Source organism: Enteractinococcus coprophilus, from assembly GCF_006716305.1.
GTDB classification, from domain to species: domain Bacteria; phylum Actinomycetota; class Actinomycetes; order Actinomycetales; family Micrococcaceae; genus Yaniella; species Yaniella coprophila.
The window spans coordinates 1-57,671 of record NZ_VFOU01000004.1; the positions used below are offsets into that span (position 1 = coordinate 1).

The 57,671-nt window shown below is 57.1% G+C and carries 55 protein-coding genes, 1 tRNA gene and 1 other RNA gene (1 of these 57 running past the window's edge); 15 read left to right on the forward strand and 42 right to left on the reverse strand.

The window, feature by feature from the left end:
- Positions 1 to 134: 134 nt before the first annotated feature.
- Positions 135 to 830, forward strand: coding sequence for an endonuclease NucS (nucS, locus tag FB556_RS11255; protein ID WP_141865391.1), 696 nt, complete (start codon positions 135 to 137; stop codon positions 828 to 830).
- On the forward strand, positions 808 to 1,749 hold the full coding sequence (locus tag FB556_RS11260; RefSeq protein ID WP_141865389.1) for a hypothetical protein: 942 nt from the start codon (positions 808 to 810) through the stop codon (positions 1,747 to 1,749). The genes nucS and FB556_RS11260 overlap by 23 nt, the downstream gene beginning before the upstream one ends.
- An 87-nt stretch (positions 1,750 to 1,836) precedes the next feature.
- Here the strand turns inward: FB556_RS11260 and FB556_RS11265 are convergent, their stop codons facing one another.
- From FB556_RS11265 to argS, 19 genes are all read right to left on the reverse strand, one after another.
- A complete protein-coding gene (locus FB556_RS11265; RefSeq protein WP_141865387.1) occupies positions 1,837 to 2,289 on the reverse strand; it encodes a DUF2550 family protein in 453 nt (150 codons plus the stop codon).
- 1 nt (position 2,290) lies between these two features.
- Positions 2,291 to 2,560 carry a F0F1 ATP synthase subunit epsilon gene (locus tag FB556_RS11270; protein ID WP_141865385.1) on the reverse strand — a complete coding sequence of 90 codons (270 nt, stop codon included), beginning with the start codon at positions 2,558 to 2,560 and terminating at the stop codon, positions 2,291 to 2,293.
- 3 nt (positions 2,561 to 2,563) lie between these two features.
- Positions 2,564 to 4,018, reverse strand: a complete 1,455-nt coding sequence (gene atpD / locus FB556_RS11275; protein ID WP_141865383.1) for a F0F1 ATP synthase subunit beta — start codon at positions 4,016 to 4,018, stop codon at positions 2,564 to 2,566.
- A 60-nt stretch (positions 4,019 to 4,078) separates the two neighbouring features.
- Positions 4,079 to 4,975 carry a F0F1 ATP synthase subunit gamma gene (locus tag FB556_RS11280; protein ID WP_141867798.1) on the reverse strand — a complete coding sequence of 299 codons (897 nt, stop codon included), beginning with the start codon at positions 4,973 to 4,975 and terminating at the stop codon, positions 4,079 to 4,081.
- Between the two features lie 63 nt (positions 4,976 to 5,038).
- A complete protein-coding gene (gene atpA, locus FB556_RS11285; protein WP_141867800.1) occupies positions 5,039 to 6,673 on the reverse strand; it encodes a F0F1 ATP synthase subunit alpha in 1,635 nt (544 codons plus the stop codon).
- Positions 6,674 to 6,746: 73 nt separating this feature from the next.
- Complete coding sequence (locus FB556_RS11290; RefSeq protein WP_141867803.1) at positions 6,747 to 7,559, reverse strand: F0F1 ATP synthase subunit delta; 813 nt, start codon at positions 7,557 to 7,559, stop codon at positions 6,747 to 6,749.
- Positions 7,559 to 8,134 (reverse strand): F0F1 ATP synthase subunit B, encoded by a 576-nt coding sequence (locus FB556_RS11295; protein ID WP_141867805.1) that lies wholly within the window; start codon positions 8,132 to 8,134, stop codon positions 7,559 to 7,561. The genes FB556_RS11290 and FB556_RS11295 overlap by 1 nt, the downstream gene beginning before the upstream one ends.
- Before the next feature lie 67 nt (positions 8,135 to 8,201).
- Positions 8,202 to 8,417, reverse strand: coding sequence for an ATP synthase F0 subunit C (atpE, locus tag FB556_RS11300; RefSeq protein WP_022871288.1), 216 nt, complete (start codon positions 8,415 to 8,417; stop codon positions 8,202 to 8,204).
- A 173-nt stretch (positions 8,418 to 8,590) separates the two neighbouring features.
- Positions 8,591 to 9,355 (reverse strand): F0F1 ATP synthase subunit A, encoded by a 765-nt coding sequence (atpB, locus tag FB556_RS11305; RefSeq protein ID WP_141868355.1) that lies wholly within the window; start codon positions 9,353 to 9,355, stop codon positions 8,591 to 8,593.
- A 409-nt stretch (positions 9,356 to 9,764) separates the two neighbouring features.
- On the reverse strand, positions 9,765 to 10,172 hold the full coding sequence (locus FB556_RS11310) for a hypothetical protein (RefSeq protein ID WP_141867807.1): 408 nt from the start codon (positions 10,170 to 10,172) through the stop codon (positions 9,765 to 9,767).
- Positions 10,150 to 11,337: an MraY family glycosyltransferase gene (locus FB556_RS11315; protein ID WP_141867809.1), complete on the reverse strand. Its 1,188-nt coding sequence runs from the start codon at positions 11,335 to 11,337 to the stop codon at positions 10,150 to 10,152. The genes FB556_RS11310 and FB556_RS11315 overlap by 23 nt, the downstream gene beginning before the upstream one ends.
- Entirely contained in the window at positions 11,334 to 12,044 is a 711-nt protein-coding gene (locus FB556_RS11320) for an L-threonylcarbamoyladenylate synthase (RefSeq protein WP_246057436.1), read from the reverse strand. Before FB556_RS11320 ends, FB556_RS11315 begins: the two co-directional genes overlap by 4 nt.
- 5 nt (positions 12,045 to 12,049) lie before the next feature.
- Positions 12,050 to 12,985 (reverse strand): peptide chain release factor N(5)-glutamine methyltransferase, encoded by a 936-nt coding sequence (gene prmC, locus FB556_RS11325; protein WP_141867814.1) that lies wholly within the window; start codon positions 12,983 to 12,985, stop codon positions 12,050 to 12,052.
- On the reverse strand, positions 12,985 to 14,076 hold the full coding sequence (gene prfA / locus FB556_RS11330) for a peptide chain release factor 1 (protein ID WP_141867816.1): 1,092 nt from the start codon (positions 14,074 to 14,076) through the stop codon (positions 12,985 to 12,987). The genes prmC and prfA overlap by 1 nt, the downstream gene beginning before the upstream one ends.
- 89 nt (positions 14,077 to 14,165) lie before the next feature.
- Positions 14,166 to 16,217 (reverse strand): transcription termination factor Rho, encoded by a 2,052-nt coding sequence (gene rho, locus FB556_RS11335; RefSeq protein WP_141868357.1) that lies wholly within the window; start codon positions 16,215 to 16,217, stop codon positions 14,166 to 14,168.
- 288 nt (positions 16,218 to 16,505) lie between these two features.
- The gene (thrB, locus tag FB556_RS11340) at positions 16,506 to 17,480 is read right to left on the reverse strand and encodes a homoserine kinase (RefSeq protein WP_246057437.1); all 975 of its coding nucleotides are present in this window, start codon (positions 17,478 to 17,480) and stop codon (positions 16,506 to 16,508) included.
- Positions 17,481 to 17,482: 2 nt separating this feature from the next.
- Positions 17,483 to 18,799, reverse strand: a complete 1,317-nt coding sequence (locus FB556_RS11345; RefSeq protein WP_141867820.1) for a homoserine dehydrogenase — start codon at positions 18,797 to 18,799, stop codon at positions 17,483 to 17,485.
- A gap of 71 nt (positions 18,800 to 18,870) precedes the next feature.
- Positions 18,871 to 20,283 carry a diaminopimelate decarboxylase gene (gene lysA, locus FB556_RS11350; protein WP_141867822.1) on the reverse strand — a complete coding sequence of 471 codons (1,413 nt, stop codon included), beginning with the start codon at positions 20,281 to 20,283 and terminating at the stop codon, positions 18,871 to 18,873.
- The gene (argS, locus tag FB556_RS11355) at positions 20,283 to 21,953 is read right to left on the reverse strand and encodes an arginine--tRNA ligase (RefSeq protein ID WP_141867824.1); all 1,671 of its coding nucleotides are present in this window, start codon (positions 21,951 to 21,953) and stop codon (positions 20,283 to 20,285) included. Before argS ends, lysA begins: the two co-directional genes overlap by 1 nt.
- A 156-nt stretch (positions 21,954 to 22,109) precedes the next feature.
- Between argS and FB556_RS11360 the strand changes: the two genes are divergently transcribed.
- From FB556_RS11360 to hrpA, 4 genes are all read left to right on the forward strand, one after another.
- A tRNA-Arg gene (locus tag FB556_RS11360) sits at positions 22,110 to 22,182 on the forward strand.
- Between the two features lie 314 nt (positions 22,183 to 22,496).
- Positions 22,497 to 22,946 (forward strand): helix-turn-helix domain-containing protein, encoded by a 450-nt coding sequence (locus FB556_RS11365; protein WP_141867826.1) that lies wholly within the window; start codon positions 22,497 to 22,499, stop codon positions 22,944 to 22,946.
- Positions 22,947 to 23,041: 95 nt separating this feature from the next.
- Entirely contained in the window at positions 23,042 to 24,427 is a 1,386-nt protein-coding gene (locus tag FB556_RS11370) for an NAD-dependent succinate-semialdehyde dehydrogenase (protein WP_141867828.1), read from the forward strand.
- Between the two features lie 110 nt (positions 24,428 to 24,537).
- Positions 24,538 to 28,620, forward strand: coding sequence for an ATP-dependent RNA helicase HrpA (gene hrpA / locus FB556_RS11375; RefSeq protein WP_141867830.1), 4,083 nt, complete (start codon positions 24,538 to 24,540; stop codon positions 28,618 to 28,620).
- On the opposite strand, the gene FB556_RS11380 is transcribed toward hrpA, so the two are convergent.
- Both FB556_RS11380 and FB556_RS11385 read right to left on the reverse strand, forming a co-directional pair.
- Positions 28,617 to 29,045 carry an HIT family protein gene (locus FB556_RS11380; protein ID WP_141867832.1) on the reverse strand — a complete coding sequence of 143 codons (429 nt, stop codon included), beginning with the start codon at positions 29,043 to 29,045 and terminating at the stop codon, positions 28,617 to 28,619. The two genes, hrpA and FB556_RS11380, sit on opposite strands and share 4 nt — an antisense overlap.
- A gap of 82 nt (positions 29,046 to 29,127) precedes the next feature.
- Positions 29,128 to 30,114, reverse strand: coding sequence for a sulfurtransferase (locus FB556_RS11385; RefSeq protein WP_141867834.1), 987 nt, complete (start codon positions 30,112 to 30,114; stop codon positions 29,128 to 29,130).
- 217 nt (positions 30,115 to 30,331) lie between these two features.
- Here FB556_RS11385 and FB556_RS11390 point away from each other — a divergent pair, with 217 nt between their 5' ends.
- Positions 30,332 to 30,751: a Fur family transcriptional regulator gene (locus tag FB556_RS11390; protein ID WP_141867836.1), complete on the forward strand. Its 420-nt coding sequence runs from the start codon at positions 30,332 to 30,334 to the stop codon at positions 30,749 to 30,751.
- A gap of 14 nt (positions 30,752 to 30,765) precedes the next feature.
- Here the strand turns inward: FB556_RS11390 and FB556_RS11395 are convergent, their stop codons facing one another.
- The 6 genes from FB556_RS11395 to guaB1 form a co-directional block, all read right to left on the reverse strand.
- The gene (locus FB556_RS11395) at positions 30,766 to 31,587 is read right to left on the reverse strand and encodes a metal ABC transporter ATP-binding protein (protein WP_141867838.1); all 822 of its coding nucleotides are present in this window, start codon (positions 31,585 to 31,587) and stop codon (positions 30,766 to 30,768) included.
- Complete coding sequence (locus FB556_RS11400; RefSeq protein WP_246057438.1) at positions 31,584 to 32,456, reverse strand: metal ABC transporter permease; 873 nt, start codon at positions 32,454 to 32,456, stop codon at positions 31,584 to 31,586. The genes FB556_RS11395 and FB556_RS11400 overlap by 4 nt, the downstream gene beginning before the upstream one ends.
- A gap of 31 nt (positions 32,457 to 32,487) precedes the next feature.
- Entirely contained in the window at positions 32,488 to 33,459 is a 972-nt protein-coding gene (locus FB556_RS11405; protein ID WP_246057440.1) for a metal ABC transporter substrate-binding protein, read from the reverse strand.
- Between the two features lie 110 nt (positions 33,460 to 33,569).
- Positions 33,570 to 34,664, reverse strand: coding sequence for a hemolysin family protein (locus FB556_RS11410; protein WP_141867840.1), 1,095 nt, complete (start codon positions 34,662 to 34,664; stop codon positions 33,570 to 33,572).
- On the reverse strand, positions 34,661 to 36,001 hold the full coding sequence (locus FB556_RS11415; protein WP_141867841.1) for a hemolysin family protein: 1,341 nt from the start codon (positions 35,999 to 36,001) through the stop codon (positions 34,661 to 34,663). Before FB556_RS11415 ends, FB556_RS11410 begins: the two co-directional genes overlap by 4 nt.
- A 160-nt stretch (positions 36,002 to 36,161) precedes the next feature.
- Positions 36,162 to 37,619 carry a GMP reductase gene (gene guaB1, locus FB556_RS11420; protein ID WP_141867843.1) on the reverse strand — a complete coding sequence of 486 codons (1,458 nt, stop codon included), beginning with the start codon at positions 37,617 to 37,619 and terminating at the stop codon, positions 36,162 to 36,164.
- A 329-nt stretch (positions 37,620 to 37,948) separates the two neighbouring features.
- Between guaB1 and FB556_RS11425 the strand changes: the two genes are divergently transcribed.
- From FB556_RS11425 to FB556_RS13895, 3 genes are all read left to right on the forward strand, one after another.
- On the forward strand, positions 37,949 to 41,707 hold the full coding sequence (locus tag FB556_RS11425) for a multifunctional oxoglutarate decarboxylase/oxoglutarate dehydrogenase thiamine pyrophosphate-binding subunit/dihydrolipoyllysine-residue succinyltransferase subunit (RefSeq protein WP_141867845.1): 3,759 nt from the start codon (positions 37,949 to 37,951) through the stop codon (positions 41,705 to 41,707).
- 126 nt (positions 41,708 to 41,833) lie between these two features.
- On the forward strand, positions 41,834 to 42,451 hold the full coding sequence (locus FB556_RS11430) for a GDSL-type esterase/lipase family protein (protein ID WP_246057442.1): 618 nt from the start codon (positions 41,834 to 41,836) through the stop codon (positions 42,449 to 42,451).
- Positions 42,452 to 42,499: 48 nt separating this feature from the next.
- On the forward strand, positions 42,500 to 42,574 hold the full coding sequence (locus tag FB556_RS13895; protein ID WP_379985263.1) for a 50S ribosomal protein bL37: 75 nt from the start codon (positions 42,500 to 42,502) through the stop codon (positions 42,572 to 42,574).
- A gap of 71 nt (positions 42,575 to 42,645) precedes the next feature.
- Here FB556_RS13895 and rsrA read toward each other — a convergent pair whose 3' ends face one another.
- Together rsrA and FB556_RS11440 are read right to left on the reverse strand one after the other, a co-directional pair.
- A complete protein-coding gene (gene rsrA / locus FB556_RS11435) occupies positions 42,646 to 42,933 on the reverse strand; it encodes a mycothiol system anti-sigma-R factor (protein WP_141867846.1) in 288 nt (95 codons plus the stop codon).
- Complete coding sequence (locus tag FB556_RS11440) at positions 42,930 to 43,610, reverse strand: sigma-70 family RNA polymerase sigma factor (RefSeq protein ID WP_141867848.1); 681 nt, start codon at positions 43,608 to 43,610, stop codon at positions 42,930 to 42,932. Before FB556_RS11440 ends, rsrA begins: the two co-directional genes overlap by 4 nt.
- A gap of 240 nt (positions 43,611 to 43,850) precedes the next feature.
- On the opposite strand from FB556_RS11440, the gene aroA reads away from it, so the two are divergent.
- The 5 genes from aroA to FB556_RS11465 are packed head-to-tail and all read left to right on the forward strand — an operon-like array spanning position 43,851 to position 47,963.
- Positions 43,851 to 45,224 (forward strand): 3-phosphoshikimate 1-carboxyvinyltransferase, encoded by a 1,374-nt coding sequence (aroA, locus tag FB556_RS11445; protein ID WP_141867850.1) that lies wholly within the window; start codon positions 43,851 to 43,853, stop codon positions 45,222 to 45,224.
- Positions 45,221 to 46,321, forward strand: coding sequence for a ribosome small subunit-dependent GTPase A (gene rsgA / locus FB556_RS11450; RefSeq protein ID WP_141867852.1), 1,101 nt, complete (start codon positions 45,221 to 45,223; stop codon positions 46,319 to 46,321). Before aroA ends, rsgA begins: the two co-directional genes overlap by 4 nt.
- 25 nt (positions 46,322 to 46,346) lie before the next feature.
- Positions 46,347 to 47,171: a histidinol-phosphatase gene (gene hisN, locus FB556_RS11455; protein WP_141867854.1), complete on the forward strand. Its 825-nt coding sequence runs from the start codon at positions 46,347 to 46,349 to the stop codon at positions 47,169 to 47,171.
- A complete protein-coding gene (locus FB556_RS11460; protein ID WP_170200457.1) occupies positions 47,152 to 47,601 on the forward strand; it encodes a FluC/FEX family fluoride channel in 450 nt (149 codons plus the stop codon). The genes hisN and FB556_RS11460 overlap by 20 nt, the downstream gene beginning before the upstream one ends.
- Positions 47,598 to 47,963 carry a fluoride efflux transporter FluC gene (locus FB556_RS11465; RefSeq protein WP_170200458.1) on the forward strand — a complete coding sequence of 122 codons (366 nt, stop codon included), beginning with the start codon at positions 47,598 to 47,600 and terminating at the stop codon, positions 47,961 to 47,963. The genes FB556_RS11460 and FB556_RS11465 overlap by 4 nt, the downstream gene beginning before the upstream one ends.
- 87 nt (positions 47,964 to 48,050) lie before the next feature.
- On the opposite strand, the gene ssrA is transcribed toward FB556_RS11465, so the two are convergent.
- The 13 genes from ssrA to FB556_RS11530 form a co-directional block, all read right to left on the reverse strand.
- Positions 48,051 to 48,418: a transfer-messenger RNA gene (gene ssrA, locus FB556_RS11470) on the reverse strand.
- Between the two features lie 112 nt (positions 48,419 to 48,530).
- A complete protein-coding gene (gene smpB / locus FB556_RS11475; protein ID WP_141867860.1) occupies positions 48,531 to 49,040 on the reverse strand; it encodes an SsrA-binding protein SmpB in 510 nt (169 codons plus the stop codon).
- Positions 49,041 to 49,156: 116 nt separating this feature from the next.
- Positions 49,157 to 50,716, reverse strand: coding sequence for a peptidoglycan DD-metalloendopeptidase family protein (locus tag FB556_RS11480; protein ID WP_141867862.1), 1,560 nt, complete (start codon positions 50,714 to 50,716; stop codon positions 49,157 to 49,159).
- 74 nt (positions 50,717 to 50,790) lie between these two features.
- Positions 50,791 to 51,705, reverse strand: a complete 915-nt coding sequence (gene ftsX / locus FB556_RS11485; RefSeq protein WP_141867864.1) for a permease-like cell division protein FtsX — start codon at positions 51,703 to 51,705, stop codon at positions 50,791 to 50,793.
- Positions 51,705 to 52,439 (reverse strand): cell division ATP-binding protein FtsE, encoded by a 735-nt coding sequence (gene ftsE / locus FB556_RS11490; RefSeq protein WP_141868362.1) that lies wholly within the window; start codon positions 52,437 to 52,439, stop codon positions 51,705 to 51,707. The genes ftsX and ftsE overlap by 1 nt, the downstream gene beginning before the upstream one ends.
- A gap of 148 nt (positions 52,440 to 52,587) precedes the next feature.
- Positions 52,588 to 53,781 carry an acetyl-CoA C-acetyltransferase gene (locus FB556_RS11495; protein WP_141867866.1) on the reverse strand — a complete coding sequence of 398 codons (1,194 nt, stop codon included), beginning with the start codon at positions 53,779 to 53,781 and terminating at the stop codon, positions 52,588 to 52,590.
- 77 nt (positions 53,782 to 53,858) lie between these two features.
- Positions 53,859 to 54,302, reverse strand: coding sequence for an SRPBCC family protein (locus tag FB556_RS11500; protein WP_141867869.1), 444 nt, complete (start codon positions 54,300 to 54,302; stop codon positions 53,859 to 53,861).
- A 45-nt stretch (positions 54,303 to 54,347) separates the two neighbouring features.
- Positions 54,348 to 55,457, reverse strand: coding sequence for a peptide chain release factor 2 (prfB, locus tag FB556_RS11505; RefSeq protein ID WP_141867871.1), 1,110 nt, complete (start codon positions 55,455 to 55,457; stop codon positions 54,348 to 54,350).
- A 48-nt stretch (positions 55,458 to 55,505) separates the two neighbouring features.
- Positions 55,506 to 55,937 carry a pilus assembly protein TadG-related protein gene (locus FB556_RS11510; protein WP_141867873.1) on the reverse strand — a complete coding sequence of 144 codons (432 nt, stop codon included), beginning with the start codon at positions 55,935 to 55,937 and terminating at the stop codon, positions 55,506 to 55,508.
- Entirely contained in the window at positions 55,934 to 56,269 is a 336-nt protein-coding gene (locus tag FB556_RS11515; protein ID WP_141867875.1) for a hypothetical protein, read from the reverse strand. Before FB556_RS11515 ends, FB556_RS11510 begins: the two co-directional genes overlap by 4 nt.
- Before the next feature lie 73 nt (positions 56,270 to 56,342).
- Positions 56,343 to 56,735 carry a TadE/TadG family type IV pilus assembly protein gene (locus FB556_RS11520; protein WP_246057444.1) on the reverse strand — a complete coding sequence of 131 codons (393 nt, stop codon included), beginning with the start codon at positions 56,733 to 56,735 and terminating at the stop codon, positions 56,343 to 56,345.
- On the reverse strand, positions 56,719 to 56,907 hold the full coding sequence (locus FB556_RS13720) for a hypothetical protein (protein WP_246057445.1): 189 nt from the start codon (positions 56,905 to 56,907) through the stop codon (positions 56,719 to 56,721). The genes FB556_RS11520 and FB556_RS13720 overlap by 17 nt, the downstream gene beginning before the upstream one ends.
- Positions 56,908 to 56,924: 17 nt before the next feature.
- Positions 56,925 to 57,671 carry the 3' portion of a type II secretion system F family protein gene (locus tag FB556_RS11530; RefSeq protein WP_246057447.1) on the reverse strand. It continues 186 nt past the right edge of the window, so 747 of the gene's 933 nt are visible here — the last part of the coding sequence; the start codon falls outside the window, past its right edge; the stop codon is at positions 56,925 to 56,927.

Below are 57,671 nucleotides of genomic sequence, written 5' to 3' on the forward strand. Positions count from 1 at the left end.
GTTCTTCTGCCGCGCTTGGGATGTTGGTCACGACGGCGCTTATTTTTGCGAGCCATGACCCCTATTGTCACATACTCGCCGAGTCCGCCTGCTGCACTATGAACCAGCAATTACCCAGTAGACTAATGCCCGTTATGCGACTTGTCATTGCTGAATGTTCTGTCACCTACGCTGGCCGGCTCAATGCCTACCTGCCCCCCGCCAAACGGCTCATCATGTTCAAGGCCGACGGCGCGGTGTTGATCCACTCCGACGGTGGTTCCTATAAACCCCTGAACTGGATGACGCCGCCCGCCCGAGTGATCGTCTCGGAGCCATCCGAGACCCAGCAGCACGAAGGCATCGAAACAGTATGGACGGTGCAGTCGCAGAAATCCGATGACCGCCTGATCATTAGTATCTACGCTATTGAGCACGATTCCAGTCACGAGCTCGGGGTGGATCCTGGATTAGTCAAAGACGGCGTCGAAGCCGACTTGCAACGACTGTTGGCCGAACAAATTCACCTGCTGGGATCGGGCTATCAACTCATCCGGCGCGAATATATGACCGCCATTGGTCCGGTCGACATTCTGGCCAAGAACGGCACCGGAGAGACCGTGGCCGTGGAGCTGAAGCGGCGCGGAGATATCGACGGCGTCGAACAACTCTCCCGCTATGTTGAACTGCTCAACCGGGATCCACTGCTGGCACCCGTGCACGGAGTGTTTGCCGCTCAACAAATTAAGCCACAGGCGCGCGTACTCGCTGAAGACCGGGGTTTCAGCACGGTCACGCTGGACTACGATGCCATGCGAGGCGTCGACGATGTTGACTCCCGCCTTTTCTAAATGCACCAACACGTTCGCTGACCGCCACATCCATGGCGTGGCCGGGGTTGATTTTGCCACCTCCGATGTCCAGTCGATCCAGGCCGCGTTGCGCTTGCTGGCATCTCGGCGCACCACTGGGGTTACCGCCTCAATTCCGACGATCGGACTGGCCGCGTTACCCGATACACTGAACCGGCTACGTGCAGCTCATGTCGATGGGCTGGTGGACGGCGTGCATCTGGAAGGCCCATTTCTTGCGCCAGAGTTTGCCGGCGCGCATCCCAGGTCGGCACTGCTGGCTCCCAACGAAGATCCCGGCAAGCGGTTCCTAGAAACCGTGTTCAACTACCAGGACCCCAGCCGGCTGATCACCATGATGACGCTAGCACCCGAGCTCCCGGGGTTTGAGGCCACCGTTGAGCAACTCGTTGAAGCCGGGATTGCGCCTGCGCTAGGCCACACCGGTGCAACCTATCTCCAGATGCGCCACGGCATAGCATTCGTCTACGCCCTGACGGGAGAACCGGTGACCATTACCCATCTCTATAATGCGATGCGTGGTTTTCACCATCGGGACCCAGGGCCAATTCTTGCGGTCATGGAAGCAGCAGCCCGCGGTGAGGTCGTCGTGGAATTGATCGCAGACGGCTTCCATGTCGATCTTGAGGTGGTCCGGTGGTGGTTTGACCTGTGGCCCGCCACTATCCGGTTGGTTTCAGATGCCTCGGCTGCGACCCTTCCCACCGGCGTTCAGCCACTTACTGCGCAGCCACCCAGGTTGGGACATGTTGAACTGCACTATCCTACAGCTGCGAGCCCGCAGCTTGCGGGACGGGCCACGTTGGCATCGGGTGGTAAAGATCTGTTGGCGATCCACGATGACCTGGTGGCAGCAGGGCTGAATCATGATCAGGTATGTGCCGCGATGCAGCGCTAGCCGGTACCGACCCGCCTAAGGCCGTGGCTTAAAGCAATCGGTCGACAGAGCCATCCACGTACCCTGTCGACCGATTGTCATATGAAGTTAGAAGTATCGACGACGCTGTCGCCGTTGTGGCGGTTCTCGCCAGTGCCCAATCCCAACTGCGGGACCGGACTCGTACCACGTGGTGAGCTCAGAGACGTGCGCTTGGGCTGCACTGAGCTTGAGGTATGCACCGGTTTCCAGATCGTCTAACCGCACCCAGGCACGGATGCGAGTTCGGCGGGGAAACCGTGTTACGTCTAGCGAGTGACGCGGTACGCTGGCAAACGGGCGAGGCCAGATCGAGTAGACGGCGAAGATTTCCACCGAGTATTCGTTATATGACACCACCACGGGTTTGCCGGGTTTTTCGTCGTCGTGTTTGCTGACCAGGCGCGCTTTAAAGGAACCGGGTGTTCTAAGCAGCATAAATAATCGCCAGGCGATCATCACTGCCGTTACGAACGCTATGACCGCGATTCCGATGAGCGTCCAGGCCAGCCACGACGGCATCTTACGCTGACAGCTCCGCTTGTGTTGCGGCGATGGTCACCCGGTTCGAATCAACCGAGAAGAACCCGCCATTGGCTTGTGCAACCACGGCTTCACCGTCTGCTGCTTCGACGACGACTTCGCCGTCACCCAGCACCGCAAGCATCGGGGTGTGACCGGGAAGAATCCCGATCTCACCGTCAATCGTGCGGGCGGACACGGAGCGGGCTTGCCCGGACCACACGAAGTGGTCCTCGGCAACGATTTCGACGTCCAGGAGGTTATCGGCCATGAGTTAGCCTTCCTTCTGGATTTTCGCCCATTCCCGCTCCACGTCATCCAGGCCACCAACATTGTAGAAGGCCTGTTCTGCGATGTGGTCCAGGTCGCCGTCGGCGATGGCCTTGAAGCCTTCGATGGTGTCCTTGATTGGAACGGTCGAGCCTTCGACACCGGTGAACTGCTTCGCAGTGTAGGTGTTCTGCGACAGGAACTGTTCGATCTTGCGTGCACGGCCGACGACGACACGGTCTTCTTCGGACAGCTCGTCAACACCGAGGATCGCGATGATGTCTTGCAGTTCTTTGTTCTTCTGCAGAATCTGCTTGACGCGGGTCGCGACGTCGTAGTGTTCCTGACCAACGTACTGTGGGTCCAGCAGACGCGAGGTCGAGGCCAGTGGATCAACCGCTGGGTACAGACCACGCGAAGCCAGGTCACGAGTCAGGTTCGTGGTCGCATCCAAGTGCGCGAACACGTTGGCTGGAGCAGGGTCAGTGTAGTCGTCCGCTGGGACGTAAACGGCCTGCATCGAGGTAATAGAGTGACCGCGAGTTGAGGTAATGCGTTCCTGCAGGATACCCATTTCGTCAGCCAGGTTCGGCTGGTAACCCACAGCAGAAGGCATACGACCCAGCAGGGTCGAAACTTCCATACCGGCCTGCGAGAAGCGGAAAATGTTGTCAATGAACAACAACACGTCCTGCTTCTGGACGTCACGGAAGTACTCGGCCATAGTCAGACCGGTTAGCGCAACGCGTAGACGGGTGCCTGGTGGCTCGTCCATCTGACCGAACACCAGTGCGGTGTCTTTCAGTACGTCGGCTTCGTCCATTTCGACCCAGAGGTCGTTACCCTCACGAGTACGCTCGCCAACACCAGCGAATACCGAGGTACCACCGAAGTTGCGTGCAACACGGGTAATCATTTCCTGGATCAGAACGGTTTTACCAACACCGGCACCACCGAACAGACCAATCTTTCCACCCTGAATGTAGGGGGTGAGCAGGTCGATGACCTTGATACCAGTCTCCATCATCTGGGTGGAGGCTTCCAGGTCAGCGAAGTTTGGTGGCTGGCGGTGAATTGGCCAGCGTTCTTGAACATCAAGTTCAGCAATATCAACGTCGAGCGAGTCGCCCAGCGCGTTGAAGATGTGGCCTTTGACGACGTCGCCCACGGGCACCGAGATTGGCTGGCCGGTGTCGACGACTTCCTGACCGCGGACCAAACCGTCGGTTGCCTGCATCGCGATGGCGCGAACCAGGTTTTCACCCAGGTGCTGGGCAACTTCGAAAGTAATGGTCGAGGTTTGACCACCGAGGGTCAACTGTACTTTCAGAGCATTGTAGATCTCCGGCATGGCGTCCGCTGGGAATTCAGCGTCGATGACCGGTCCGGTAATGCGGGCAATGCGGCCCACGGCGCCGGTTTTAGCGCCGCTACCGGATTCATTCATAGTGGCAGTCATGTAACTCACTTCTATGTGGATGTTGAAATATGGGTCAGTGAGGCTGTGGTGTCAGCCCGTTTAGGACTCTGCTAGTGCGTCTGCACCAGCGATGAGTTCGGTGAGCTCCTGAGTAATGGAAGCCTGACGGGCGTTGTTCATCAGCAAAGTGTATTCACGGATGAGATCTTCGGCGTTATCTCCGGCTGCACTCATAGCTCGTTGACGGTTGGCCAGTTCTGATGCGGCAGCCTGCAACATGGACGAGAAGATTCTCGACTCGATGTATTTGGGCAGCAATGCATCCAAGACTTCTTCTGGGGCGGGTTCGTAGTCATAGAGCGGGAACAGTTCCGACGCATCGGTGACTTCTTCTTCCACAACTTCCAGTGGCAGAAGACGAACAACCGTTGGGTCTTGTCGCACCATGCTCTTGAACTCTGTGTAGACGATGTGAATTTCGTCGACGCCGCCCTCTTCGTAGTCGGTCAAGAAGGCATCGACGAGTGTTTCGCCAACATCTTTTGCGACGTCGAATTCTGGGCTATCGGTCGAACCGGTCCAGAATTTCTTGTACGAACGGTTACGGAAGTCAAAGTACGCCTGAGCCTTGCGGCCGATCAGGTATAGATCGGCGGATTTACCTTCTTCGGAAAGGCGTTCAATCAAGGTCTCTGCGTGACGCAGGATGTTTGCGGAGTATGCTCCAGCCAGGCCGCGGTCGCTCGACATGATGAGCACAGCAGCGCGTCGCGGATTTTCGGGTTCCGACGTCAGAACGTGTTCGATGTCTTGCTGTGATGCCACGGCAGAAACGGCCCGAGTAATCGCATTGGCATAGGGCATCGAAGCTGCCACACGCTGGCGTGCCTTACCGATTCGCGAGGTTGCGATCAGTTCCATCGCATTGAAGATCTTTTTCATCGACGTCGTCGAGTTGATCTTGTTGCGATAGACCCGAATATCGGATGCTGACATGCTTTTCCTTTCTGTGACCTATAGCAGGTGCCGGGTTTCCCCGGCACCAAATGCTAGGGTCGATCAGCGTTTCTGGCGGACGATGCGTTCTTGTTCGACGGCGCCTTCGTCAATGGCATCGAACTCTTCGTTGCCTGGCTGGACGGCGTCGCCACCTTGGGCAAGGAAGGATTTCTTGAAGCTGGTAACTTCCTGTTCCAAGACCGCGATGGTGTCATCGTTCAGGCGCCCGGTTTCTGCGATATCTGCCAGCGCGATGTTATTGAGACGCAGGTGCTGCAAGAATTCCGATTCGAAGCGCAGTACGTCAGAGACTGGAACGTCGTCCATGTGTCCCTGAGAGCCTGCCCAGATCGAAACAACCTGGTCTTCGACTGGGTACGGGGTGTACTGCGGCTGCTTGAGCAGTTCCATCAGGCGTGCACCACGGTCCAGCTGACGACGCGTTGAAGCATCAAGGTCAGATGCGAACATCGCAAAGGCTTCCATGTCACGGTACTGGGCGAGATCAATACGCAGGGTACCGGAAACGGATTTCAGTGCCTTGGTCTGGGCTGCACCACCTACGCGCGATACCGAAATACCAACGTCAACAGCTGGGCGCTGGTTGGCGTTGAACAGGTCAGACTGCAAGAAGATCTGACCGTCGGTAATCGAAATAACGTTGGTCGGAATGTATGCCGAGACGTCGTTGGCTTTGGTCTCCACGATCGGCAGACCGGTCATCGACCCGGCACCCAATTCGTCAGAGAGCTTTGCACAACGTTCCAGCAACCGTGAGTGCAGGTAGAACACGTCACCTGGGTACGCTTCACGGCCTGGTGGACGACGCAGCAACAGCGACACGGCGCGGTAGGCCTCAGCCTGCTTGGACAGGTCGTCGAAAATGATCAGAACGTGTTTGCCACCGTACATCCAGTGCTGCCCAATGGCTGACCCGGCATATGGTGCCAGGTATTTGAAGCCCGCTGGGTCAGATGCTGGTGAGGCAACGATGGTGGTGTATTCGAGTGCGCCCTCGCGTTCCAGTGTGGCACGAACCGATGCGATCGTTGAAGCCTTCTGGCCAACAGCCACGTAGATACAACGTACCTGTTTGTTCGGATCCCCCGACTCCCAGTTGGCTCGCTGGTTGAGAATCGCATCGACACCAATTGCGGTCTTACCGGTCTGGCGGTCACCAATGATCAGCTGACGCTGGCCACGACCGATAGGAATCATCGCATCGATGGCTTTCATACCAGTCTGAAGTGGTTCGTGTACCGACTTACGCTGGGTCACACCTGGTGCCTGGAGTTCCAGTGCACGGCGGCCTTCGTCCTCGATTGGACCAAGGTTGTCGATTGGTTCACCCAGTGGGTTCACGACACGACCCATGAAAGCGTCCCCGACCGGTACGGACAGTACGTCGCCGGTGCGGTACACTTTCATACCTTCTTGAATACCCTGGAAGTCACCCAGCACAACGACACCAATTTCACGTGGGTCGAGGTTCTGAGCCAGTCCAGTGACGCCATTGTCGAAACGAAGCAGTTCGTTCGACATAACGGAAGGAAGACCTTCCACACGGGCAATACCGTCAGCTGCGCTTGTGACGTAGCCAACTTCGACACGTTCGGTGTCGGCCGGTTCGTACGACTCCGCAAACTCGTTTAGGGCATCACGGACGTCGTCAGCGTTGATGGTCAAATCGGCCATCTGCAGTCCCTGCTCTCTTTGAATGCCGCATCATGGTGATGTGGCCTAGTTGTATATGTTTCGAGTGCCGGTTTCAGCCGGCCAGTTTAGTGTTCAGATCGTTCAGTCGTGAAGCGACCGAGGAGTCAATGACTTCGTCACCAACTTGGATCCGGATTCCGCCGATCAGCTGCGGGTCAGTGTGAACGTTTAGCTGCAACTGACGACCAAAAGTGGACGACAGTGTGTTGGCCAAACGATCTACCTGAGCTTGCTGGAGTGGACGGGCCACCGTCACATCGGCGATCCACTGACGTTGTTGCTGTGCGCTCAGATCAGCAAAACGACGAACAAGATCAACAGGTTTCACTCCACGAGGATGCTCCACTGCCTGACGGACCAACAACTTTGCTGGGGCCATGGCATCGGCTGACATGAGATTGTCAGCGAGATCGCCTCGAGAAGATACTGGCGCTTGCTGATCGGTGAGTGCCCGCTGCAGTTCGTGGCTGGCATCAACCACACGGTTGAATTCCAGCAGTTGCTGCGTCAGGGTCTGCAGACCAGCAAGACCACCCTGTTCGGCGCTGTAGATAGCGGAAATAGCCGCCATCTCTTCGAGTGCGTCACCGAATTCGCGTTCGGTGGTCCAGCGTGCGCCGGCAAGGCTTTGCAATACCGTCACAGCAGATGCTGAGACTTGGTTGGCAAAGATCCTGCGAATTAATTCTTGACGTCGGTTGGCTTCAACCGTTGGGTCGGTGATCGAGCGGCGCAATGCACCGTTATCGTCGATCACTTTCAAAGCCGCAAACAGTTCGGCGCCGAGTTCGACTCCTCCGGCTGAAAGGGTAGCTTTCAGCTCGGTGTGCAGTTGTGCCAATGAATCACGCGATGCTTGTGACATTACTCAGTTGCACCTGCACTCGTGGTTGAGGCCTGTTCTTTCTCCAGGTCTGCCAGGAAGCGGTCGACAACGCGCTGCGAACGAGCGTCGTCTTCAAGCGCTTCTCCAACAATCTTGGAGGCCAATGAGGTTGCCAGGGTGCCGACTTCGGTACGCAGTGCCGTAACGGCCTGCTGGCGTTCGGCAGCAATCTGAACGGAAGCTTGTTCAGAGATGCGCGACGCTTCTGCCGAAGCGTTCTGACGTGCCTCTGCAACAATCTGTGCCGCTTCGGTACGAGCCTGCTCTCGAATTTGGCTGGCTTCGGTACGGGCTTCTTGCAGCAGCTGTTCGTAGTTGTTCTTTAACTGGGCAGCCTCTGCTTGTGCAGCCTGAGCGCGCTCAAGTCCACCTTCGATCGCATCCCGACGTTCGACGTAGGATTTCTCCATTGCCGGAACGACGAATTTGATGACGATGAACAAGAGGACCAGGAAGCCAACCGACGTGACCACGATTTCCCAAATATTTGGGATCAGCGGATTCGCTTGTTCCTGTTCCGCGGCGGCCGCCATGATCGTCATGCTATTGATCATTTCAAACCATCCTTAAGTGTTCATTACTGACATATATGGCCGGATGCTTTCCGACCGTGGATGGCGCCTAGGCTCCAATAACGAAAGCGAAGACCAGACCAAGAATCGCAAGGGCTTCTGCCAGCGCGAAACCAAGCAGCGCGATTGGCTGCAGCTGCGACTGGGATTCTGGCTGACGTGCAACACCGTTGATGTATGCAGCGAAGATCAGACCCACACCAATAGCGGAGCCAATTGCGGCCAGGCCGTAACCGATCATGTTCAATGAACCATGCAGTTCCATTGTGTTCCTTTCAAGATGCCTAACAGGCAGGTTGTGGAGGGTTCCCGGCGGGGATCCGATGGGTACCGGTACCAGGAAGTAATTTCACGGCGTGTATCTCACCGTCGCGATTCATAGGTTCGAATCGGCAAATCTTTATAACAAATATTCAGTTCTGTGCGGAGCGTTAGAAGTTACGCTGCGACCGGCATTGGCTTGTCCATGATGGGCTCTGCTTGAGCGGCGATAGCCCCTTGAATGTAGAGCGCCGTCAACAGAGTAAAGACGAAGGCCTGCAGGACCATGATCAGCAGTTCCAGGAAGTACAGCGCCACGGAACCGATGATGACGCCAATGCCCAAGCCTGCGTTCAAGATACTGTCCGTTTGAGTAATCAGGTATTCTGCACCGGAGCCGGCCAGCATGACGATCATGTGCCCGGCCAACATGGTTGCCATCAAACGCAGCGAGTGCGTCAGTGGGCGAACGATGAAGTTGGAGATGATCTCCAATGGAACCAGCAGTGGCAGGATCCAGCTGGGAACGCCCTCGGGGACCACAGCCAGTTTGAAGTATTTAATACCGTGATGACGCAGTCCAACACCAATCCAGATGATGTACATGATAATGGCGATTGCATAGGCTGCGCCGGCGTGCGAGAACGATGGCAGCTGCAGGATCGGGATCGCGCCAAATAAGTTGTTGAAGAGTACAAAGAAGAACGTTGCAAACAGCAGCGGAACCCACTGGCGGAAATGTTTTTCACCAAGAATGTCGCGACCAATGCCATTGCGCACGAATGCATAGCCGGACTCGGCGATCCACTGCAGACGCCCTGGGACCAGGGAAGGTTTGCGCATTGCGATGCCAAAAAGCGCCCAGATCAAAATGACCGACAGAATGATCATGAGCATCTGTTTGCCGAAACCGGTGCCGTACTCAGCCATCCACGGAATCATGTCTGGTAAGTGCGCATCATCGATCGTGGGCGGCACGTATCCCTGCGTGGGGAGATAACTTAGTACGAGTGGAAGCACGCAAATCCTCTCTTAAGAATCCCACGGGAAGGTTGAGGTATTCGAACCTGCTTCGGGGATGTTGCCGGAGTGTTGTTGAAGGCAGTTGCGATGTTCAACGCGTTTTTGCCCTTGGATAGTCTAGCAAAAACCTTAACCCGTGTCGCATTGAGTCGTTTATTCCAGACGACGTCGCTGGCCCAATCTACCAAATCAAGTGAGACCTTGGTCACGCCATTTCTACACCGTGTCGAATAAATCTAATGAAACAGCTTGTCAGGACGTTATTTGGCGCATCTCACAGGTGAACAAATCTGCGTATTTGTTGTCTTTATCACACTGATGAGATGGGTTAGGAATAGATCAGGCGCCGGGTATTGAGAAAAACAATAACCTCTGCAATTTGCCAGATGACGATGGCCACCAAGGCTCCAATGGCAGCCCCGATCGTGTGCAGCCATTCGGGTGGGGGCACTACGGCCAGCAGCATGCCAAGAATCACGATCTTGGCGACAAAGGCACCCATCGCTAATGGGATGGCGAGGTTGCGACGTCGTTGCCACACAATGGCTATCAGCAGAATACTAAGTGCTGATAAGCCCCAAACGATGATCCCGGCGACCAGCGCTGACAGCCCGGCGTCGCCGTTCTCTAACAGAAGGAACGCTACTGCGGTCACGACGATCCCGACCCAGGTCGGCCAAGAGGCGTGCAGCAGAATCCCCCACCAGCCGTGCTTATTGACGGGTTTCTTTGCCATAGGTTTCACCTTGTTCTGCCGAATGGTTCAGCGCTCGTTCGGCAGCTCGTGCTGCCCGCAGCTTATTGAGTCGTCGATAGTAGGCTCGACGCGCCATCCAGGGACGAAGTGTCAGCACAACGAGCAGTGCCAGGGCAACGATCGTTGCACCAATGACCATCGCAGCAGGGAAATAGGTCAGTGATACGGCACCGTATCCCACGACAAATGTCCACAGGTATAGCAACAGCACGGCTTGTCGGTGGGTGTATCCGCCGTCGACCAGCTTGTGATGGATGTGGCCTCGGTCTGCACTAAATGGCGAGGTGCGGCGTGCGGTTCGGCGCAATACCGCCATGAAGAGGTCGAGCAGCGGGAGGATCATGACGGCCAGTGGCAACAAAATCGGCATGTACGCGGGGATATTGCGGAACCGGAATCCTTCTAATGCCCCAAGATCGGCGGTGACCGCAACGGCTGCGGTGGCCATTAACAGGCCGATGAGCTGTGCGCCGACCTCACCCATAAAGATGCGGGCCGGATGGAAGTTGAAAGGCAAAAAACCGAGACAGGCCCCGATAAGTAGTGCGGTCAGCAAAGTCGCCAAGTTCGAATAATCGTAGGCGTTGATGGTTCTGGTGAGGATATAGCTGTAGATGAAGAAGGCTGAACCACCGATAATGGCCACACCGGATGCTAACCCGTCGAGCCCATCGATAAAGTTGAACGCATTGATCGTCAGCACAATTACGAAAATCGTGATGACGATCTGCGCAAGATCATTATCGACGTGGATCCATCCAACTGGCATGGCTTCAACGCGTATGCCGGCCGCCGCAACAATGCCCGCGGCCAAGACTTGGCCGGCGAATTTGATGATCCAATGCAGATCCCACAGATCGTCTGCCACCCCCATGACCAGGGTCACCAGGATGGCCAGCAGGATGCCGACGATCGGCGCCTGGTAGATCCCGGATAAAAAGGGGATGAGTGATGCCGCACCCAGCACGATGGTTACCGCCAGGGCCATAGCCGCTCCCCCGAGTTTCGGGATGGGTTCGCGGTGCATATCGCGTTTCCGGGTGGGCGTATAGACGCGACCGCGAACACCTAACATGCGTGCCATCGGGGTCAGTGCGAAACTGATTAGCGCGGTGATGGCCACGATGGCAAGGTAAACCTTCATGACGACGAAGAATCCTCCCACGTCGTTGCTCCCGTGGACCCTGATGTAGGTGGTTCCGGGTCGTTGAGATCCAAAACGTCGGGAACAACTTGTCGTAGTTCCTCGATGCTGATGGCGCCCTGTCGAAGCACACGGTGCGGGGTGACGGTGCAATCTACGATGGTGGAGGCTTGTTGTGCGCCGCGGTCGCCGTCATGTATGTAGACGGACACGGAAGCACCTAGGGCTTCTTGAGCGGCTTGGGCTGTGGTGGCCGCTGGCTGGCCGTGCCGGTTGGCGGAAGACACCGCTAATGGTCCGGTGTTTTGAAGAATCTGTTGGGCCAGGGCATCCGCTGGTTGGCGCAATGCGACCGTGCCATGGGTTTCGCCAAGATCCCAAGATAGAGAAGGCTGGGCGTTGAAGATCAGCGTTAGTGCGCCTGGCCAAAAGGCTTGCGCTAATTGGCGTCCGGTGGCGGGAATATCAACGGCTAGTGCATCCAGAACTTGCATATTGCCGATCAGCACCGGTGGCGGGGACTGCCGGGAGCGCCCCTTAGCGGCCAAGAGCACGGCCACGGCCTGTGGATTGAACGCATCGGCGCCGACACCATAGACCGTGTCGGTGGGCAAGACGATGAGTTCGCGTTGGCTAATGGCTTTGCTCGCCGCGGCGATGGCGGCGGTCCGTTGGTCGGATTCTTGGGCGTCGAACAGCTGAGTCACGATAGTTATTGTGCCAGGGTTGAAGATGAATTCGGTGATGGTTTCGCCGATGATGTGCGAATCGCGGCAACAAAACGATCCGCGCCAGTGAGATCTTTCACAGTCTGCACCTGGTCCCAGACGGAGCTGGCCACAAGTGCCGCCACAAGTTGTGTGGCGTGCGTGTGATCATGTTCCATCATGAAAAGCCCGCCCGGTGCCAACCACTCGGCGGCCTGGTGGGCGATGCGCAATGGGATGGCGGTGCCGTCTGCCGACCCACCATAGAGGGCACGGTGCGGGTCATATTCGGCTTCGTGTTGTGTTACCGGCGTCGTCGTTGGAATATACGGTGGATTGGACACGACAGCATCAAAAGTTCCGCGCAGTGAGGAAAGCTTCGGGGCCGCCGCGATGACGTTGCGATGATCAGTAGCATCCGCACACAATACGGTGACCTTGTGTTGGGCGGTATTAGTCCGGGCTAGCTCGGTTGCTTCGGGCGAGATATCGACCGCCCATACCTCTACTGGGATGTTCCGTTGGCGCATCTGGTCAGCGACTGCTGCCGCGATAGCTCCCGAGCCGGTGCACAAGTCTAGAATCTTCAGCGGACCAGGATGTGTGGCAAAGTGTTGCACCGTTGTCTCGACGAGGACTTCAGTTTCGACCCGCGGGATAAACACCCCGGGCGCCACTTTGAGGTCGAGCCCGTAAAACCCGGTGGTCCCGATCAGGTATTGCAGCGGGGTCCGGGTTGCTCGGGCGGTGGCAAGTTCGGTGATTTTGGCGACGTCACCGGCTTCGAGCCGCGCCCCTAGCGCCTGCAGCACTCCGAGTCTGCCGCGAGAAATACCCAACACGTGGGCAACGATAGTTGCGGCTTCGGCTTGTGGGGAGTCGATTTCCGCCTGGCTCAAGTGTTCTTGGACCAGGCGGAGGATCTCATTGACGTCGGTCATTAGGCCTTCGAGTTTTCACCCAGGGCGGCAAGACGTTCGGCTTCATCCATTTCGATCAGTGAATGGATTACTGGATCCAGGTCGCCTTCCAGAACGCGGTCCAAGTTATTGGCCTTGTATCCGGTGCGGTGATCGGCGACACGGTTCTCTGGGAAGTTGTAGGTGCGGATACGTTCGGAACGGTCCATAGTACGCACCTGCGAAGCACGAGTCTCGGCGGCTTCGGCGTCAAGTTGTTCTTGTTGCCACGCTAACAGGCGTGACCGCAGAACGCGCATGGCGGCTTCACGGTTTTGAATCTGCGACTTCTCGTTCTGCATGGCCACCACAATGCCGGTCGGCAAGTGGGTAATACGCACCGCAGAGTCGGTCGTGTTCACATGCTGGCCACCCGGCCCGGAGGAACGATACACATCGATCTTCAGGTCGGATTGGTTGATCGCGATCTCTTCGGGTTCATCGACTTCTGGAAAAACCAGCACGCCGGCAGCCGAAGTATGGATCCGGCCCTGGGATTCGGTCACGGGCACGCGCTGCACGCGGTGGACGCCGCCTTCGAATTTCAGGTGTGCGAATACGCCTTCTGCAGGGTCGTTGGTATTCGACGAGATCCCAATATGCACATCTTTATATCCGCCAAGATCGGATTCGGTGGCCGAAATGATCTCGGTTTTCCACCCCTTGTTCTCTGCATAGCGGAGGTACATCCGGGCCAGGTCGGAGGCGAACAGAGCGGCTTCTTCGCCACCTTCGCCACCTTTGATTTCCAGGATGACATTGCGTGCGTCGTCGGGATCACGCGGGATCAGCAACCGGTGGAGCAGTTCGCTGGCTTCCTCGTAGCTGGTTTCCAATCCGGGAATTTCAGCGGCAAAGTCCTCATCCTCTTCGGCGAGTTCCTTGGTGTCTTCTAAGTCTTGGCCGATCTGTTGCCACCGTTTGTGGGCTTTGACGATCTTTTCGAGCTCGGCGAAGCGACGCCCGACTTTCCGGGCCATGGCTTGGTTGGCGTGGACTGCCGGGTCACCCATTTTTTCGGTGAGCTCGGCGTGTTCTTGTAGCAGATTATCGATGGAGTCAAACGTACTCATGTGTTTACCTTAGTCGTAGGAGTCTTAGGAAGAAATCAAAAAAACCATCGCGCAACCGTCAGATTGCGCGATGGTTCTTTGTCAGAAAGCTAAGACTCTGATTGACCTCGAAGGGTGGTCTTGGAGACCAGCATCAGAAATTCCGCGTTGGTTTCGGTTTCTTTGAGCTTGGAAGTCAGCAGTTCTAGAGCCTGCTGGGTTTCCAGCCCGGACAGCACGCGGCGCAGACGCCACATGATACCGATCTCTTCCTTGGTCAGCAGGTTCTCTTCGCGACGGGTACCCGAAGCATTGATGTCGATGGCTGGGAAAATCCGACGTTCGGACAGTTCGCGGGACAGACGCAGTTCCATATTGCCGGTGCCCTTGAACTCTTCGAAGATCACTTCGTCCATGCGGGACCCGGTCTCGACCAGTGCGGTCGCCAGGATGGTTAGCGAACCGCCACCTTCGATGTTGCGTGCCGCACCGAAGAATTTCTTAGGTGGGTACAGTGCTGCCGAATCGACACCACCGGACAGGATGCGTCCTGAGGCCGGAGTCGCCAAGTTATAGGCACGACCCAGGCGCGTCATCGAGTCCAGCAGGACGACGACGTCGTGGCCCAGTTCGACCATGCGCTTGGCGCGTTCAATCGACAGTTCGGCAACCGTGGTGTGGTCTTCTGCTGGCCGGTCGAAGGTCGAAGCAATGACTTCACCGCGTACCGAACGCTGCATGTCAGTCACTTCTTCTGGCCGTTCATCCACCAGCACCATCATGAGTTTGACCTCGGGGTTATTGGTGGTGATCGCATTGGCGATCGACTGCAGCATCATCGTTTTACCGGCTTTTGGTGGTGAAACGATCAGACCGCGCTGGCCCTTACCAATCGGTGCGACCAGGTCCACGAGGCGTGGGCCCATGTCTTTTGGATTGTTTTCCAGGCGCAGACGCTCCTGCGGGTACAGCGGGGTGAGTTTGTTGAATTCAACACGCTTGGGGTTCTCCACGGCTTCTTGACCGTTGACCCAGTCGAGTTTGACGAGCGCATTGAATTTCTGACGGTTGCCGCCGGAGCCACCGCTGCCGCCACGACGGTTGCGTCCGCCACGGCCGCCACGTCCGCCGCGTCCGCCTTGCTGGTTGCCATCATCGTCGTCTGCACCCGGCGCGCGAACCTGGCCGCGCACTGCGTCACCTTTACGCAGGCCGTAGCGTTTGACCATGGCCATCGAAACATACACGTCATTGGGACCGGGCAGGTATCCGGAGGTCCGGACGAACGCGTAGTTATCTAACACATCGAGAATGCCCGAGATCGGAATGAGCGTATCGTCTTCCGACACTTCTTGGTGCTGATCGTCGTCGGCGTCTTGGTCCTGATCCTGGTCGCGGTGGCGATCGCGTGACCGGCTACGATCGCGTTGGCGTTGACGGCGCTGATTGCGTTGATCGTCGTCACGACGACGGCGTGAACCGTCTTGCTTGTCGTCACCGGACTCATCGGAGTCTTGGTCGTCGGACGCGTCCTGGTCTTCGCGGGTTTCGCGACGCTGACGGTCCTGATCGCGACGCTGCTGGTTGCGAGTACGTTGTCCGCGGCCGCGACTGGTGGACTCTTGGTCTTCGGATTTCTCGCCGTCTTGCTGCGCGGCGTCGTCGGCTTTGTCAGCAGAATCTGCACGAGCGCCTTTGTCTTCGCGGGCAGACTGCTGTCCGCGACCGCCACGGCGGCCACGAGAAGACTGCTGGTCGCGCTGTTTGGTTGACTCTTCTGCAGCAGTACCTTGGGTGGTGTCGGTTTGTTCTTGAGCCGAGTGGTTCTTGCTGGAGTCAGTCTTGGCGCCGGACTCGGTCTTGTCAGGGGCCTGCTCGGAAGCGTCTTTAGCGCCTTGGGCGTCGTCCTGTTTCGGCGTGGTTTTCTTGGTGCGCTGGTTGGAGCGACGCTGTTGGGGTTTGTCGTCGGCGGGCTTGGCTTCATCTGCCGTCGCACGTTCGGTGGTCGTCCCACCGCGCTGATGATCGGTAATGACGTCGACCAGCTGCGCTTTGCGCATGCGGGAGGTGCCAGTGATGCCGAGTTGCGATGCTAAATCTCGCAGTTGGGTGAGTTTCAGGCTACCCAGGCCAGCAGTCCCATTTTCGGTTGGGGCCTGCATTGTGTCTTGTTCAGTCACGAAGGTTCCTTCCCCCTCGTCGGACGGGCTTAAGATACCCGCAGGTTTGATAACAAAGCTGACGCGACTGGGGTTACGTCACATTGTCTTGGAGTGATTGCAATATAGCGAGCACCTCATGTTGCACAGCAGTGTCAACGAAGGTGTCTATCGTGTTGGATAACCTGACATCTAGGATGATGGGCTATCAAAAACTCTCCGCAGAATTGCGGTAAAGACCAGGCCGATGACGATCGATTTAGAAAGGATCCAAACCGTAAATAGTTCTCGTTAGGGCCGGAATACTTCCATGGTAGCACCTTGAGTGGCCACAGGCAGAATCCGGACATCCCAGTGTTGCTCAGATTTCGCTGCACGCTGTGTCAGTTTGTCTGCAACGACGTCGGCTTCTGCGCGATTCTTGGCGAAAACGCACAGGGTTGGCCCGGCTCCCGACACGACGGCGGCATGGCCGTCTTCCCGCATTGAGACGATGTGGGCCAGGGTTTCCGGCATCGACGGTTGCCGGTATTTTTGGTGCAACCAGTCTTCGGTAGCGGGCAGTAGCAGTTCGGGGTTGGTTGTCATGGCCGGTGCCAATAACGCCGCGCGCGAAGCGTTGGCCACGGCTTCACCGTGCGGCACGCTGGTCGGCAAGAGCGTTCGTGCGGCAGCCGTGGACAGCGGTTTGGACGGGATCGCCACCACGGGGGTCACCTCGGGGTGCGGTAGCAACTGTAAACTGCGATACCGGTTGCCGTGGTCATCGGGCTCATTCCACGAAAACGTCAGTCCCCCAAAGACCGCAGGCGCCACATTATCCGGGTGGCCTTCAGCTTCCGAAGCCCACTGCAACAGGTCATCGTTGGCAATCTCACAGTCTTGGGGCAATAAAGCTTTAACCGCTAACGCTGCGGCGATATGTGCGGCGGCAGACGAACCGAGACCACGCGAGTGAGGAATCCGGTTGATCGCATGCAACTCGAGTCCGGGCAGGTGCCACCCCAGGTGGTCTAGCCGCAGCCGAATCTGGGTAATGATCAGATGGCGCGCATCGGTGGGCAGGTAGTTCTGCCCCTCGCCGTCGATAGTCGCACTGAAACCCGTTTCGGTGGTCCGGATCTGCAGTTCATCATAGAGTCCGACGGCGATCCCGGCGCTGTCGAAGCCGGGTCCCAGATTCGCCGACGTCGCCGGAACCTTGATGTTGGCAACGATGCCAACGGGGACCCGGTTGGCTGGTGGTGTGGTGGCCGGTGATGCCACGACTATTTACCTTCAACCCGCATGACGGACAGCACGTCGTCAACGACGTCCAGAGATTTGGTGGCCTCTAGCGTCTTGGCCAGCTGAGATTCTTTCGCACGGTGGGTGACGAATGACAACAGTGCGGTCTTGTGGTCTTCCGACGAGTCCGCATCCGGGGTCTGGTTCATGGATTTGATCGACACGTTGTGTTCGGCGAACGTCCCGGCAACTTTGGCCAGGACACCCGGAGCGTCGGCGGCGCGGACGACCATCATGTACCGGGTCGTCGTCTCGCCAATTTGCAGAGCATCCAGTTCGCGACGGGCCGTGTGAGTCCGTCCGGGACCACCGCGCAATTTACGCTTGGCGATCGACATGACATCCCCCATAACGGCCGAAGCAGTCGGTGCCCCACCAGCTCCGGGACCATAGAACATCAATTCGCCAGCGTTTTCGGCTTCAACAAATACGGCATTATATGCACCGCGCACCGAGGCCAGCGGGTGTTCGCGGGGCAGCAGGGTCGGGTGGACGCGCAAGACCACACCGGTGGGGTCATCAAGCTGTTCGGCAATGGCCAGCAGTTTGATGATGTAGCCGGCATCTGCGGCCACCTTGTGGTCCAGATCCGTAATCTCGGTGATGCCCTCGGTGTACACCTGATCCAGGGTAAACGGTGCGTGGAAGGCCAGGTGCGCCAGGATCGCGGCCTTGGCGGCGGCGTCCTCTCCCCCAACATCCGCGGTCGGGTCGGCCTCGGCATACCCTAGACGCTGAGCTTCAGCCAAGGCGTCATTGAAGGAGGCACCCGTGGTATCCATCTGGTCCAGGATGTAATTCGTCGTGCCATTGACAATTCCCATAATGCGGGTGACCCGGTCGCCCGACAGCGAGTCGCGTAACGGTCGCAGAATCGGAATCGCCCCGGCAACGGCGGCCTCAAATGATAACTGCACCCCGGCTTGAGCGGCAGCCTCAAACAGTTCATTGCCGTGGGTTGCCAGCAGTGCCTTATTGCCAGTGACGACGTTGGAACCCTGGGCAATGGCCTTCAGGATGAGCTCGCGGGCTGGTTCAATCCCGCCCATCAGTTCAATAACGATATCTGCACCGTCGAGCACCTCGTCAACCTGATCGGAGTAGTACTCAGCGGGCAGCTGGTAGTCGCGAGTGGCCTGGGGATTCCGGACAAGAATCTTGGTGAGCTGCAGTGTGGCGCCGATGCGCCCGGTGAGGGCTTCAGCATCCTCGGTGAGAATACGAGCAACCTGTGATCCGACGGTTCCACCACCCAACAGTGCGATGTTTAGGGTTGGGGTATCAGATGCAGTGGTCATGGTCCTCCGAGTAAACGTTGAATGTGGCTAGGGCACCGTGTCGTCATTGTAGTCCAGTCGGATCCGACGGCTTACAAATCGACCTCACGTGCAAAAAGATCATCATAGGTTTCGCGCCGGATAATCGTGCGAGCCTGACCGTCTTTGATGGCCACGATCGCAGGGCGCAGCAGCATGTTGTAATTCGAGCTCATCACATGTCCATACGCACCAGTCGCGGGGACGACGAGCAGGTCGCCGTGATCGGTATCTTCAGGCAGATAGACCGCATTGACCACAATGTCGCCAGATTCGCAGTGCTTGCCGACCACACGCGAGAACACTGGTCCTGATTCCGAGACCCGGTTGGCCAACACCGCGGTGTAATCGGCGTCGTAGAGCACCGGGCGAGGATTATCCGACATTCCGCCATCCACGGCCACATAGCGCCGCGAATAGTGCTGACCAGCGTGTTCAACCCACACGGTTTTGGTGGTTCCCACGGTATAGATCGTCAACCCGGCCGGCCCTGCAATCGACCGCCCGGGTTCAATGGAGATTCGGGGCCAGTCAATGCCCAACCGGTCAACTTCTTCGGCCATGTGTGCGGCCAGATTCTGGGCAATGACGGCGGGTGCGACCGGGGTGTCAGCCTCGGTGTAGGCGATGCCGTATCCTCCGCCAATATCGAGTTCGGCGATGTGAATATCTTCTGCTGCCAGCACGGCGATGAATTCCAGCATGCGCGTCGCGGTAGTTTCAAAACCGGTCGAGTCAAAGATCTGACTACCGATATGTGAGTGCAATCCCACCAGATTAATGTGCTCGGCGTCGGCTGCAAAGTGCACGGCCTGGTAGGCAACTGACGTGTCGGCACCGGGAGCCGGCGTCATCGTCAGGCCGAATTTCTGATCCTCGTGGGCTGTGGCGATGTGTTCGTGGGTTGAGGCATCAACCCCGGGGGTCAAACGCAGCATCACATTGGCGCGCTTATTCAAGTGGCCTGCCATGGCTTCCACGCGGTGCAACTCGGCCAGGGAATCCACCACGATGCGACCGATCTGCTGTTCAATGGCGGTGCGCAGCTCGTCGTCGGATTTATTATTGCCGTGCAGCCCGATGTGCGCCGGATCGGTGCCGGCACGCAGCGCGATGGCCATTTCGCCACCGGAAGCCGTGTCGATATGCAGGCCTTCTTCTTTGACCCATTTGGCGATTTGGACGGTCAGTAACGCTTTGGATGCGTAAAACACATCGACGCCGCCGCATAACGACTCGAAGGCTGCCTGAAAAGCCTCCACGTAGGCGCGTGCCCGATCACGAAAATCGTTTTCATCGATGACCCATAATGGGCTGCCGTATTCTTCGACGAGTTCGGTGACGCCGATGCCCTGGATCGAGACTTCGCCAGCTACACGGGCGACACCGGAGGAGAAGATCTGCTCGTCGAGGGCGGCAGTATCCTCAGGAAGGGTCAACCAGGCTGGGGCAAGCGGTGAGCGCATTACATTTTCTCCGGTGCTGAAACACCCAGCAGACCGAGCCCATTGGCCAGCACCTGGGTGGTGGCATCGTTGAGCCAGCGACGGGAATAGTTGACAGTTTCTGGTGCGGGTTTGGTGCCGTCCTGCGCAGGAGCGGGCACAATCCGACACGCGCCATACCACTGGTGGTAGGCCGCCGCGATGGATTCCAGATGACGAGCCACGCGGTGGGGTGCCCGACCTTTTGCTGCTGCCCCAACGACCGAGGGGAACTGTGCCAATTTGGACAACAGTTCTTCTTCGGCAGGATGATTCAGGCTCGCGGCGTCGAATTTTTCCACCTCGCGCACGATACCTTGAGCGTCGGCGGTCCGCGCCGCTGACCGTGACCGGGCATGTGCGTATTGCACGTAGAACACCGGGTTGTCATTGGTCTGAGAGCGCAGCAGGTCCGGATCGATTTCCATGGGGGAATCGTTCGGGTAGCGGGCCAGCGAGTAGCGCAGTGCATCGACACCTAACCAGTCGATGAGATCACGCAATTCGATGATGTTGCCGGCACGCTTGGACAGGCGTGCACCATTAACCGAGATGAGCTGACCGATGAGTACTTCAATGTTGTCATCCATGTCGTCGCCAGCACATGCGGCCAGCGCACGCAGCCGGTTGACGTAGCCGTGGTGGTCGGCACCCAGCAAATAAATTTTTTGTTCGAAACCGCGATCTTTTTTCGATAAATAGTATGCGGCATCACCGGCGAAATAGGTGGGTTTGCCGTCGGCTTTGATTAACACCCGATCTTTATCGTCGCCAAAGTCAGTGGTGCGCAACCAGAAAGCACCGTCTTGTTCATACGTGTGCCCCTGGGCTTTGAGCCGTTCAAGGGCTTGTTCCACTGCGCCGTCTTCGTGCAATTTGGATTCCGAGAACCAAACATCAAAATGGACCTCGAATTCATCGAGCGTGGCCCGAATGTCCTCGAGCTGAATTTGGTAGGCGCGCGTGCGCAGCTGGGGCAGGGCTTCGTCGTAAGTTTTGTCCTTGATGGTGGGATCTTCAGCCAGGATCGCGTCGGCGATTTCGTGGACGTACTGGCCGGGGTAGCCACCTTCGGGCACATCTTGGCCGTGCATGCGCGCCCAGACAGAGGCCGCAAATGTTTCCAGCTGCGCACCGTAGTCGTTGATGTAGTACTCATTGGTCACCGATGCGCCTGAAGCACGCAGCAGACGACTGATCGCATCTCCCAGTGCGGCCCAACGAGTGTGTCCGATGTGCAGTGGGCCGGTGGGGTTGGCGGAAACAAATTCCAGGTTCACCACGTCCCCGACGGCCTGGTCGTTGCGACCGTAGGCTTCGCCGGCTTCCACGATCGTGCGTGCCAATTCACCGGCGGCAGCGGCATCCAGCGTGATGTTAATAAATCCTGGGCCGGCAATCTCAACCGACGCCACGCCATCCAGCTCTTGAATCTTCGGCGCAACAATTTCTGCAAACTGGCGGGGGTTCATGCCGGCGCGTTTACCCAGCTGCATGGCGATATTGGTGGCCCAGTCACCGTGGTCGCGCGACTTTGGGCGTTCGACTCGCGGGGCTTCTGGAACCGCCTCGGCAGGGAGGTTAATATCCCCGGCATCGACGGCAGAACGCACAATGTGGGCAAGAGCAGCAGAGAGATTTTCAGGATTCACGTGTCCAAGTTTAGCTTTCGTCGCCTAGGTCGGCACCTTTAAGGCAAAGTTACATGCGCTACCGGATCCTGTGGGACCAAGTATTTCGTTGCGCGTGATTTTTGCGGTAGGGTATTCAAGGTCCACCGGAACTTTCCAGTATCGTTATGGATACCCGCCTCCGTAGCTCAGTGGATAGAGCGTCTGCCTCCGGAGCAGAAGGCCGTAGGTTCGATTCCTATCGGGGGCACAAACCTCACAGGTACCTTCGATGTCCTGTGGGGTTTTGTGTTCTGCAAAGCTCGTCTTCAACGACACTTGCCGCCAGATACCCCGAAAGGGCAATTGCAACCGGTTGCACCGTCGTTTCAACCAGGCAGGGTGACTCCGCTTACCCGACGTTGACCTGTCACTTCTTCCCTTGAACTGCACGACACGCCCCACGACGCCGGGCGATCAACAGAACATCGGTGAACCGTTGATTTTGTACCTGACATGCGGGTTTGGGGCGGATGAGATATTGTGACATGATAAACGGTTGCTGCATACTTGAAAAATCAACCGATGCAGAAGGCAGACTTTTTGGACGGCACAGACATGCGTAGGAAAATCCACCCTCGGGAAGGGCAGGAACAGCTCAACCCCAACGACGAACTTTCGGCCGGATTGGATATTATGCGTCGGCGCGAAGCTGCACACCTTCCACGTACCGACTTGGCCCAAAAAATCGGCATCTCCGAGCGAACATTATTTCGTTGGGAGATGGAAGGCACCACGATGAAGAACCGGGAACGGGCCATCGAAGCATTGGCATCCATGGTGTACACCCCGGGTGGTCGGCCCACTGCTTTGACGATGACGCGTAAAGAACTACGCCGCGCGACGTCGATGGATCTCGCCTCCGAGTTACAAGACCGGGCACGCATCATGGATAACTACACGCAATTAGTCGAAGACCTCAAACATCGACTCCGCCAAGATGGACTAGACCACTATATTCCACCGGGCCTATAAAACTGCCGCCTGCCTGCGTCATGGTCGTGAGTTCTTCGATCGGCTCGTTTAGATTAGTGATCGACCTTACTGTGCTGCACTAAGAAGGAATACTCATGACCACAACGTATCGAACACAAAACCCAGCCACCGGCGAACTGGTACAAGAATTTCCCTACGCCTCCGACGACGACATCCAACAAGCGTTAACCACAGCTGCCAATGCGTACCGCACGTGGTCGGACATGCCCATGGCACAGCGCGGACAGATTCTGCTCAAACTGGCTGACCTCTTCGAGGAGCGCGCCGAAGAACTCGCGGCTCAAGCCACCCTCGAGATGGGCAAGAACACTCGCGAAGCCATCGGTGAAGTCAAGTATTGTGCGCGCATTATTCGGTATTACGCGACCGAAGGCGAACGGCTTGCCGCCGACCAGGAGCTCAAAAACATTGACGGCCAGACCGCAATCCTGCGTCGTCGTCCGATCGGTACAATCCTGGGAATTATGCCGTGGAACTTCCCTTACTATCAGGTCATTCGGTTTGCTGCACCGAATCTAATGTTGGGCAATACCGTGATCCTCAAGCACGCTGAAATCTGTGCGGGTGCCGCGTTGAAGATTCAGGAACTGATGCACGAAGCAGGTGTCCTTGAGGGTGCCTACATCAATGTTTTTGCCACGCATGACCAAATTTCAACCATCATCGCAGATCCTCGGATCCAGGGTGTATCGCTGACCGGTTCCGAGCGTGCCGGGTCGGCTGTTGCAGAACAAGCTGGTCGGCACTTGAAAAAGGCCGTGCTGGAACTCGGTGGTTCGGACCCCTACATTGTCTTAGACTCGGCCGACGTTTCGACTTCTGCTCGTCGGGCGTTGTTCTCCCGGCTGAGTAACAGCGGGCAGACCTGTACCTCGAATAAGCGCATTATCGTCATGGACGACATTTATGACGAATTCGTGGCAGAACTGACCACATTGGCGGCCGAACTCACTCCAGGTAACCCGGCCGAGGCCAATCGCGGTGAATACGCTCCGCTATCTTCCGAGGCCGCTGCCGTGGGCCTGATGCAACAAATCGAGGATGCCCGCCGCGCCGGGGCGACCGTGCATGTTGGTGGTCAACGCCCTGACCTGCCCGGCTACTATGTCGCGCCCACGGTGTTGACCGACGTGCCCGAAACTGCCAGAGCATACTCCGAAGAGCTGTTCGGACCGGTCGTGATGATTTATCGGGTCAACACCGAAGACGAGGCAATCGAATTAGCCAACTCGTCGTCCTACGGCCTGGGTGGCGCCGTGTTCTCCACGGATGAAGCCCGAGCACAAGCCGTGGCAGACCGACTAGAAGTCGGCATGGTGCACATCAACGCCTTCAACGTCGGTGGCGAGGATCTGCCGTTCGGTGGAGTGAAACGCTCCGGGTTTGGCCGCGAACTGGGCCCCCTGGGCATGGATGAGTTCGTCAATAAACAGCTCATCACGATCAATACCCCGCGCTAATAAGCTTCCGTGCCCTCGGTTGGTGCTCACCACCCGAGGGCACGGGCTTTTGGCCCTGCGCGTCCCTGCTGCGCGCCACGGGGCGGACTACCGTAGAATCCTTTAGCATCATGTCCAATACTTCAGCGCGTCAGTTGTCTGCCATCACGTTCCCCGAAGAGCTGCCGGTTTCTCAGCACCGTGAACAGATCATGGCGCAGCTGGCCGACCACCAGGTGGTCATTGTCGCCGGTGAGACCGGTTCCGGTAAGACCACCCAGTTGCCGAAAATGTGTTTGGCCATGGGCTTGGCCGACCACGGGATGATCGGCCATACCCAGCCTCGCCGTATCGCGGCTCGCTCGGTTGCCGAACGGGTGGCAGACGAACTTGGCCAGAAGATCGGCTCGACCGTTGGCTATCAGGTGCGCTTCACCTCAGAGGTGTCAGAAGACACCCGGTTGAAGGTCATGACCGATGGCATTTTGCTGGCCGAAATTCAACATGACCCGACCCTGTCGAAGTACTCGGTCATCATTATTGACGAGGCCCATGAACGCAGCCTCAATATCGACTTTCTGTTGGGTTACCTCAAGCGACTGCTAGCCAAACGCGATGACCTGAAAGTCATTATCACCTCGGCCACGATCGACCCTGAATCCTTTGCAGAACACTTTGCAGATGCCACTGGTAAGCCCGCGCCCATTGTCGAAGTGTCGGGTCGAACCTACCCGGTAGAAATCCGCTATCGACCCCTGACGGAACAGGCCCTCCCCGATGATCCTGACGATGACGCCGATGATCTCGACGACGCCCGCGATCCCCTGGATGCGATCGCCGACGCCGTGGATGAACTCAGTCGCGAAGAACCCGGCGACATCCTGGTCTTCTTCCCCGGCGAGCGGGAAATCCGCGACGCCGCCGAAATCCTGGCCCCTCGGGTCGCTCGGAACCCGCGACTCGCCAACGCCGAGATCCTGCCGTTATTTGGCCGACTGTCGTTGCAGGACCAACAGCGGGTCTTCCGGCCCGGTAAGCACCGCCGCATCGTGCTGGCGACCAACGTGGCCGAGACCTCGCTGACCGTCCCCGGGATCAAATATGTTATTGATACCGGGACGGCTCGCATTTCTCGGTATTCGCAGCGCACCAAGGTCCAGCGCTTGCCCATCGAACGGATTTCACAGGCTTCCGCACAGCAGCGCTCCGGGCGTGCCGGCCGGACGAGTCCGGGCATTGCCATTCGGCTGTATTCCGAAGAGGATTTCGAGGCACGGCCCGAGTTTACCGACCCGGAAATCTTGCGCACCTCACTGGCGTCGGTCATCTTGCATATGGCCTCGATCAATATCATCGCCACCGCCGATGAACTCGAAGATTTCCCGTTCCTGCAGGCTCCCGAACATAAACAAATCACCGACGGTGTGACCCTGCTGACCGAACTCGGCGCGCTGAATACGGGTAACCCGGTCACAGTGCGCGGCCGCGGCGGGCGGCGGGTGACCCGCACGTTCAAGGCCGGTACCATCACTCCCCTGGGTCGGCGTCTGGCCCGGCTGCCGGTCGCACCACGGCTTGGCCGCATGATCCTGGCCTCGGAACAGTACGACGTCGTCCCGGAAGTACTCATATTAGCCGCCGGATTGACCATCCAGGACCCCCGCGAACGCCCCGAAGAACACCGAGCGGCGGCCGATGAACTCCACAAGCGCTTCACCGATGACACATCGGATTTTGCTGCCTTGTTGAATCTATGGAATTATCTCCACGAGCAACAACGCGAACTATCAGGTAACCAGTTCCGCAAGCTGTGTCGTAGGGAGTTCATCAACTACCTGCGAGTGCGCGAATGGCAGGACCTGGTGCGCCAACTGCGCCAGATCGCTCGAGAAGTTGGCATCACGACCGGTTCCCGAAGCATTGATGCCGTGGCCCACCACGACGGCGTCCACAAAGCATTATTGACCGGGCTGTTGTCCCACATTGGCTCCTGGGATGAGCGACGCAAACACTATCAAGGCGCTCGTGGTTCGCGGTTCGCGATCTTCCCGGGATCCGGGTTATTCAAAAAGCGTCATGATTTCGTGATGGCCGCTGAACTTGTCGAGACCTCCCGGCTGTGGGCCCGCCAGGTAGCCGCCGTTGAGCCTGAATGGATTGAAGAAGCCGCCGGATCGATCGCCAAGATTAACACCTCGGATCCCTACTGGTCACGTCGCAATGGCACCGCGATGGCCCGGCAACGCATCACCGTGTACGGAGTCACGATCGTAGCCGAGAGACCCGTACGCTACTACAACGTCCACCGTGCGGCAGCCCGAGAGCTGTTTATCCGTCATGCACTGATTGAAGGCGACTGGAACACTCGACATCACTTCTTCAAACGCAACCTGGAACGGTTGGCCGAAGTTGAAGAACTCGAAACCCGACTGCGCCGTCGGGATCTGTTGGTCTCCGAAGATGCACTCTTTGAATTCTATGACGCCCGAATTCCAGAACACGCGGTGTCACAACGGCACTTCGATGCATGGTGGCGTAAACAACGCCATGAAGATGCCGAACTCTTAGACTTTGATCCAGCCAAACTGTTAGCAGCGGATACCGAGGATCTCGACGTCGACCAGTTCCCCGACGTGTTTCTCCACCCGACCCCCACCGGGGACGTCGAATTACCACTGCACTATGAGTTCAAACCGGTGATCGCGCTGGGCGCGGATGCCTCCGGGACCGGTCAACCGCCAGGACCCCAGACCGACGGGGTGACCGTGACTATCCCTCTGGCGCTGTTGCACTCTATGGATCAGCAGCGCTTTGACTGGCTCATCCCCGGACTACGCACCGAGCTGATCACCGCGCTGATCCGTGGCCTACCCAAACCGATTCGCAAGCACCTGGTGCCCGCGCCGGATACCGCCCAGGCGGCAGCAGAGTATCTCGCGGCGCACGCAGATCCAGCCACCGATGACTTTTACACTGTATTGGCAACTTTCCTGCGACAGACCAAACATCAACCGGTTGATCGCAATGAGTGGGCACCGGACAAACTGCCACCTCACCTGCGGTTCAATTATCAGGTGGTCGACGAGCGCGGCGCTGTGGTGGGCACCTCAGATGACTTGCTGGCACTGCAACGGGACCTCGCCGGTCAGAACCAGACGGCACTGGCGGCGTCACTCACCGAGGCGGCCAAAGAACAGGGGGTACACCTACCGAAAGCCACCAAACGTGGTCGCGGGCCCGGGCGGCCGCAACCCAAATCCATTCGAGACCCAAAACGTCAGGATGCGCCCATACCACGACCGGGGCCAACACTGGAGCCCAAAACCGGGCTGACCTCATGGAATTTCGGGGACCTTCCAGCCACGGTGCAGACCTCAATATGGACCGGGACGGCGCACCAGCAGGTCACCGGCTATCCGGCCTTACAGGCTGAGGAGCACAAGTCGCCCTCGGCGGCTCTGGTCATACTGCGCACCGAGGGGGAACAGCAAGCCGTGCACCGCGGCGGGGTCATTGCACTGCTGCAGGCCGAACTGCCGAACCCGCAGCGCTATATCCTGGATCACCTGTCGGCGACAGAGAAACTGGCCTTTGCCCATTCGCCCTATCCCGACAGTGCCGCACTGGTCACGGACTGCACACGCACCGCGATTGACGCGCTGCTTCCTGAGGAGCTCCCGATGACCGAGTCTGCCTACCAGGTACTTAAACAACGGGTGCACGAAGAATTGATTGACACCACCTTCAAGGTCACCAAGGTGGTTGCAGACATCCTGAACCTGTCCCGGGACGTTGATCGGCGTATTCGGAAGATTCGTTCCCTCGCGCTGGCCGCAGCGGCTGCTGATCTGCGTGCCCAACACGACCAGTTGATCGGACCGAATTTTGTGTCCGCCACAGGGTGGGCACAGCTGCGCCACCTGCCACGCTATCTTCAGGCCATGCAGCTGCGGATGGAAAAACTCGACGCCGGTGGCGCCCTGCAACGCGACGGGTTAAACATGCAGGTGGTGCACGAGTTAGAACACGCCTACGGGGACCTGAAAGCTCAGGCCCCCGCTGGTGTACCCACACCGGCAGCAATCCAGGAGATCTTTTGGTTGCTTCAGGAATTCCGGGTGTCACTGTTTGCCCAAGAGCTGGGTACCGCGACCAGTGTGAGTGCAAAACGCCTACGCCAAGCCATGAAAGCTGCCGCGGTGCAACTGCGTTAGTCTGCAGGAACGAAGTCGCCGTGCCCGGCGTCCCGCAGTGCGGCACGCAATTGGGTTGCGGCCTGATCCATTTTGTTCTGGTCTGGGTCGCGCATGATCCGGCGCAAATCGAAATCAGCCAAGGACTCGGTTGGGAACACATGCAGGTGCACATGCGGGACCTCATAGCCGGCAATCATCATTCCGGCACGGGCCGCACCTAGGCCGGAGACCTGGGCTGCCCCAATACGCGAGGCCACGGTATAGAGGTGGGCGTTGAGGTCTTCGTCGATCTCCGTCCACATGTCGACCTCTTCGCGTGGAACGACCAAGGTGTGACCATAGGACAGCGGGTTAATATCCAAAAACGCCACGCACTGATCGTCTTGCCAAATGAAACGACCGGGCAGTTCGCCGTCGATAATCTTCGTAAAAATCGTCGCCATAAACTCTCCTGAGAACGAAATAGACTGTAGGTTGCGTCCTCAGTCTAATAACTCGGCGACCGAAAACTCAGGGGTGAAGCGCCTAGAGGTCTGCAGGCATCTGCCCGGGGGCTTGGCCGGTAGCCACCGGATGATCGCGTGACGATGACCACGCCGACCATGATCCGGGATACAACGCCCCATCAAAACCTGCCAGTGCTAGTCCTAGCACGGTTTTGGATGCGGTGACCCCGGAGCCACAGTAGGCGGTGACCGCCGAGCTCGGCTGCACCCCGTGGCGAGCAAAGTACTCGCGCAACTGGTCTGCCGGATAAAACTTGCCCGAGGCATCGGTCAGGTCCGCTCCGGGCGCCGATAACGCCGAGGGAATATGTCCGGCCACCGGGTCTATGGGTTCGCGTTCGCCCGTGTAGCGTTCCACGGCTCGGGCATCGAGCAGGATCCCGTCGTTCTGGACAAATGCCGGGATGTCTTCGGTATCCACCACCGGCATTTTGCCCCATGAAAGGTAGGCCGAACCGATGCGTGGCAGGACTTCACCGGCGTGTAAGGGCAGGTCGGCGTCGCGCCAGGCTTCTAAGCCGCCGTCCAGGACATAAACTTCGTGTTTGCCCGCGTAGCGCAGCAGCCACCACGCGCGAGCCGCGGCCGAGGAGGCCCCCGCGTCGTAGACCACGACGGTGTCGTCGTCATTGAGTCCGAGCATGCGCACGGCATCAGTAAATTTGGCCGGATCCGGTAGGGGGTGTCTCCCGACAGTTGGGGCGCCGTGGCCCGCCAGATGGCTCGTCATGGAAACATAGACCGCACCGGGCAGGTGGCCCTGGCGGTAGGATTCGTGATTTTGTGTCGGATCGGTTGCCGACCATCTGACATCCCAGATGACGAGTCTGCCGGGTTCGGGCACCGGCGTGGGGGCAACAAAACCTTCGGGCTGGGTGGGCAGTTGATCTGCCAACATTCTGGTGCGAACCTGAACGGTATGTTCATCAGGCAGGCTGTAGTCGGTACGGTCCAGGCCCATCCAGGCGGCCAGCACATCGACACTGACCAGTACAGGGTGATTCATTACTGAGTGCCTCCAACACAGTCGGCACGAAACGTTGCATAGGTTGATATGACACGTGGTGTGCCAGAGCGTTGCGGGATTTTCACATCCTCCACAATAGCCCGGCAAATGCTCAATTGCACGGTCAGCGCAGTAAAAAAACGAACTCTGCGGCAACTCAGGCTTCCTTGCTACACTGTAGCCCGAGTTCATCACGCGAGAAGGGGAACCCATCAGCATGTCGTCAGCTTCATCGCCTCGGCCCCGCACCCGCAACACCTGGCAGAAGCGGGCGATCGATGAGATTCTAGACCAGAGCCCTGACTTTTTATCGGCCCAACAGGTCCACCAGTCAGTAGCCGACTCGGGTCGAACGGTTTCGCTGGCCACCGTGTACCGGGTCCTGCAGTCCCAGGTTGAAGACGGCGTCGTCGATATTCTTGCCTTGGACGATGGTCAAACCTTGTTTCGCAAATGTGCCTCCACTGGTCATCACCATCATTTAGTGTGTCGCAGCTGTCGGGCGACCGAAGAAATTGAGGCCCCAAAGATCGAACAGTGGGCCGATCATGTGGGCGAGGATTTCGGCTACACCGATATCAATCACACACTGGAAATTTACGGGCTGTGCCCGCAGTGTGCCAAAAACGCCTCGTAACGGGCGCGTTAGAGTTAGCTCGTGCGGCGTCCGTAGGTATGTTCTTCGGCCTCAAGTGCATCGCCCTCGGCTGTGCACTCAGGGAGCTCTACCACGGTGGTGCCATTGACCTCGGCCGGTTCATGTAAGCTGCCCAGGCCGTAGGCTCGCTCAAGGTTGTCACGCGTCAGGACCTCTGCCGGTGACCCGGTGGCGATCACTTGGCCATCCATGAGGATCACGTGATCGGCTGCAGCGGCTTCATCGAGATCGTGGGTGGTCAAAATGACCGAGTGGCCGTGTTCTTCAACTTCGGCGTGAATAACGTCGTCGATGATGCGCATCGACGTCAGATCCAGCCCGGTCATTGGTTCATCAAGCACCAGGATCTCGTGCCCCTGGGCGATGCCTTGAGCTACATAGACACGTTGGCGCTGGCCGCCGGACAGTTCTTCGAGATGCCGGTTTTTCAGATCGCCAATATTCATCACGTTCATCGCATAGTTGATGGCCGACCGGTCTTGGGAGCGGAACATCCCAAACCAGCCGCGCTGCGCGTAGCGTCCCATGGAGACCACGTCTTTGACGGTAATGGGGGTGCCGGTGGGAAACACCACAGATTGCATGACAAACGAGATGTCTTGTTTGACCTCTTTGACCGGTTTGCCCATGACGCGAATTTCGCCGGCGCTGGGCGACAGGATGCCGGCGATGGCCTGTAGCAAGGTAGTTTTCCCCGAACCATTGGGACCGATCACGGCGGTAATTTTGCCTTGCGGAATGGTGAAACTCGATGCCGAAACGGCTCGATGGGAGCCACGATACAAGACGATGTCGTCGGCTTCTACGAGAGTCATGAGGCTCCTTGAATGGCTGGGGTCGCACCACGGCGACGACGGTGAATCGCACCACTAACTTCTCTGATCAGCAGCACCACGAAGAATCCCACGATCGCGACCAGGGCCATGGAGGCGCCCGCGGCAGTTCCCAGATGGTAACTGAACATCAATCCAACAGTAACAGACACCACTCCGATGATAAGCGATGCCAAGATCATTCTGGGCACCGTACGGGTCACCAGGGCGGCTGTTGCCGCCGGACCGATTAGCAGCCCGAGGACCAATAAGGTCCCAACGGCTTGGAAGGATCCAATCACTGCCGCAGCGATCATCATCAGCAACAACCAGTGCGTCAGCTGTGGGCGCATTCCCAGTGCTTCGGCCTTATCCGGAGAAAACGACAGCACCATCAACGGCCGGTATAACAACAACGACAGCGCCCCCACGCCAATCACGAACAGCAGCTGCATCTGGATGTCAGTCCAGCTGACGCCCAACGCGTCACCAAATAAAATAGCGGTCAACGAGCCCTGGAAGCTATCGGCGCGCGAGATCAGCACGACGCCCAGCGCCATCATGCCGACAAACAACAAGCCGATCGCGGTGTCTTCTTTCAGACTGGTTGTGCGGTAGACCAGCTCCATCAAGCTCACCATGACCAGGGCGGCTAAGGCGGCCCCCAGATAGGGTGAGAACCCAAAGAGCACAGCGGCGGCGATCCCGGGGACGACACCGTGGACGAAGGCATCACCGAAAAAGCTCATCCCGCGCAGCACTAACCAGACACCGACAAAACTGGACATCAGAGCGGCCAAAAGTCCCCCGAGCAGGGCTCGAATCTGAAATCCAGCCTGGAATGGTTCAACCATCCAGTTCAGTAGCTCCACTACTTGGGATCCTTTCTATATGTCAGCATTGTTAGTTCAGAGCTTCGGCGAGAGCTTCGGCGTTATACAGCATCGCTTGCTGATAGGTTTCGGCTTCGGAGCCGGACTCGCCGACGGCCGATTCATAGAGTTCCACAACCGGGATGGTGCCATCGGCTTCTTCCGATAGTGCCTGAATCATGCGGTTATTGTTGGCCTTCGATGTCACCAGCACATCGGCAGCTTGCTGCTTGAGTAACTCGGTGAGCTGGGTGAGTTCCTGCGATGACGGCTCGCCGTCGGTGGAGCCACCAGGAATAACCACACCTTCAATCTGCAGACGGTAGCGGTCGGCAAAATATCCGTAGGCCGCGTGGTCGGTCACCAGGCGTGCGGATTCCACCGATGCTAGTATCTCTTGGATTTGTGCGTCGACATTGCGCAGCTCTTCGGCGACGTCCGCCCCGCACGAGGTGTAGTTTTCATCGCCTGTCATCGTCGTGATCTTCTCACCGATCAGCTCTGCGCCATCGGCCATCCGAGAAACATCCATCCAGATATGTGGATCGTGCGCGCCGTGGTGGTGCTCGTCTTCGCCGTGAGCCGCTGCTGCATGGTCGTGGCCCTCATCTTCTAGGGGTAGAGGTTCCAGTTGCGGGGCCAGTTCAAATACTTCGGCTCCGTCGGTGACGGCATTTTCGATAGAGCGCTGCATTGAGGCTTCCAGACCCAAACCGTTAGTGACCACCAGATCGGCTGCGATCATGTCGGCCATCTGAGCGCTGGAGGCTTCAAACTGATGCGGGTCATCTGCGGCGCTCATTAAGATCTCTGTGTGACCGCCAGCGCATTCGGTGATTTGGTTGGCGATCGATCCGACCTGGGTGGTGGTCGCAACGATTGTGGCGGTAGCGTCGGCCGCGGCCCCGTCCTCGCCGATATCCGAGGTGCAAGCCGATAGCGGCAACCCGAACATGGCAAGTGTTGCGACAACCGTCAGCGTGCGCTTACGGGGCTGGTGCATCAAAGATCCTTCACGAAATATGGGACGAGGCAACGCCGAGTTTCCGACGTCCACCAACAGACACTAATGCAAGTCATTCGCATTAGCAATTACTTGGTGAGACCCGCCGCCTAGAGACTGGGCTCTCCCCCGGCCCTGCCCATCTGTTGTCGGATCGTCACCCGCTGCGACTGGGTAATGTCGCGAATCTCGCCGACCAAGACTTCGATGACGTCTTCCAAGAACAGCACGCCGACCGTGGTGCCTTCGGCGTCTTGCACCCGCGCCATGTGGACTCCAATGCGCTGCATGACCGTCAGAGCGTCGTCGATGTGCTTCTCTACGGTGATGTTGACCATCGAGCGCACACGATTAACCGGGATCGGTGCCGTATACCGCTCATCTGGGATCGACATCAAGTCCTTGATGTGCAGGTATCCGATAACCGTGTTGTCGGAGGCATCTTCGACAACGAGTCGAGACAACCCGGTTTTTCGGACGGCCTGATCGAAGTCTTCTGGGGTGGCGGTCGAGTCGATCGAAATGATCTGATCGATCGGGACCATCACGTCTTGGGCTGGAACATCCGAGAAACTCAACGCGCCGGATAACAGCCCGGTTTGGTCATCGACGAGACCGGTGCGTTGCGATTCAGCCACGATCGACTGCACCTCTTCGAGGGTATAGGTCGAGGTTACCTCTTGTTTTGGTTCGACCTTGAACAGGTGCAGGATGATATTTGCCGACCAGTTCAGGATACGAATAACCGGCTTGAAAACTTTATCTAGAAATACCAGCGGAGGCGCCAAGATCAACACCGCGCGATCGGCGATACTGACCGCGGCATTCTTTGGGACCATCTCACCGAAGGTAACGTGCAAGAACGTCACGATGAACAGCGCCAAAATGAAGGCTATGGTGCCAGCAAATCCGGGGTCGACCCCGAGCGCTTGCAGTGGGACGGCAAAAATATAGGCGATCGCAGGTTCAGCCACATTCAGGATCAACAGCGAACATACGGTAATCCCGAGCTGACAGATGGCCAGAATATCGGTCACGTGTTCCATCGCAAACAGCGCATATTTGGCAAGTTTGGAGCCGTCTTCGACTCGAGGTTCGATCTGAGCCCGTCGTGCGCCCATGACTGCAAACTCACCGGCGACGAAGAAGGCATTACCAGCCAGCAGAACGATCAGCCACAACAGGCCGGGGATATGCTCGCTCATGCATCCTCCTTCGGTAAACGAACCGCTTGGTCAAGGTCGAAGTCTTCTGGCATGTATTTCACACGTTCAATGCGGTGTCCATCGATCCGCCGAACTTCCAGCGACCCGTTATCCAAATCGACGGTATCGCCGACATCTGCGACTCGCCCAAGCTCGGCCATGATAAACCCGCCGACCGTTTCATACGCTTCGTCTTCTTCGATGATCAGTCCGGGGATATAGGTCATGACCTCATCGGGGCGAAGCCGGGCTGGGAAGAACCAGCCGCCGTCGGCACTTTGCAAAACACCGGGGCTAAGACGATCGTGTTCGTCGGCAACTTCGCCAACAATCTCTTCGACAAGATCTTCCAGCGTCACCACACCGGCGGTACCACCGTATTCATCGACGACGACGGCCATCTGAAACGGGGCTTCGCGGAGATCGGTGATGAGCGTATCCAGATTCACGGCCTCGGGTACTCGGGTAATGTCGCTGGTAATCGTGGCGGCTGACAGGTGGGCGCGCCTGGACCTTGGGACGGCGATCGCTTTCTTAATGTGGAGCACGCCGCGGATTTCATCGGCGTGGCCTTCGGTGACTGGGAAGCGAGAGTAGCCGGTGGAGCGTGCCACGGCTAGAACTTCATCAAGGCTTTGGTTGGCTTCGACCGTTGCCATATCCATGCGTGGCGTCATCACGTCGGCTGCGGTGCGTTCACTAAATTTTAGTGTTCGATCAACGAATGCGGCGGTTTTGACGTCCAGGGTGCCCATCTCGGCGGAGCGACGAACCAACGACGAAAGCTCCTCTGGGGTGCGCGCACCGGACAGCTCCTCTTGCGCGGCCATCCCAAACAGGCCCAGGATCCAGTTGGAGAAGTTATTTAATCCCGCGATGATCGGCCGGAAAATCGCAGTGAAGATCAGCTGTGGTCGGGCCAGCACGCGGGCTACTGGCATGGCTGTAGCTAATGACAGGTTCTTTGGCACCAGCTCACCGATGAGCATCGATAGGCCCGTGCCGATAATCATGGCCAGAGTCAACGAAACCGAGTACGTTAGGGCGGCATTATCTCCGAAGATGGCTTCAAGCGGGACCGTGAAGAGGACGCCCAGTGAGGGTTCCAAAAAGAAGCCCGTGAGCAGCGCGGTCAAGGTAATGCCTAACTGGCACGATGACAGTTGAGTGGACAGCGATTTCAAGGCCTTCAGCACCGGTTCGGCACCCTTGTCGCCGTCGTCGACCATGCGTTGGACCGTTGGCACATCCAGCGAAATCAGCGAGAATTCCACCGCGACGAAGAAGCCGTTACCGAGAATCAGCAACATGCTCACGCCGAAGAGCAACCATTCCACTAACACCAGGGATCACCGCCCCGGGACATCTCATGTTGTTGGCTTAGCAGCCAACTCGGAGGCTCCATTTCGTTCGCCGGAGCGTGGCGAATTGTTCTGTGATCTGTGCGTCGGGCACGTCTGTCATCGTCCATGATGCACCTATTATAAGGCCTGGTGATTACCAGGACTTGGCAACCGGCCGTCCTTCCTCATATCCTGCGGCGGATTGGATCCCCACGACGGCGCGTTCATGGAATTGCGCAAGGTTTCGCGCCCCTGCATAGGTCATGGACGACCGCACTCCGGCAGTAATATCATCCAGCAGGTCCTCCACCGACGGGCGTGCGGGGTCGACATACATCTTGGAACCGGAAACACCTTCTTCAAAGAAGGCCTTGCGAGCGCGCTCAAACGCATCATCTTGGCGGGTTCGGGCTGACACTGCTCGGGCCGAGGCCATACCGAAGTTCTCTTTGTATTTGCGGCCCTCCCGATCCACGAACATATCTCCGGGAGACTCCATAGTGCCTGCAAACCAGGAACCAATCATGACCTGAGACGCGCCTGCCGCCAGGGCTAATGCCACATCGCGCGGGTACTTAATACCGCCGTCTGCCCAAATGTGCTTCCCGTGAGATGCGGCCGCTTGTGCACAATCGTAGACGGCCGAGAACTGTGGTCTTCCCACGGCAGTCATCATGCGGGTAGTACACATGGCGCCGGGACCTACACCGACCTTTACGATATCGGCACCGGCCTCGATCAAATCGTGTGTCCCTTCAGCCGACACGACATTACCTGCCACCACCGGAACCGGCAGATCACGCAAGCTGCGCAAGGCAGACAGCATCTTTTCTTGGTGTCCGTGGGCGGTGTCGAGCACGATGACGTCAATCCCCCTGGCAACCAGTGCTTCGGCGTGCTCGGCGACGTCTGCATTGACCCCCACTGCTGCACCGACGAGCAGGCGATCGTGAGCATCGACGGCCGGGATGAAGATCGTTGAGCGCAGCACCCCGTTGAGCGTGAGCACCCCGACCAGCCGCGTGCCGTCGACCACGGGTGCGTAGTTGACCTGAGCGTCGTGCATTTTCATATAGAGATCGCGCAGTGCTTTGGCACGCGCCTCGGCAGGCAGACCCTTCAGGTCAGAAGCGGAGACCGTGTACAGCGGTTCGCGCAGCAATGATTGCACCGAGGCGAATTGATCAATGCTTTCGGTATCCGCGTTGTGCACGATGCCCAACAATGCCTGGTTCGCATCGACCACGCAGACTGCCGGATGGTTGCGTTTTTCAGCAAGGTGGCGGACATCCAAGACGCGGTCGTCAAGCCCCACGTATAACGGTGTTTCAAAAAGGGTGTCGCGAGATTTGATCCAGTCGATGGATTCTTGGATGAGATGCAATGGGGTGTCTTGCGGGAAGATCCCCAGCCCGCCGCGTCGAGCGATGGTCTCTACCATGCGTCGACCTGTCACGCCACTCATATTTGATGCCACAACCGGAATCGTGGTTCCAGTGCCATCGGTGGCGGAGATATCAACATTCATTCTCGAGCCGACCTCAGAACAGGATGGCACTAGAAAAACATCAGAATAGGTAAGGTCCGTAGAAACAGGGTTAAGAAAACGCATAAAACCATCATGACAGTTTTTTGCTCCAGTGGCAGCGGTTGCGATTCTGCACTACACTGCAATAGTGCTGCACATCACGATTTCTGCGGGACATTTTGCGTGCAGCCGATCTGTGAGCAATCCGACGTATTCTGTGGCAATTTAGACATGAAAGTCACTATGATAGATCCAGCTGCCGTTGATGGCTGGCCTGAGTGAGTCCAGCTTCACTCAAGCCAAGTACCGGGACACCATGAACGGCCCCGACGGCGAGTTTCGTCGGCCCGGCGGTTAGAGATCTCGCCACGTGTACGCACAAAAAACAAGAAATTACGGAAGAGGCCTTCACCGTGCCAGAACTTACGTCCGCCCAGCTCTCCGAGGAATTTCCCGGCAATGAATGGCTTGTTGCGGATATCTACGAAAAGTACAAGGCGGATAAGTCTTCTGTGGATGAGAAATGGGCTGAGATTTTCGCCCGTTTAGAAACTGCCAGTCGCTCTGACTCCCTCCAGAGCACAGCACATTCACAGACCGCAGCACCTGCTCAAGCAGCACAAAAACAAGCTGCTAAACCTGCAGCCGATGCCCCAAAGACGGCAACGAAAACTGCGACTAAAGCAGCCGCGGCGAATGGGACCAAACCACCACAACCAAAAGTTCGGCGCGCCGAAGCAGCCCCCCAAGCCATCACCTCTGAGCCATCCATTGCAGCGCGCGAAGAGCGCGCAAAAGAAGATGGTGAGAAAGTCAAAGAGGACGAATGGATTCGTCTTCGCGGTATGCCACAGGCTATCGCCAACAACATGGATGCGTCACTGTCCATGCCAACCGCCACCACCGTGCGCGATATGCCAGTCAAGGCCCTGGTAGACAACCGAACGATCATCAATAACCACCTGCAACGTACCCGCGGTGGTCGCGTCTCCTTTACCCACCTCATCGGGTACGCAGTCATTCGAGCGCTGGTCAAGCACCCCGAAATGAACGCGATCTACCGCGAACAAGACGGCAAGAAATTCAAGGTCAACCCGGCGCACATCAACTTCGGTTTGGCCATTGACTTGCCAAGTGACAAAGGTGAACGCGCCCTCGTCCAGCCATCCATCAAAGCCGTTGAAGATATGAGCTTCCGTGAGTTCTGGGAAGCCTACGACGCTCTCGTCAAGCGTGCACTAAACAATAAACTGACCATGGAAGACCACTCCGGCACCACCGTGTCGCTAACCAACCCCGGTGGTATTGGGACCGTGCACTCGGTCCCTCGCCTGTCCGAAGGTCAAGCGGCCATCATTGGTGTCGGCGCGCTCACGTATCCGGCGGAATTTGAAGGTACCTCACAAAAGGTGCTGTCTGACCTTGCCGTCTCGAAAACCATGACCGTCACCTCGACGTACGACCACCGTGTCATCCAGGGTGCTGGCTCCGGCGAATTCTTACGCACCGTGCACAACCTGTTGCTGGGCGAAGAAAACTTCTATGACGACATCTTCGTCAATCTGCGTATTCCACACGTGCCTGTCCGCTGGGCACCGGATGTACAGGTCGACCCTGAAGACGAGGTTGGCAAAGCCGCCCGCATTCAGCAGCTGATCCACTCGTACCGTGTCCGTGGCCACCTGATCGCTGACACCGATCCGCTGGAATACCGCATGCGCACCCACCCAGACCTGGATCTCGACTCCCACGGGTTAACCCTGTGGGACTTAGACCGCGTCTGGCCCACCGGTGGCATCGGCGGCAAATCGCACATGCTGCTGCGTGATCTGCTCGGGGTGCTGCGTGATGCTTATACCCGAAATTCGGGTTATGAGTACATGCACATTGATGACCCCGAACAACGCGCCTGGTTCCAGGACAAACTGGAACACCCATTCGTCAAACCCACCCGTGAAGAACAACTGCGCATCCTGGGACGGTTGAACGCTGCCGAAGCATTCGAAACCTTCCTGCAGACCAAGTTCGTCGGGCAGAAGCGTTTCTCGCTTGAAGGTTCGGAATCACTGATTCCACTGCTGGATGCGGTCCTGTCAGGTGCCGCAGACGATGGTCTGGATGAAGTCGCCATTGGTATGGCGCACCGTGGTCGCCTCAACGTGTTGACGAACATCGCGGGGAAGACCTTCACCCAGGTCTTCCGGGAATTCGTTGGCGATGTCGATTCGACAGTTGCCCAGGGCTCCGGCGACGTAAAATACCACCTGGGTACCGAGGGGACGTTCAAGTCCTATAACGGCAACACCACCACCGTGTCAGTTGCTGCAAACCCATCGCACCTGGAAGCCGTCAACCCGGTGCTCGAAGGCATCGTGCGTGCTAAACAGGACCGGTATGACCACGGCGCGAAATCGCCGAAGTCGTTCTCGGTGCTGCCCATCCAGATTCACGGTGACGCCGCCTTTGCAGGCCAAGGCGTGGTCTTTGAGACCATGCAAATGTCCCAGCTACGCGGCTACCGCACCGGTGGAACCGTCCACGTCGTGATCAACAACCAGGTTGGGTTCACTACCCCACCATCGCAGTCACGTTCTTCGACTTACGCCACCGACGTCGCACGTGCCATTCAGGCTCCGGTCTTCCACGTCAATGGAGATGACCCAGAAGCCGTAGTTCACGCAGCGCAGATGGCATTCGAATACCGTCAGCGCTTCCACCGTGACGTCGTGTTAGATCTGATCACCTACCGTCGTCGTGGTCACAACGAAGGTGACGACCCATCGATGACCCAGCCAGGTATGTACAACCTGATCGCCAACAAGACCTCTACCCGTCGTCTCTATGTTGATGCGCTGGTTGGTCGTGGTGATATCACCCAGGAAGAAGCCGATCAGGCAGCAGCCGACTACAAGAATCGCCTGGAGTCTGCCTTTGCAGAAATTGGTGAAGCCGAGACTTCACCAATCCCTGTTCTCGGGTCGGCCCACGGCATCGAGGACACTTCCAAGACCTACACGCCGGAAACCACAGCGATTTCTGAAGACGTCTTGCGCCGCATCGGCGAAGTCCACACGGAAATCCCCGAGGGCTTCAACGTCCACCCGAAATTGGTCACTTTGCTAGAACGCCGCAATAAGATGGCCATCGATGGCAACATCGACTGGGGCTTTGCTGAGTTGGCAGCCTTTGGGTCATTGATGATGGAAGGTGTCCCAGTTCGACTGGCCGGTCAGGATTCCCGCCGCGGTACCTTCGTGCAGCGTCACGCAGTCTTCTACGATCGCGAGACCAACGACGAATGGACACCCCTGTCTTCGCTGTCCCATAACCAGGGCAAATTCTGGGTGTACAACTCCTTACTCAGTGAATACGCAGCCCTAGGCTTCGAATATGGTTACTCGGTTGAGCGCCCAGAGGCACTTGTGCTGTGGGAAGCCCAGTTCGGTGACTTCGTCAATGGTGCCCAGATCGTCATTGATGAGTTCATCTCGTCGTCCCAGCAAAAGTGGAACCAGCACTCTTCGATCGTGTTGCTGCTACCGCACGGTTACGAAGGCCAAGGGCCTGACCACTCATCGGCACGTATTGAGCGGTTCCTGCAGCTCTCGGCCGAGAACAACATGCGCGTGGTCCAACCCTCCAACGGTGCGAACCACTTCCACCTGCTGCGCGAACACGCTTACAGGACTCCTCGTCGACCAATGATCGTATTCAGTCCGAAACAGTTGCTCCGTTTGCGCGCTGCTGCTTCGCAGGTCGAAGACTTCACCAAGGGTCGTTTCATGCCAGTCATCCCAGATGAGACTGCATCGAAATCGGCGAAACAGGTCCTGCTGGTTTCCGGACGCCTGTACTATGACCTTGTGCAACGTCGCAAGGCGCTTGACATGGAGTCCGACGTCGCAATCGTGCGTGTCGAACAGCTCTACCCGCTGCCGACCGAAGAGATTCAGGCCGAGCTCAACAAATATGACAACGCTAAGGTCAGCTGGGTTCAAGACGAACCAGCAAACCAAGGCCCATGGCCATTCATGTTGCAGAACCTCCTGCCTGAATTAGACCGCGACGTCACGCTCATCAGCCGTCCAGCAGCAGCTTCTCCATCGGTAGGTAATAAGCCACGCCACGATGAAGAACACGACACCCTGCTCCAGGATGTCTTCGGCTCATAGTCGACTACACCAGCAGTAGTCCAACCTGTTGCGGTCCAAGTTTTTGGGCCGCAACAGGCATTTAACCACCCATTGAGGTTCTAGACGACTACAGTGGATACAACGAACAGGCTAAGGAAAGAGGCAATGCACGTGCACACGCGAAACATCCGGTTGTTCTCCGTTGGATCTCGAACACTGACCGGTGTGGGTGATGCGCGCGGCCTGGGCTGGTTAGGCCGGGTATTGGCTAAGACCCATGCGCCAGACCTGGTCATCGAATCTTATCCGTTAGTTTTTCCCGACGAGACGACCGAGCAACTCTCCGAGCGTTGGGAACCAGAAGTGTTGCCTCGGCTAGCACAACAGGAGACCGAAAATCGGATGATTATCGCGGTCCCGCATGATCCAATAGTTACCATGGGCTCCTCGGCCCGAGCCCGACTACACTTGGCCAATATTTTAGACCGTGCAGCACAGCACAACCTGTCAACGTTTGTTGTCGGTCCTACCCCGGCCCAAGATCAAGAAACCAATGCTCACTTGGCACAGCTCAATGCTGCGTATCAAGATGTCGCAGAACGGCGAGGGGTCACCTATATTGACGCGTTGACTGATTTGGTGAACCACCAGAATTTCAATGAAGACGTCATGATCAATGACGGTCTGCCGGGCCAATCGGCCTACGGGCTCATCGCGTGGTTGGTTTTGAACCGCGGCTGGTTTGAATGGCTCGGTATTGCAGACCCGAGCATTCACGGCTAATTGTCAGTGGTACACTAGCGTGGAACCATTTTAGAAAGGAGCCACACGATGAGCAAACGTGGTCGCAAACGCAAGGATCGTCGCAAGAACCGTGCCAACTCTGGCAAGCGTCCAAACGCCTAAGCGTTCTTGTACAGAAAAAAGTCTGAACCAACTGGTTCAGACTTTTTTATTGACCTCGCACAGGCCCAAAACTAACCGGTGGTTTTCAGCTCACTGATACGATGCAAAATCTTATCTTTCAGACTACGTGGGGCCTTTTCATCGCAGGACCGCTTCACGACGTCGCGAATAATCAATTCGAGATCATGCTCCGACTGGCACTCCGGACAGCCATCAATATGGGCGCGAACTTCTGCGAGATCAGCAGAATCCAAAGCGCCATCTAGATACTGATAAATGCTTTCAATCCGGGCTTCGGTGCACCCACCGTTTTCGGCGCGATCGGACTCGGTCCGAACGTCTTGTGTTTCATGTGTCATTTTTGGGCCTCCTCCGATGCTTTTGCTTGTTGTTCTTTCTGTAATTCAATCGCGCCCTTAATGCCGCGCTCAGCGGCATAATCTGTGAGCAGTTCACGCAAGCTACGACGTCCCCGGTGCAACCGAGACATCACCGTACCAATAGGCACATCCAAAATGTCAGCGATCTCTTTATAAGCAAAGCCCTCAACATCCGCCAGATACACGGGAATCCGGAAGTCCTCGGAGATCTCAGCCAGCGCATTCTTCACGTCGCTATCGGGCAGGACATCCAGCGCTTCGGTCTCAGCCGAGCGCAAGCCGGACGATGTATGTTCAGCGGCCCTGGCCATCTGCCAGTCTTCCAGACCATCGCCGTCGGCTTCCTGTGGACGACGTTGACGCTTGCGATAAATGTTGATGTACGTGTTCGTCAAGATCCGAAACAGCCAGGCACGCAAATTCGTACCGGGTTTGTACTGGTGAAACGAAGAATACGCACGAGCATATGCTTCTTGCACCAGATCCTCGGCGTCTTCAGGATTACGGGTCATCCTCAAGGCACCAGAATACAGCTGATCCACGTACTGCATCGCGTCCCGTTCAAAACGGTCCCTGCGCTGCTCATCCGTCTCAGCTTTCGGATCAATACGAGAGCCGTCATCGGCTGCGGGAATTTCAGAAGGCAAAGGAGTCATCCCAGCTAAGTCTAATCTGAAAACCTGCTCATGAGAGGTTTCTGTCGGCGCATAAAGCGTTAGCACTGCTGTATCACGTCCTCCCGAGTGTGCATCGCCACGTTAATCATCTAGCACCTACAGCGATCGCCGGGACCTAAATATTCCCTCAACATCTCCCGAACTGCCACGCTGTCAGCGAGAACAAGGTATCTTGGAAGAAGTCTGGTCACCCCGTTTTGTCGATTACGAAAGAGGTCAGTGTTGGTCACAAGGACGCCCGCCCCCGGTGAAACATGGTCCGCACCGTTCACCAATACCCCAATCCACGCGACCGTCGCGTTGCCGGGTTCCAAGTCATTAACGAACCGACACCTTGTCCTCGCCGCCCTATCCGAGTCCCCCAGTCGCCTGACCGGTGTACTCGTCTCGCGCGACACCGACCTGATGATCCAAGCGCTCACAGCCTTGGGGGCCGCCTTCCAGCGAGTCAACGATGACCCGACCGTTTTAGATGTCACGCCCATCCGGCTGGCCGAAACCACCGGGGAGATCACGGTGGATTCGGGACTAGCAGGAACCGTGATGCGTTTTATCCCCGGGGTGGCCGCTGGAACACAGGCCACTGTGCTCGTCGACGGTGATGAACAATCCTATGCCCGCCCGATGGGACCCGTCATCGATGGTCTGATTCAAGCCGGCGCCCACATCAGCGCCAACGGTCAAGACCCCATCACAACTCTCCCACTCACCGTGCACGGCAAAGGCCCCGTCCCTGGCGGTGCGGTGGGTATCGATTCGGGGGGTTCCTCGCAATTTGTCTCCGCCCTGCTCTTGGTTGGCGCAACCTTCGGGCGCGGCCTGGATCTACGTCACACGGGCGAACATACCCCCAGTCCAGAACACATCGCGATGACCGTCAATGTGCTTGAGGCTGCTGGCGTGCGCATTGAACATCCCGAACCAAATCGCTGGATGGTGCATCCCGGCCCCATCACCGCCACCGACACCGCCGTAGAGCCGGACCTCTCCAATGCCGGTCCATACCTTGCTGCGGCCGTCGTCACCGGCGGCAGTGTGACCGTACCGTACTGGCCACAAGAAACCACCCAAATTGGTGACCGTTGGCGTGACATTTTGCCCGCCTTCGGCGCGACCGTGACCTTTGAGCCGGTGGCCGGAACCAACTATGGCGACCTGACCGTCACCGGCACACGGGATGCAACCGGGCGCCCCATCATCACCGGCGGGGGTGAAATCGCCGATCTTGCCGAATTGACCCCCACGACGGCGGCCCTTGCACTGCTAGCCGACGGACCCACCCGCTTGACCAAAATTGGCCACCTTCGCGGGCATGAAACTGACCGGCTCACAGCGCTCAACGCCGAGGCCACGAAACTCGGCGCAACCATTGAAGAAGGACTCGACTACTTGGCCTTCGCCGGGGGTTATGATCTGACCGGTGCGACACTGGAATCCTACGCGGATCACCGCATGGCCACCTTCGGGGCAATCATCGGGCTGGCCGTAGAACATACCGTCGTCCATGACATTGCCACCACTGCCAAGACGATGCCGGACTTCCCGAGCGCGTGGACGAAACTCGCCGCCGGCCAACGGGACATTCGCGCATGAGTCGCAACCGCATCGATTACTCGCGCTATGACGAGTCATCGGTTCCGAAGCGTCCGTCAAAACGCGGCAGTCGGCCCCGCACCAAGGACCGTCCGGCCCACGAAGACGCCATCACCGGCCGAGTCACCACGGTTGATCGCGGACGCTACACCATCTTCCTGCCGGCTCAACGCAAGACCAAATCCTCTCGTGGCGCCAAAGCTCGCTATATCACCGCGATGCGCGCCCGGGAAATGCGCAAAACCGCCATCGTCACCGGCGACCTCGTCGACGTCGTTGGTGATACCTCCGGTGACGATGGCACCTTAGCCCGCATCGTGCGCCTCCAACCCCGCGAGACTGTGCTGCGGCGCTCTGCCGACGACACCGATGCCTACGAACGCATTGTCGTCGCCAATGCCGACACCCTGGTGATCGTCGTCGCAGCAGCCAATCCAGAGCCGCGCACCGGCTTTATCGACCGCGCCATGGTCGCAGCCTACGACGCCGGGATCACCCCGATCTTATGCATCACCAAAACCGACCTCGCGGAACCCGATACACTCCGGGAGCATTACGCCCACCTCAAGCTGGAAATTTATACCATCGGGCCGGTCAATACCGACGACGGCGACCCCAGCCTTGCCCCCATCCTGCATCCGGCCGATCTTGATGCTCTCCAGGACCGGTTGTCCGGACACATCTCCGCGCTCATTGGACCCTCCGGGGTCGGCAAGTCCACCCTGCTCAACGCGCTGACCGGCGCGGAGCGAGCGGTCGGCCACGTCAACGTCGTCACCGGACGGGGCAGGCATACATCGTCATCGGCCTTGGCCATACCGCTCAACCAGGCCGGCACCTCAATGATCATCGACACCCCGGGCATTCGGTCGTTTGGCATGGGTCTGGTCGACCCCGATACCGTCGTTGCAGCCTTCGAGGACCTTGGTGATGCCATTGTGAACTGCCCGCGCGGATGCACCCACACCGAAGACTCCCCCGGTTGTGCCCTGGACGCCTGGGTGGCTGCCGGTCACGCCGGTGAGTCCGGTGCCCAACGCTTGGCCTCATTGCGTAGACTGCTGGCCAATCGCCTCGAATCCGAAGACTTTGACTAATCCCAACAAGGAAAGACACTCCACCATGCAGCTCACCCCCTCCCGCCAGGGTTACCGCGAAGACCTCAATCTTGCACTGGTCATCGCTGATTCCGTTGACGCGCTCACGATGTCGCGGTTTCAATCCGTGGACCTGAAGGTCGACACCAAACCAGATATGACGCCGGTATCCGACGCCGATCGCGCCGCCGAAGAACTCATCCGCGAACAACTCAAACGCGCCCGACCTCGCGACGCCGTCACCGGCGAGGAATTCGGTCACACCGGCTCCGGTAAACGCCGCTGGATCATTGACCCGATTGACGGCACCAAAAACTTTGTGCGCGGCGTTCCGGTGTGGGCGACACTGATTGCCCTGGTGGAAAACAACGAACCGGTCGTCGGGGTGGTTTCCGCGCCTGCCCTGAATCGCCGCTGGTGGGCTTATGCCGACGGTGGCGCGTATACCGGCAAATCACTTTCGAACGCCACTCGTATCCACGCCTCGGATGTCACAGAAATTTCAGATGCGTCCCTGTCGTTTTCCTCGTTGGAAGGCTGGCGCGATCGTGGCAACGTCAGCGAGTTTCTACAGCTGACCTCCGACGTTTGGCGCGTGCGAGCATTTGGCGATTTTTGGTCGTACATGCTCGTGGCCGAAGGAGCCGTGGATATCGCCTGCGAACCTGAGTTGGAAGTCTATGACATGGCCGCGATCGTCCCAATCGTCACCGAAGCCGGGGGCACCTTTACCTCCTTGGATGGCGAACCAGGTCCCTACGGTGGCCACGGCCTGGCAACTAATACTCATCTGCACGACGACGTACTAGAACGTCTCAATCCCGCACTTCGTGGCCAATCCCGCGCCTAAACCTAATCCCCGCACCGTCGCCGCGGTAGCACTCGGTGGTGTTGTCGGTGCGCTGGCCCGAGTGTACCTTCCGTGGCCGAGCCTGACGTTTCCCGGTGATCCAGGCGACCCGCTGCCCACGCTAGTCGTGAATATGCTCGGGTCTGTGCTGCTGGGCCTGATCGCCGGCTACGCGACTCATCGCAAGTGGCCCGAGCCACTGCACAAAGGTATCACTGTCGGGGTATTGGGGTCTTTCTCCACGATGTCGGCACTGGCGCTGGCGGTAAGTCTCGCTGCAGCGGGCCAAACCAGCTTTGGTATCGCCTCGTCGGTACCCTCGCCATGGTTGTGGTTGCTTGCCATCCTGATGTTGGTGGGGTTCCTCGGATTGACAACGCTGTTGACCTTGGCGAGCTACCGAGTGGGCCTCCGCAGGGCAGCTCGATGACGATGCTGGTGTATTTTGTGCTCGCCTCTGCCGCAGGTGCGGTGCTGCGCTACCTAGCGGACCTCTACTTACCCCGTCGCGGGATCTTGCTGGTCAACGTCATCGGTTCAGCTATAGCCGGCGTTGTAACCGGGCTCGGCTGGGAGCAGGTTATCGATGAACGTGTTGCACTGATCCTGCTCGGCGGCTTCGCTGGCTCCTTGACCACATACTCCACTGTCGCACTCACCACCGCGCAACAGTCCGTAGAGAGACCGGGCAAGGCCATCATGACCTGGCTGCAGCATGTAGGCCTATCGATCTTGGTCTGTTACCTGGGGTTCATCGCCGTGATCAGCCTGATCTCCGTGACTACTCCGTGACACTCTGGTCTTCCACGGGCCTGAATTGTCATCACTGGCCGCGTTTAGGGTAAGAAAAAACCCGCCATCCGTGCGATGGCGGGTTGATAGTGGAGATGCCGGGAATTGAACCCGGGTCCGATGTGGCATTCGTTAGGCTTCTCCGTGCGCAGTCTGCATGGAGTTTTATCGACCTCAGCCGCTCGCAGACGAGCAACTGTTAGGTCTAGTCGGATTCAGGTCTCTGTCGCTTCCCCCGACAGGGGCGACAGACAGTGGCTATCTAAGCGACGCCAGGCACCAGGTCGATAGCAAAGCCTGGGCTGACGGACTCGTTCGCTAGTTAGGCAGCGAGAGCGAAGTCAGTGCGTTTAGAATCGGCACTTAATTGGTTGCAAAGGGTGTTTACGAGATAACTTTGCGTCCTCGGCACGCTTCCCTTACGGCAACTCACATCGTCGAAACCGATCATCCCCGTATTCTGTTATATAACAGCACCTGGTCAGGCCAGGACCTTTTACTCTAACGTAAAGGGCTCAATATGTACAACCCAAAGTGCACGATATTTATTCCAGGCATCCTGCGATATTACAGCAGGGATGTGCCACGGCGATTGGCTTCCCGCATAGCACGCTGTGCCTCGCGTTTATCCTGGGCCTCACGCAGTGCGTGGCGTTTATCGTAGTCACGTTTACCTTCAGCAAGAGCGATCTCAACCTTGGCTTTGCCGTCACGAAAGTAAAGCGACAACGGCACGATGGTGGTTCCGGCGGTATCGAGCTCGCGTTTGAGCTTATTCAACTCGCTGCGATGTAGCAGAAGCTTCCGCTTCCGACGGGCTTGGTGATTGGTCCAGGTACCATAGCCGTATTCGGGAATATACACGTTTTCGAGCCACAGCTCGTTACCGGAAAACATCGCGAAGCCATCGACAATGGATGCTTGGCCGTCACGCAATGATTTAACTTCCGTGCCCATCAGAGCGATTCCGGCTTCGTAAGTGTCTTTAATGTTGTAGTTATGGCGCGCTTTGCGGTTAGAAGCGATCACTTGTCGATCTGAGCGCGCAGGCTTGCTGCGACCAGACTTTTTGGACATTCTCACTCCTTCCGCTGTTCGTTTTCGTCCAACCTGCAATTATACAGGTGCTGTCAAAACGGCGCCTCCGTTCAGTTGCAATGAACTGAACGGAGGCGCCCGTGAAAGATGAAATGTTAGAGCAGACCCGCCGGGTTGACCGGGGTGCCATTGCGTAGCGTCTCAAAGTGTAGGTGGCAACCAGTCGAGTTACCGGTAGTTCCGGTATAACCGATGACTTGTCCCTGGGAGACCTTCTGACCCGGGCTGACGATGTAACGGGTCATGTGGTGATACTTAGTGGCGAGCAAGTCCCCGTTAACGCGTCCGTGGTCAATGACCACACGGCGACCAGAAGTCGACACTGCCCAGTCAGCATTAATTACTGTTCCAGAGCGTGCAGCCTTGATGGGAATACCGCAACCGCCACCGTAGTCAATACCGGTATGGACATAGCCGCCGCGACCGCCATAGTCATATGTTCCAGCAGGCGTTGGGCGCCATCCGAAGCCTGATGTGACATAGGTGTTGATGGGCACAATCAGACCCCATGCACTGCCACGGTTTGCTTTCTGGGTGACTTTTTTCTCGGCGGCTTTGTAACTCTTATTTGCACTGGTGGCCGCGCTGCGGGCCTTATTCGCGGACTGTTTTTGCTGCTGTGTCGCGTTTCGCTCAGCTGCTTTGCGTTCTGCTTCACGAGCCTTGCGTTCAGCCTCTTCAGCTGCCTTTCGTTTCGCTTCAGCTTCTGCAACGGCTTCATCGTATTCTTGCTGAAGTTGCGAAATCTCGGATGACTGGGCGTTGACCTTTTCCTGCTGAGCCAGGATCTGCTCGTTGACGTTGTCGGCAGCAGCACGGTTGTCTTCGATCGCAGCTTCGATGCGCGGCCGTTCCGCTTCAAGCTCTGCAGTCAGACGTTCGTTGGTCTGAATCATGCCATCGAGTTCTTCTTTGGCAGCGTTGGCTTCATCCCGTGCGGCCTGTTCTGCCGCCAATGCTTCTTCGGCTTGAGCTTTGAGCTCGCGAATCTCTGCTTCTACAGCTTCAAGGCGAGCCTGAGCGTTCATGTCTTCGGCGTTTTGCTGCGAAACTTCAGCAATCTGGTTTTCTTGAATGCGCAGTGCCTGCTGTGCCATACCCATCGCTTCGGGTAGGGAGGAATCGCTGACACCGAGCAGGAATGAGAGGTCGTTGACACCACCAGACTTATACGCTTCAGCCGCGATCTGGCCCACTTCGTCTTGTGCGAGATCAAGAGCAGCTTCGGATTCGGCAATTTCCTGCTGGATATCAGCCAGTCGAGCCTCGGCGTCGGCAACACGATTATTGAGCGAGTTCACCTCTTGCTGCGCGGCAGCTACTCGTGCTTCGGCGTCCTCAACAGCTTGCTGAGCCGCCGGCAACTGCTCCTGAAGCTGTTGTAGCTCGGTGACTTTGTTCGCAATGTCTTCGTCGAGGCCTTCAAGCGATGCATTCAAGTCACCGCGGTCGGAGTCGAGACCGTCTTTTTGGTCGTTGAGCTCTTCAAGCGAGCCGCCTAGCCGATTGCGCTCTTTCTTCGAGTCTTCCAACTGACGCTCAAGTCGGTCAATGCGCTCCTGCCCGTGAGCAGGCACCACTGACGTGACACCAAGAACCGCCACGATGCCGGCGGCTGCAAGAGCACTTGTGAAACGTCGTTGAATCATATTCATGTCTCCTTTAGACACGCGCCAAATATCGTGTTGTATAGCTTGAAGATGGCTCGATCAATAACAATACTCAATCACTAAACTTTTAGATAGCGTCGAAGCGTCAACATCGACGACGCTGCAGCTAGTATTAGGGCGATCAAAAATAGCAGTGGAACCAGCCATAATGCTTCGGCAGAAGAAATGAAACCAGTTTGCGGGTACTGACTTGCCAGCCAGTCGGCGATAAAGAACTTCGCAATGGCCCAGGTTGCCACCGAGGCCAGAGCCGCACCCAACAAGGCGGCAACGACACCTTCAGCCAAAAATGGCAACTGGATCATCGTCTTTGAAGCGCCCACTAAGCGCATAATCCCGGTTTCGCGGCGTCGGGAGAATGCCGAAAGACGAATAGTGGTCGCGATGAGCAAAATGGCCGTGATCAACATGATGATGGCCAAAGCAATAGCGATCACCGAAGCGATGTTCATCAAAGAGAATAACGACTCCAAAAGCTCTCGCTGGTCAGAGACGACTTCAACCCCGGCCATGCCGGAGAACATTTCGTTGACGACTTCGTATTGTTCTGGATCAACCAGGGAAACTCGGAACGATTCTGGCAGTTGCTCAGCTGTCACGCTTTCGGCCATGTCTAGGTTGGCATACTGCTGTTGGAACAGCTCAAGGGCTTGTTCTTGGGATTCGTATTCGTAACTTTCCACATACGCGGCAGCTTGTGGCGAATCGAGTTGAGCTTCGATGGCGTCGCGCTGAGCATCCGTGATCCCCCCACCGGCACAGCTAGCGGCGGTTGAGGTGTCGTTACATAAGAAGATGGCGACTTCGACTCGGTCGTACCAGTAGCCCTTCATTTGATTAATCTGCATCTGCAGCAACCCAGCTGAGCCGACAAACGTCAGGGAAATAAACGTCACCAGTACCACAGAAATGACCATGGACAGATTTCGGCGGATGCCGGAGAAGGTTTCCGACAGGATAAACGCGAACCGCACTATTTCACCTCGGTCTTCCGAAGTCGTGATTGCAGCTGTGCGGTATTGTCAGCGGGCTGATAGCCACCTTCGGCTTCATCGCGGACGATCTTGCCGGCCTCAAGTTCAACGACTCGTCGCCGCATGGTGTTGACGATTTCGTTGTCGTGGGTTGCCATCACCACGGTTGTCCCGTTCTGATGGATCGTATCGAGCACTTCCATAATTCCCCACGAGGTTTCGGGATCGAGGTTACCGGTCGGTTCATCGGCCAGCAATATCGCAGGTTTATTGACGACGGCGCGAGCAATTGCCACGCGCTGTTGCTCACCACCTGACAGCTCATGCGGGAACCGGTGCGCTTTATCGCGCAGCCCCACCGTTTCCAAAACCTCAGGCACGGTCTGATTAATCAGACTGCGACGTTTCCCCAAAACTTGCATCGCGAAAGCAACGTTCGAAAACACGGTCTTATTCGGTAGCAAACGGAAATCTTGAAAGACAACGCCCAAGTCTCGCCGCAGATGGGGCACTCGCCAAGACGATAACCGAGCGACATCGCGACCCGAGACATAGACGGTCCCAGAGGACGCTTTTTCTTCGCGTTGGACGAGTCGAATAAATGTCGATTTACCGGATCCGGAGGGACCAACGAGGAATACGAACTCGCCGCGAACGATTTCGGTTGTTACACCGTCTAATGCAGGACGAGAGGTCGTATCATAGACCTTCGTTACATCTTCGAATCGGATCATCATTTTCCTTGACCGAATCGCCACACGATCCACCGGTGCTTGGTCTTGTCGGGGAAGCAGAAAGCACCAGCACTCCAAGACTAATCACGGTTGGATAACATCCGTGGGATCTTGGGGCTGGTGCCGGGGGTGTGTTGAAATTTATGTTTTAGCGTTCAAGCAAAATGGCTTCGCCCTGGCCACCGCCACCACACAGGGCTATAGCAGCCCGACCTCCGCCACGTCGATCTAGCTCTTTTGCAGCAGTTAACGTTAATCGGGCGCCCGACGCTCCTACCGGGTGGCCAAGCGCAATAGCTCCACCGTAGAGATTTGATTGTTCTATGGGGTAGTTATCGAGATCTTTCAGCGATTGGACGATGACGGCACCGAAGGCTTCGTTAATTTCGATGAAATCGACGTCAGAGATCTCCCAGCCGCTACGTTTGGCCGCAGCAAGTAGGGCGTTAGAGGGCTGCGAGTGCAGCAGCGCGTCACGGGGGCCCGCCACCTGGCCGTAGCCGGCAACGGTAGCCAGGATGTTGAGTCCGTGCTTTTGGGCATACTCTCGTGCCACTACAACGAGCGCGGCCGCCCCGTCGGATAGTTGTGATGAGTTTCCTGCTGTGACACTGCCATCCTGGGCAAAGGCCGCGGGAAGCTTGGCAAGGGTTTCTTCGGTAGTACCTTCGCGAACGCCTTCATCGGTGTCAAAGATGACCGGTTCACCGCGTCGCTGTGGAATCTCAATCGGTGTAATTTCTTCTGCGCGGACTGCAGCACCGTCTACCGCACGTTGATGCGACATCGCAGCAACCCGATCCTGGCTCTGACGGTCAAGATCGTGCGTCACGTTGCCTTGCTCCGTCAGAATCCCCATCGAGACTTGACTGTCCTGGTCGGTAAGCGCATCATGATCCGTAGCATCCAGCATCGTGACGGAACCATATTTGTGCCCACTGCGCGATCCGGGAATCAGATGAGGGGCGTTGGTCATAGACTCCTGACCCCCGGCTATGACAACGTTAGCGTCGCCTAAAGCGATCATACGTGCCGCATCGATGACGGCGGTAGCCCCAGAGAGACACACCTTATTGATGGTCATACCGTGCACATCGCGTCCGAGCCCGGCCTGTAACGCTGCCTGCCGCCCTGGGTTTTGACCAGAACCGGCTTGGACAACTTGTCCCATAATCACGGTGTCCACATCATCAGCTGAAATGCCGGCGTCCTGAATCGCACCAGTGATGGCATGAGCACCAAGATCAATGGCCGAGAAGCTACTCAGAGATCCAAGTAAGCGCCCAAACGGGGTTCGGGAACCGCCGACAATTACTGCATCGCGTGGTGAAGGGGTAGACAACGTGACTCCTACGGGTTCTGGTGTGTGGTTCAACACATTCTAACGCACAGGGTCAAATACCTAGTCACTCGTATACGTTAGCTTTCGGCTTTCAGTGATAGGCGGTTAACCGAACTCATCAGCGCTTCTTCAGTGTAAGAGCGGGCTCGCGTAAAACGTGTTTCATCGGTCAGTTGAGTCCAGTCGTAGGTGTGAGTCACCTCGGTTTGTGTGTCATTGATGGGACGCAGTTCCCAGCGGAAAATATGTCCTCGTGGTTCTTCGCCAGTAGGCGCGGGCTTCCAGGCAATGCGCCGACCCTCTTCAAACTCGACCACGTGATTCGTCCGGCTCTCGCCGTTGGTCAACTCCATAGTGAAGTCCTGATTCACCGCAGTGATGCGTTGACCTGTAGGGGCTTTTGCGAGGTTGTCGTTGCCGTCCCACTCCGGTTGTTGGGCAGGATCAGCAATGAGTTCAAATATTGTTGTGGCGGGGGCATCAATTGTCCGCGTGGCATGCACAATGCGTTGTTCAGTCATGCCTCTAGTCTTGCACCATCGCTTGGTGTTGACTAGGGGCGGTGGTTATTCGTGACGACCTTCAGCACGCCATCGAATTCCTGCTTCAATGAAATCATTAATTTCACCATTGAAGACTTTATCCGGATTTCCTTCTTCATGGTTGGTGCGCAAATCCTTGACCATCTGATACGGGTTTAAGACATAGGAGCGCATTTGATCGCCCCAAGAAGCCTTGACGTCACCGGCCAGTTCTTTCTTTTTGGCTTCCTCTTCTTCTTTACGTAACAACAAGAGGCGTGACTGCAAGACGCGCATCGCCGCAGCACGGTTTTGAATCTGTGATTTTTCGTTCTGCATTGACACCACAATGCCGGTCGGAAGGTGGGTCAAACGCACCGCCGAGTCGGTGGTGTTCACGTGTTGTCCACCAGGCCCTGACGAACGAAATACATCAACTCGCAGGTCAGTATCAGGAATATCGATAGAGTCATCAGATTCAATAAGTGGCACGACTTCGACTGCTGCAAAAGAAGTATGCCGTCGTCCTTGGTTATCAAACGGTGAGATCCGCACGAGACGGTGTGTACCGGCTTCCACAGATAACGTGCCGTAGGCATACGGAGCGTTGACTTCAAACGTAGCCGATTTCAGACCGGCTTCTTCCGCGTAGGACGTGTCCATGACTTTGGCAGGGTACCCGTTGTGCTCGGCCCACCGCAGATACATGCGCAGTAGCATCTGAGTAAAGTCTGAGGCATCAACTCCGCCAGCTCCAGCACGAATGGTGATGACGGCTTCGCGTTCGTCGTATTCCCCACTCAGTAAGGTAACGGTCTCCAGCTGGCTGAGGGCTTTTTTGATAGCAGTCAACTCATTTGCTGCTTCCGCATAAAGATCAGTGTCGCCAGCTTCTTGTGCCAGTTCAACCATGACTTCTAGGTCATCGATTCGGGAGGCTAACGAGGTGAGTCGCTCTAGTTCATGTTCTTTTCGCGACAACGCCGAAGTAACCTGTTGTCCGATTGTTGGATCGTTCCAGAGATCAGGGGCGCTAGCTTGCTTAGACAGGTCAGCGATTGCGGCGCGGATCTGTTCGACGTCGGATACCGCCGCGATGGATTCGTAGGTGTGGCGCAGGTCTGCGATTTCTGCGGAAAAGTCAATATCAGCCATTATTCTTCCAGGATACGCGAAATGGGAGTCAGGGCATAAATACTGTTTTCATTGCGTGAGCTGTGTTCTGGCCGTGCCCTCTGCAGTCACGACCACACCAGCAGGAAGCACCCAGTTAACAACCGGCGGGTGTGCTGTGGCAGATAACTGGACTGTCACGGTCGTATCGCCAGTAACACGGACCTGCTCCACGCGAAGATGAGGAAACCGGTCAGCTGCCTCAACATTGGTCAGGTGCTGGTTGACCTCGCTCGTGGCTGTTTCGTGAGTGATCTTCAGTGCAAGTGCCTCAGGATCAGCGAGTGTAAATGCTGTAGCCGCACTCTGAGCAGCAGAGTCCGCAAGTGACAACAGTTTGCGGTGTTGCAAAGTGACCGACATGATCGCTGCGATGGTCAGGGTAAACAGTAAAATAATGACCGTCACGCCGATTACGAAAACTGAGGTTTGCCCGTTATCTTCCTGCCCTCGAATGATCATTCGAACTCCCCTATCAGGTGATAACCGGTTGCGTCCATCGTGGCAATGCGGGTTGGCTTTCCGAAAAACGTTGGGACTAACGGCAACGTCACATCCATTGATACATACACACGAATTTGAGTCCCTGGATTCGTACAATCTGGGTTACTGCATTTTATCGTTGTGGTGGTTGCATCCGGTTCTAGTTGAAAGTCCTCAGCAGTCAGTTGGACTGTGCGAATTGCAAGCTGTTCAGCCTGGGCCGCGCTCTGGCTAAGACCAACGGTCTTAGCAGCCTGGTCGGCTGCAGCCACAGCGGCGTAGCCGGCTGCTTGCAACTGCGAGATCGTCAAGAGCAAATATATGGCGGGAATCAATAATATGACAGATAGGCCGATGAACTCGACTGTGGCTGATCCCTGATCGTTACGGAGTGAGATCATATGCTTGTGCCGTCGCTGATAAAGGAACGGGCGCGGTGATGAACCCCAGCATCGGAAGGTGATGTGTCACAGTGACACGAATGAGCTCACCGTCGCTTTCTCGCCCGATGGTTACGATCGCTGATTCTGCATTTGGTATGCTGCTGGCCAACAGAGCAGCGGTCCGCTTTTGCCCATCGGTCAGGTTGCGATCTGCAAGTGCTGCATAGCGAGCACCCGCAGACGCTGCATCAATCATTGTGTTTCTGGTGTGAATAATGACGCCTATCTGCAAGATGGTCCCGCAGAGTAAAGTCACCAGCCCGATGATCATCGCTGATTCGGCTACGACCGCGCCCGTATCTCTACGGGAGGTCGGCTTAAGACCCTGAAACACGCGCTATCGCTTCTTCAAATAAACCATTCAGGGCTGGCCCCGCAAGCGCAAGTAGACCTGCTACCAGAATGGCGGACATAAGTGTGATCATGACCCACCCGGGCACATCCCCACGCTCGTCTTGGAATCGGTCAATGGTGAGGTGCCTAGTAATGCGGTTGAGTAAGTGCACGGTGAATCCTTTCAAGGTCAGAGTCCGAGATTGAGTAATGAGAGTCCGGGGAAAACTGCAAAAACTACGGTCAATGGGAGAATGCCGAAGATTAAAGGCACAAGCATCGAGATTTCTTTTTTGCCCGCGAGCTCGAGCAGTTCACGTTTGGTCAATTCACGAACATCCCGAGCTTGGGCATACAACACAGCGGCCAACGGTGTGCCTCGTTCGTGCGCGACGGTCAGACCGGTAATAAAACGTTCTACCGGATGAAGTTTTAGCCGATCGGAGCATGAATTCAACGCGCTCGTCAGGCTGTCGCCAGAGCGGATATCAGCAAGCACGAGTTTGAACTCGTATGCGAGCTCGCCCCTGGCTGTGGTGGCTACCCGTTCGAGTGCACTATGTGCGGACTCGCCGGCAGCCACGGAAAGCGCCAGTAACTCAGCTACGGTTGGGAACTCAGCCAAGATCTTCGTTCGTCGTCGGTTTATTTGGGCGGTTAGAAGATTGTCTCGGGCGAAAAACGCGAGCACTGTGGCTATCGTGACGATAATCAGCCCAATGATCGGATTCAATGCGTGGTGTACAGCTGCCCAAATGCACCCGGAGATAGCTAGTATTGCCGCGCCGACCGCCATCATCAACTGTTGCGCACGATAGTCAGCGACGGTGAGGCGTGAACCAGCTTGTGCTAGCCGAGAGGTGAGCTGTGCGTTGCCAAGGTTCAGCTTATTGAGTTGGTCAACCCCAGCTTGTACCAAAGGCGTACTAATGGTCGA

Bases quoted from the DNA above. Each gene is read 5' to 3' on its own strand.
- nucS (WP_141865391.1), top strand. From the start codon at position 135: ATGCGACTTGTCATTGCTGAATGTTCTGTCACCTACGCTGGCCGGCTC.
- FB556_RS11260 (WP_141865389.1), top strand. From the start codon at position 808: ATGTTGACTCCCGCCTTTTCTAAATGCACCAACACGTTCGCTGACCGC.
- FB556_RS11265 (WP_141865387.1), bottom strand. From the start codon at position 2,289: ATGCCGTCGTGGCTGGCCTGGACGCTCATCGGAATCGCGGTCATAGCG.
- FB556_RS11270 (WP_141865385.1), bottom strand. From the start codon at position 2,560: ATGGCCGATAACCTCCTGGACGTCGAAATCGTTGCCGAGGACCACTTC.
- atpD (WP_141865383.1), bottom strand. From the start codon at position 4,018: ATGACTGCCACTATGAATGAATCCGGTAGCGGCGCTAAAACCGGCGCC.
- FB556_RS11280 (WP_141867798.1), bottom strand. From the start codon at position 4,975: ATGTCAGCATCCGATATTCGGGTCTATCGCAACAAGATCAACTCGACG.
- atpA (WP_141867800.1), bottom strand. From the start codon at position 6,673: ATGGCCGATTTGACCATCAACGCTGACGACGTCCGTGATGCCCTAAAC.
- FB556_RS11290 (WP_141867803.1), bottom strand. From the start codon at position 7,559: ATGTCACAAGCATCGCGTGATTCATTGGCACAACTGCACACCGAGCTG.
- FB556_RS11295 (WP_141867805.1), bottom strand. From the start codon at position 8,134: ATGATCAATAGCATGACGATCATGGCGGCCGCCGCGGAACAGGAACAA.
- atpE (WP_022871288.1), bottom strand. From the start codon at position 8,417: ATGGAACTGCATGGTTCATTGAACATGATCGGTTACGGCCTGGCCGCA.
- atpB (WP_141868355.1), bottom strand. From the start codon at position 9,355: ATGATTCCGTGGATGGCTGAGTACGGCACCGGTTTCGGCAAACAGATG.
- FB556_RS11310 (WP_141867807.1), bottom strand. From the start codon at position 10,172: ATGGCAAAGAAACCCGTCAATAAGCACGGCTGGTGGGGGATTCTGCTG.
- FB556_RS11315 (WP_141867809.1), bottom strand. From the start codon at position 11,337: ATGAAGGTTTACCTTGCCATCGTGGCCATCACCGCGCTAATCAGTTTC.
- prmC (WP_141867814.1), bottom strand. From the start codon at position 12,985: ATGACCGACGTCAATGAGATCCTCCGCCTGGTCCAAGAACACTTGAGC.
- prfA (WP_141867816.1), bottom strand. From the start codon at position 14,076: ATGAGTACGTTTGACTCCATCGATAATCTGCTACAAGAACACGCCGAG.
- rho (WP_141868357.1), bottom strand. From the start codon at position 16,217: ATGCAGGCCCCAACCGAAAATGGGACTGCTGGCCTGGGTAGCCTGAAA.
- FB556_RS11345 (WP_141867820.1), bottom strand. From the start codon at position 18,799: ATGACCACTGCATCTGATACCCCAACCCTAAACATCGCACTGTTGGGT.
- lysA (WP_141867822.1), bottom strand. From the start codon at position 20,283: ATGCGCTCACCGCTTGCCCCAGCCTGGTTGACCCTTCCTGAGGATACT.
- FB556_RS11365 (WP_141867826.1), top strand. From the start codon at position 22,497: ATGCAGAAGGCAGACTTTTTGGACGGCACAGACATGCGTAGGAAAATC.
- FB556_RS11370 (WP_141867828.1), top strand. From the start codon at position 23,042: ATGACCACAACGTATCGAACACAAAACCCAGCCACCGGCGAACTGGTA.
- hrpA (WP_141867830.1), top strand. From the start codon at position 24,538: ATGTCCAATACTTCAGCGCGTCAGTTGTCTGCCATCACGTTCCCCGAA.
- FB556_RS11380 (WP_141867832.1), bottom strand. From the start codon at position 29,045: ATGGCGACGATTTTTACGAAGATTATCGACGGCGAACTGCCCGGTCGT.
- FB556_RS11385 (WP_141867834.1), bottom strand. From the start codon at position 30,114: ATGAATCACCCTGTACTGGTCAGTGTCGATGTGCTGGCCGCCTGGATG.
- FB556_RS11390 (WP_141867836.1), top strand. From the start codon at position 30,332: ATGTCGTCAGCTTCATCGCCTCGGCCCCGCACCCGCAACACCTGGCAG.
- FB556_RS11395 (WP_141867838.1), bottom strand. From the start codon at position 31,587: ATGACTCTCGTAGAAGCCGACGACATCGTCTTGTATCGTGGCTCCCAT.
- FB556_RS11405 (WP_246057440.1), bottom strand. From the start codon at position 33,459: ATGCACCAGCCCCGTAAGCGCACGCTGACGGTTGTCGCAACACTTGCC.
- FB556_RS11410 (WP_141867840.1), bottom strand. From the start codon at position 34,664: ATGAGCGAGCATATCCCCGGCCTGTTGTGGCTGATCGTTCTGCTGGCT.
- guaB1 (WP_141867843.1), bottom strand. From the start codon at position 37,619: ATGCGTTTTCTTAACCCTGTTTCTACGGACCTTACCTATTCTGATGTT.
- FB556_RS11430 (WP_246057442.1), top strand. From the start codon at position 41,834: ATGCACGTGCACACGCGAAACATCCGGTTGTTCTCCGTTGGATCTCGA.
- rsrA (WP_141867846.1), bottom strand. From the start codon at position 42,933: ATGACACATGAAACACAAGACGTTCGGACCGAGTCCGATCGCGCCGAA.
- FB556_RS11440 (WP_141867848.1), bottom strand. From the start codon at position 43,610: ATGACTCCTTTGCCTTCTGAAATTCCCGCAGCCGATGACGGCTCTCGT.
- rsgA (WP_141867852.1), top strand. From the start codon at position 45,221: ATGAGTCGCAACCGCATCGATTACTCGCGCTATGACGAGTCATCGGTT.
- hisN (WP_141867854.1), top strand. From the start codon at position 46,347: ATGCAGCTCACCCCCTCCCGCCAGGGTTACCGCGAAGACCTCAATCTT.
- FB556_RS11465 (WP_170200458.1), top strand. From the start codon at position 47,598: ATGACGATGCTGGTGTATTTTGTGCTCGCCTCTGCCGCAGGTGCGGTG.
- smpB (WP_141867860.1), bottom strand. From the start codon at position 49,040: ATGTCCAAAAAGTCTGGTCGCAGCAAGCCTGCGCGCTCAGATCGACAA.
- FB556_RS11480 (WP_141867862.1), bottom strand. From the start codon at position 50,716: ATGAATATGATTCAACGACGTTTCACAAGTGCTCTTGCAGCCGCCGGC.
- ftsE (WP_141868362.1), bottom strand. From the start codon at position 52,439: ATGATCCGATTCGAAGATGTAACGAAGGTCTATGATACGACCTCTCGT.
- FB556_RS11500 (WP_141867869.1), bottom strand. From the start codon at position 54,302: ATGACTGAACAACGCATTGTGCATGCCACGCGGACAATTGATGCCCCC.
- prfB (WP_141867871.1), bottom strand. From the start codon at position 55,457: ATGGCTGATATTGACTTTTCCGCAGAAATCGCAGACCTGCGCCACACC.
- FB556_RS11510 (WP_141867873.1), bottom strand. From the start codon at position 55,937: ATGATCATTCGAGGGCAGGAAGATAACGGGCAAACCTCAGTTTTCGTA.